This is a genomic window from Bradyrhizobium sp. HKCCYLRH3073 (assembly GCF_051167995.1).
In the GTDB taxonomy this organism is placed as follows: Bacteria; Pseudomonadota; Alphaproteobacteria; order Rhizobiales; family Xanthobacteraceae; genus Bradyrhizobium.
This window is the reverse complement of sequence record NZ_JBNPUD010000020.1, coordinates 1-57,671: the sequence shown is the minus strand read 5'-3', so window position 1 is coordinate 57,671 and position 57,671 is coordinate 1. Positions and strand designations below refer to the sequence as shown.

At 66.1% G+C, this 57,671-nt stretch carries 43 protein-coding genes; 23 read left to right on the top strand and 20 right to left on the bottom strand.

Annotation, left to right across the window (positions count from 1 at the left end):
- Nucleotides 1-23: 23 nt before the first annotated feature.
- The 3 genes from ACQR1X_RS30195 (at nucleotide 24) to ACQR1X_RS30185 (ending at nucleotide 3,916) form a co-directional block, all read left to right on the top strand.
- Nucleotides 24-2,558, top strand: coding sequence for a circularly permuted type 2 ATP-grasp protein (locus ACQR1X_RS30195; RefSeq protein ID WP_434900188.1), 2,535 nt, complete (start codon nucleotides 24-26; stop codon nucleotides 2,556-2,558).
- The gene (locus ACQR1X_RS30190) at nucleotides 2,555-3,433 is read left to right on the top strand and encodes a transglutaminase family protein (RefSeq protein ID WP_434895277.1); all 879 of its coding nucleotides are present in this window, start codon (nucleotides 2,555-2,557) and stop codon (nucleotides 3,431-3,433) included. Before ACQR1X_RS30195 ends, ACQR1X_RS30190 begins: the two co-directional genes overlap by 4 nt.
- Before the next feature lie 102 nt (nucleotides 3,434-3,535).
- Nucleotides 3,536-3,916 (top strand): hypothetical protein, encoded by a 381-nt coding sequence (locus tag ACQR1X_RS30185; protein WP_315801275.1) that lies wholly within the window; start codon nucleotides 3,536-3,538, stop codon nucleotides 3,914-3,916.
- 342 nt (nucleotides 3,917-4,258) lie between these two features.
- On the opposite strand, the gene ACQR1X_RS30180 is transcribed toward ACQR1X_RS30185, so the two are convergent.
- The 9 genes from ACQR1X_RS30180 to ACQR1X_RS30140 form a co-directional block, all read right to left on the bottom strand.
- Entirely contained in the window at nucleotides 4,259-5,161 is a 903-nt protein-coding gene (locus tag ACQR1X_RS30180) for an SMP-30/gluconolactonase/LRE family protein (protein ID WP_434900187.1), read from the bottom strand.
- A gap of 199 nt (nucleotides 5,162-5,360) precedes the next feature.
- Entirely contained in the window at nucleotides 5,361-7,406 is a 2,046-nt protein-coding gene (locus ACQR1X_RS30175; RefSeq protein ID WP_434900186.1) for a PQQ-dependent sugar dehydrogenase, read from the bottom strand.
- A gap of 9 nt (nucleotides 7,407-7,415) precedes the next feature.
- Nucleotides 7,416-8,699, bottom strand: coding sequence for a sodium:proton antiporter NhaD (gene nhaD / locus ACQR1X_RS30170; RefSeq protein WP_434892311.1), 1,284 nt, complete (start codon nucleotides 8,697-8,699; stop codon nucleotides 7,416-7,418).
- 115 nt (nucleotides 8,700-8,814) lie between these two features.
- Complete coding sequence (locus tag ACQR1X_RS30165; protein ID WP_434900185.1) at nucleotides 8,815-10,341, bottom strand: cryptochrome/photolyase family protein; 1,527 nt, start codon at nucleotides 10,339-10,341, stop codon at nucleotides 8,815-8,817.
- A gap of 30 nt (nucleotides 10,342-10,371) precedes the next feature.
- Nucleotides 10,372-10,968, bottom strand: a complete 597-nt coding sequence (locus ACQR1X_RS30160; protein ID WP_434892313.1) for an RNA polymerase sigma factor — start codon at nucleotides 10,966-10,968, stop codon at nucleotides 10,372-10,374.
- A 163-nt stretch (nucleotides 10,969-11,131) separates the two neighbouring features.
- Complete coding sequence (locus tag ACQR1X_RS30155; protein WP_315749232.1) at nucleotides 11,132-11,782, bottom strand: ChrR family anti-sigma-E factor; 651 nt, start codon at nucleotides 11,780-11,782, stop codon at nucleotides 11,132-11,134.
- Nucleotides 11,779-12,324: a sigma-70 family RNA polymerase sigma factor gene (locus ACQR1X_RS30150; RefSeq protein WP_315772520.1), complete on the bottom strand. Its 546-nt coding sequence runs from the start codon at nucleotides 12,322-12,324 to the stop codon at nucleotides 11,779-11,781. Before ACQR1X_RS30150 ends, ACQR1X_RS30155 begins: the two co-directional genes overlap by 4 nt.
- Nucleotides 12,325-12,528: 204 nt before the next feature.
- Entirely contained in the window at nucleotides 12,529-13,149 is a 621-nt protein-coding gene (gene folE / locus ACQR1X_RS30145) for a GTP cyclohydrolase I FolE (protein ID WP_315714899.1), read from the bottom strand.
- Between the two features lie 90 nt (nucleotides 13,150-13,239).
- Nucleotides 13,240-14,976, bottom strand: coding sequence for a methyl-accepting chemotaxis protein (locus tag ACQR1X_RS30140; protein ID WP_434900184.1), 1,737 nt, complete (start codon nucleotides 14,974-14,976; stop codon nucleotides 13,240-13,242).
- Between the two features lie 581 nt (nucleotides 14,977-15,557).
- Here ACQR1X_RS30140 and ACQR1X_RS30135 point away from each other — a divergent pair.
- Nucleotides 15,558-17,144: a B12-binding domain-containing radical SAM protein gene (locus ACQR1X_RS30135; protein ID WP_316183364.1), complete on the top strand. Its 1,587-nt coding sequence runs from the start codon at nucleotides 15,558-15,560 to the stop codon at nucleotides 17,142-17,144.
- 380 nt (nucleotides 17,145-17,524) lie between these two features.
- On the top strand, nucleotides 17,525-19,882 hold the full coding sequence (locus tag ACQR1X_RS30130; RefSeq protein WP_316183365.1) for an efflux RND transporter permease subunit: 2,358 nt from the start codon (nucleotides 17,525-17,527) through the stop codon (nucleotides 19,880-19,882).
- Nucleotides 19,883-20,074: 192 nt separating this feature from the next.
- Here ACQR1X_RS30130 and ACQR1X_RS30125 read toward each other — a convergent pair whose 3' ends face one another.
- A complete protein-coding gene (locus ACQR1X_RS30125; RefSeq protein WP_434885137.1) occupies nucleotides 20,075-20,569 on the bottom strand; it encodes a hypothetical protein in 495 nt (164 codons plus the stop codon).
- Between the two features lie 477 nt (nucleotides 20,570-21,046).
- On the opposite strand from ACQR1X_RS30125, the gene ACQR1X_RS30120 reads away from it, so the two are divergent.
- The 5 genes from ACQR1X_RS30120 (at nucleotide 21,047) to ACQR1X_RS30100 (ending at nucleotide 25,581) form a co-directional block, all read left to right on the top strand.
- Complete coding sequence (locus ACQR1X_RS30120; protein ID WP_315801265.1) at nucleotides 21,047-21,283, top strand: hypothetical protein; 237 nt, start codon at nucleotides 21,047-21,049, stop codon at nucleotides 21,281-21,283.
- 224 nt (nucleotides 21,284-21,507) lie between these two features.
- Entirely contained in the window at nucleotides 21,508-22,386 is an 879-nt protein-coding gene (gene hpnC / locus ACQR1X_RS30115) for a squalene synthase HpnC (protein WP_315801264.1), read from the top strand.
- Nucleotides 22,383-23,222, top strand: a complete 840-nt coding sequence (gene hpnD / locus ACQR1X_RS30110; protein WP_434873754.1) for a presqualene diphosphate synthase HpnD — start codon at nucleotides 22,383-22,385, stop codon at nucleotides 23,220-23,222. Before hpnC ends, hpnD begins: the two co-directional genes overlap by 4 nt.
- Nucleotides 23,222-24,472, top strand: a complete 1,251-nt coding sequence (hpnE, locus tag ACQR1X_RS30105; protein WP_434900183.1) for a hydroxysqualene dehydroxylase HpnE — start codon at nucleotides 23,222-23,224, stop codon at nucleotides 24,470-24,472. Before hpnD ends, hpnE begins: the two co-directional genes overlap by 1 nt.
- Nucleotides 24,473-24,816: 344 nt before the next feature.
- A complete protein-coding gene (locus ACQR1X_RS30100; RefSeq protein WP_410051467.1) occupies nucleotides 24,817-25,581 on the top strand; it encodes a phosphorylase in 765 nt (254 codons plus the stop codon).
- A 217-nt stretch (nucleotides 25,582-25,798) separates the two neighbouring features.
- On the opposite strand, the gene hpnH is transcribed toward ACQR1X_RS30100, so the two are convergent.
- Both hpnH and ispH read right to left on the bottom strand, forming a co-directional pair.
- On the bottom strand, nucleotides 25,799-26,947 hold the full coding sequence (gene hpnH / locus ACQR1X_RS30095) for an adenosyl-hopene transferase HpnH (protein ID WP_316183626.1): 1,149 nt from the start codon (nucleotides 26,945-26,947) through the stop codon (nucleotides 25,799-25,801).
- Nucleotides 26,948-26,981: 34 nt separating this feature from the next.
- Nucleotides 26,982-27,908: a 4-hydroxy-3-methylbut-2-enyl diphosphate reductase gene (gene ispH, locus ACQR1X_RS30090; protein ID WP_315801259.1), complete on the bottom strand. Its 927-nt coding sequence runs from the start codon at nucleotides 27,906-27,908 to the stop codon at nucleotides 26,982-26,984.
- Between the two features lie 487 nt (nucleotides 27,909-28,395).
- Here ispH and ACQR1X_RS30085 point away from each other — a divergent pair, with 487 nt between their 5' ends.
- Entirely contained in the window at nucleotides 28,396-30,996 is a 2,601-nt protein-coding gene (locus ACQR1X_RS30085) for an MMPL family transporter (RefSeq protein WP_315801258.1), read from the top strand.
- 67 nt (nucleotides 30,997-31,063) lie between these two features.
- Here ACQR1X_RS30085 and ACQR1X_RS30080 read toward each other — a convergent pair whose 3' ends face one another.
- Nucleotides 31,064-31,690, bottom strand: coding sequence for a DUF2147 domain-containing protein (locus tag ACQR1X_RS30080; protein ID WP_409997886.1), 627 nt, complete (start codon nucleotides 31,688-31,690; stop codon nucleotides 31,064-31,066).
- A 101-nt stretch (nucleotides 31,691-31,791) separates the two neighbouring features.
- Between ACQR1X_RS30080 and hpnO the strand changes: the two genes are divergently transcribed.
- Nucleotides 31,792-33,183, top strand: a complete 1,392-nt coding sequence (gene hpnO / locus ACQR1X_RS30075; protein ID WP_315714885.1) for an aminobacteriohopanetriol synthase HpnO — start codon at nucleotides 31,792-31,794, stop codon at nucleotides 33,181-33,183.
- A gap of 197 nt (nucleotides 33,184-33,380) precedes the next feature.
- On the opposite strand, the gene ACQR1X_RS30070 is transcribed toward hpnO, so the two are convergent.
- From ACQR1X_RS30070 to ACQR1X_RS30055, 4 genes are all read right to left on the bottom strand, one after another.
- The gene (locus ACQR1X_RS30070; protein ID WP_434900182.1) at nucleotides 33,381-34,163 is read right to left on the bottom strand and encodes an anti-sigma factor family protein; all 783 of its coding nucleotides are present in this window, start codon (nucleotides 34,161-34,163) and stop codon (nucleotides 33,381-33,383) included.
- 2 nt (nucleotides 34,164-34,165) lie between these two features.
- Nucleotides 34,166-34,714: a sigma-70 family RNA polymerase sigma factor gene (locus ACQR1X_RS30065; RefSeq protein WP_316183628.1), complete on the bottom strand. Its 549-nt coding sequence runs from the start codon at nucleotides 34,712-34,714 to the stop codon at nucleotides 34,166-34,168.
- Between the two features lie 97 nt (nucleotides 34,715-34,811).
- Nucleotides 34,812-35,129: a cupredoxin domain-containing protein gene (locus ACQR1X_RS30060; protein ID WP_315801255.1), complete on the bottom strand. Its 318-nt coding sequence runs from the start codon at nucleotides 35,127-35,129 to the stop codon at nucleotides 34,812-34,814.
- A 13-nt stretch (nucleotides 35,130-35,142) separates the two neighbouring features.
- Nucleotides 35,143-36,087 carry a metallophosphoesterase family protein gene (locus ACQR1X_RS30055; protein ID WP_315801254.1) on the bottom strand — a complete coding sequence of 315 codons (945 nt, stop codon included), beginning with the start codon at nucleotides 36,085-36,087 and terminating at the stop codon, nucleotides 35,143-35,145.
- A gap of 223 nt (nucleotides 36,088-36,310) precedes the next feature.
- Between ACQR1X_RS30055 and ACQR1X_RS30050 the strand changes: the two genes are divergently transcribed.
- On the top strand, nucleotides 36,311-37,483 hold the full coding sequence (locus ACQR1X_RS30050) for an acyltransferase (RefSeq protein WP_316183630.1): 1,173 nt from the start codon (nucleotides 36,311-36,313) through the stop codon (nucleotides 37,481-37,483).
- 352 nt (nucleotides 37,484-37,835) lie between these two features.
- Here the strand turns inward: ACQR1X_RS30050 and ACQR1X_RS30045 are convergent, their stop codons facing one another.
- Nucleotides 37,836-39,455, bottom strand: a complete 1,620-nt coding sequence (locus ACQR1X_RS30045; protein ID WP_434840197.1) for a GMC family oxidoreductase — start codon at nucleotides 39,453-39,455, stop codon at nucleotides 37,836-37,838.
- Between the two features lie 173 nt (nucleotides 39,456-39,628).
- On the opposite strand from ACQR1X_RS30045, the gene ACQR1X_RS30040 reads away from it, so the two are divergent.
- From ACQR1X_RS30040 to ACQR1X_RS30010, 7 genes are all read left to right on the top strand, one after another.
- Nucleotides 39,629-40,798 carry a M20 aminoacylase family protein gene (locus tag ACQR1X_RS30040; protein WP_315801251.1) on the top strand — a complete coding sequence of 390 codons (1,170 nt, stop codon included), beginning with the start codon at nucleotides 39,629-39,631 and terminating at the stop codon, nucleotides 40,796-40,798.
- 492 nt (nucleotides 40,799-41,290) lie between these two features.
- Nucleotides 41,291-41,641, top strand: a complete 351-nt coding sequence (locus ACQR1X_RS30035) for a hypothetical protein (RefSeq protein WP_316183632.1) — start codon at nucleotides 41,291-41,293, stop codon at nucleotides 41,639-41,641.
- A gap of 240 nt (nucleotides 41,642-41,881) precedes the next feature.
- Complete coding sequence (locus ACQR1X_RS30030) at nucleotides 41,882-42,913, top strand: aKG-HExxH-type peptide beta-hydroxylase (RefSeq protein ID WP_316183634.1); 1,032 nt, start codon at nucleotides 41,882-41,884, stop codon at nucleotides 42,911-42,913.
- Entirely contained in the window at nucleotides 42,910-44,115 is a 1,206-nt protein-coding gene (locus ACQR1X_RS30025) for a radical SAM protein (RefSeq protein ID WP_316183635.1), read from the top strand. Before ACQR1X_RS30030 ends, ACQR1X_RS30025 begins: the two co-directional genes overlap by 4 nt.
- A gap of 99 nt (nucleotides 44,116-44,214) precedes the next feature.
- Nucleotides 44,215-45,330, top strand: coding sequence for an aKG-HExxH-type peptide beta-hydroxylase (locus ACQR1X_RS30020; protein ID WP_434900181.1), 1,116 nt, complete (start codon nucleotides 44,215-44,217; stop codon nucleotides 45,328-45,330).
- A 43-nt stretch (nucleotides 45,331-45,373) separates the two neighbouring features.
- Nucleotides 45,374-46,663, top strand: coding sequence for a YcaO-like family protein (locus ACQR1X_RS30015; protein WP_434900180.1), 1,290 nt, complete (start codon nucleotides 45,374-45,376; stop codon nucleotides 46,661-46,663).
- A gap of 8 nt (nucleotides 46,664-46,671) precedes the next feature.
- A complete protein-coding gene (locus ACQR1X_RS30010; RefSeq protein ID WP_434900179.1) occupies nucleotides 46,672-48,012 on the top strand; it encodes a TfuA-like protein in 1,341 nt (446 codons plus the stop codon).
- A 46-nt stretch (nucleotides 48,013-48,058) separates the two neighbouring features.
- Here ACQR1X_RS30010 and ACQR1X_RS30005 read toward each other — a convergent pair whose 3' ends face one another.
- Both ACQR1X_RS30005 and ACQR1X_RS30000 read right to left on the bottom strand, forming a co-directional pair.
- Nucleotides 48,059-49,543, bottom strand: coding sequence for a UdgX family uracil-DNA binding protein (locus tag ACQR1X_RS30005; RefSeq protein WP_434900178.1), 1,485 nt, complete (start codon nucleotides 49,541-49,543; stop codon nucleotides 48,059-48,061).
- Nucleotides 49,544-49,653: 110 nt separating this feature from the next.
- Nucleotides 49,654-50,892, bottom strand: coding sequence for a putative DNA modification/repair radical SAM protein (locus tag ACQR1X_RS30000; RefSeq protein WP_316218568.1), 1,239 nt, complete (start codon nucleotides 50,890-50,892; stop codon nucleotides 49,654-49,656).
- Nucleotides 50,893-51,076: 184 nt separating this feature from the next.
- Here ACQR1X_RS30000 and ACQR1X_RS29995 point away from each other — a divergent pair, with 184 nt between their 5' ends.
- The 3 genes from ACQR1X_RS29995 (at nucleotide 51,077) to ACQR1X_RS29985 (ending at nucleotide 57,326) form a co-directional block, all read left to right on the top strand.
- The gene (locus tag ACQR1X_RS29995) at nucleotides 51,077-51,865 is read left to right on the top strand and encodes an ImuA family protein (RefSeq protein ID WP_434840203.1); all 789 of its coding nucleotides are present in this window, start codon (nucleotides 51,077-51,079) and stop codon (nucleotides 51,863-51,865) included.
- A complete protein-coding gene (locus tag ACQR1X_RS29990) occupies nucleotides 51,765-53,351 on the top strand; it encodes a Y-family DNA polymerase (RefSeq protein ID WP_434900177.1) in 1,587 nt (528 codons plus the stop codon). The genes ACQR1X_RS29995 and ACQR1X_RS29990 overlap by 101 nt, the downstream gene beginning before the upstream one ends.
- 366 nt (nucleotides 53,352-53,717) lie before the next feature.
- Nucleotides 53,718-57,326 (top strand): error-prone DNA polymerase, encoded by a 3,609-nt coding sequence (locus ACQR1X_RS29985; protein WP_434900176.1) that lies wholly within the window; start codon nucleotides 53,718-53,720, stop codon nucleotides 57,324-57,326.
- Nucleotides 57,327-57,671: the final 345 nt, after the last annotated feature.

Sequence of the window (57,671 nt, the reverse complement as noted above, 5' to 3'; positions counted from 1 at the left end):
GAGTTTGTGCGGAGGACCAGGGTATGGACGGCTCGAGCGGCCAGGACCAGGGAGCGAGCCCCGCCGCCGGTCGGCCGGCGGCACGTTCTCCGCTGCGCCGTGCCGAGCATTGGGCCCGCGACTATGCCCGGCTGCCCGGCATCCCCGATGAGTTCATCGGCGCCGACGGCCAGCCGCGACCGGTCTGGACCCGCTTTGCCGACACCTTTGCCGCGCTCGCGCCGACCGATATCGACCGCCGCTTCGCATCCGCCGATCGCCATCTGCGCGAGGCCGGCGTCACCTACCGCTCGCCGGGCGACAACGCCGAGCGATCGTGGCCGCTCAGCCATCTGCCGCTGCTGATCGACGAGTCCGAATGGGCGCAACTGTCCCAGGGCATCGTCCAGCGCGCCGAGCTGTTCGAACGTGTGCTGCGGGACATCTATGGCGAGGGCCGGCTGGTGACGAGCGGCGCGCTGCCGGCGGCCGCCGTCGCCGGCTCCAGCGAATATCTGCGCCCGGTCTGCGGCGTCAAACCGCCGGGCGGGCGCTTCCTCAGCATCTATGCCGCCGACATCGGCCGCGGCCCCGACGGGCGCTGGTGGGTGCTCAATGATCGCACCCAGGCGCCGTCCGGCATGGGCTACGCGCTGGAAAACCGCCTGGTGCAGTCGCGCGCCTTCTCCTCGATCTACAAGTCCATGAACGTGGAGCGGCTCGCGCCGTTCTTCGAAGCATTCCGCGATGCGCTGCGCGCCAGCGCCGATCGTGACGAGCCGCGCATCGCCGTGCTCACGCCGGGCATGTTCAGCGAGACCTATTTCGAGCACGCGACCTTGGCGCGCTATCTCGGCTTCCTGCTGGTCGAGGGCGACGATCTCGCCGTCAGCGGCGACCGCGTGCACATCCGCACCGTCGCGGGCCTCAAGCGCGTCGACGTGCTGCTGCGGCGGCTCGATTCCAACTCGCTCGATCCGCTTGAGCTCGATGCCGGCTCGCGGCTCGGCGTCGCCGGCCTGATGGACGTCGTGCGCAAGGGCGGCGTGGTGATCGCCAACATGCCGGGCTCCGGCGTGCTGGAGGCGCGTGCGCTGCTTGGCTTCCTGCCGAGCCTCGCGCGGCGCGTGCTCGGGGAGGATCTCAAGATCCCGCACATCGCGACCTGGTGGTGCGGCCAGAAGTCCGCGCGCGACGAGGTGCTGTCGCGGCTCGAAGAGTTCGCGATCGAAGGCGCCTATGGCCGCGCCGTGCCCGGCTTCGCCAGCAGCGGTCCGGTGCTGGCCGGCGAGCTCTCGGCCGCGGAGCGCGAGCGGCTGCGCGCGGCGATCAGCCAGCGCGGCATCGACTATGTCGGCCAGGAGGTGGTGCGGCTGTCGACCACGCCGGTGTGGGAGGGGGGCCGGATCGCACCGCGGCCGTTCGTCCTGCGGGTGTTCGCGGCCGCCACGCCCGACGGCTGGACCGTCATGCCCGGGGGCTTCTGTCGCATCGCCGACAAGCCCGATGCGCGCGCGGTGTCGATGGGCGACGGCGCGCGCGCCGCCGACGTCTGGGTGGTGTCCGACAAGGCGGTCGCGGCGCGCACCTTGCTGCCGGGCTCCGACAATGTGCGGATCCGCCGCATCGCCGGCGTGCTGCCGAGCCGTGCCGCCGACAATCTGTTCTGGCTGGGACGCTATCTGGAGCGCGCCGAGGCTACCGTGCGGCTGATCCGCGCGCTCGCCGCCCAGCATCGCGATCCCGGCAAGGGCTCGCTGGCGCAGCTCAACACCGCCGAGCGCATCCAGCGCCTCCTGCTCGCGTGGGGCGCGGTCGGGCAGACCTCGCGCAGCAAGGGATTCCAGGTGGCGGCCGAGGCGCTGCAGGCCGAGGCGCAGTTCGGCTCGGCGCTGTCGCTGCTCAGATCGGCCCAGCGTACCGCGACCTCGCTGCGCGAGCGCCTCTCGCCCGACGCCTGGCAGGTCATCACCGAGATGCCGAACCGGCTGGCGCAGGAGGCCGAGGATGAGGACGCCGTCGTCAGCATCGCCGAGCTCACGCTGGACCGGCTCGCGAGCTTCGCCGGCCTCGCCCAGGAGAACATGAACCGCGCCGCCGGCTGGCGGTTTCTCGACATGGGCCGCCGCGTTGAACGCGCCATCAACACCGCGCGCTTCGCGCGCCAGTTCGGTTATGACGAGGCGACGCCCGAGGATCTCGACGTCCTACTCACGCTGGTCGATTGTCAGATCACCTATCGCTCGCGCTATCTGATCGGCCCGTCGCTGGCGCCGATCCGCGATCTCGTCGTGCTCGACCTCTACAATCCGCGCTCGGTCGCGTTCCAGGTCGAGCTGCTCAACGAGCACATCGCGAGCCTGCCGGTGCTGAAGGAGAACGGGCTGATCGAGCGGCCGCAGCGCCTCGCGATCTCGCTGGGCGCGCGGCTGACCGCGGCGGAGGCGGCGCATCTCGACGGCCGCGCCCTGTTTGCGCTTGAGCAGGACCTGCTCAACCTGGCGGAGGCGATCGGCCAGCATTATTTCCCGCACGGTGCGAATGCGACGCGGCCGGAAAAGCTGACGGGCCTCGCGTGATCTACGACATCCGGCACGTCACGACCTATGAGTATGAGAGCGCCGTGAGCTTCGCGCGCTGCTCGCTGCGGCTGGAGCCGCTCAACGGCGACGGCCAGGAGCTGATCTCGCACAGCGTCGACATCCGGCCGCGGCCCTCGGAGCGGACCGCGCGGCGCGATTTCTTCGGAACGTTGACCGAGAGCGTCGTGATCGACACCCAGCACCGCCACCTGCGCATCGACTCGCGCTCGCGGGTGAGGCTGTCGCGCACGCCGCCCGAGCGCGATGCGCCGAGTGCGGACTGGGAGCAGGTGCGCGATGCAGCGTTCGAGGCGACGAGCCTCGGCCCGTCGTCGCCGATCGGCTACGTCTTCGAAAGCGCGCTGGTGCCGGTGCTGGAGCTGGTGACGGACTATGCTGCGGCAAGCTTTCGCGCCGGCACCGGCATCGTCACCGGCGCCGCCGATCTGATGCGGCGCATCCGCAAGGAGTTCAGATACGATCCGAAGGCGACCGTGATCTCGACCCCGCTGCGCGAGGTGTTCGACAATCGCCATGGCGTCTGCCAGGATTTTGCGCATGTCATGATCGCCGGCCTGCGTGGCCTCGGCCTGCCCGCGGCCTATGTCAGCGGCTATCTGCGCACCATCCCGCCGGAGGGCCAGCCCCGGCTGCAGGGCGCCGACGCCACCCATGCCTGGGTGTCGCTGTGGTGCGGCGACGAGCTCGGCTGGATCGGCTTCGATCCGACCAACGATCTCCTGGTCGGCAATGATCACATCATCCTCGGCATGGGCCGCGACTTCTCCGACGTGTCGCCGGTCGACGGCATCATCGTCGGCTCGCCCAAGCAGAAGCTCGGCGTCGCCGTCGACGTCGTGAGGGTCGAGTAGGGCGGTTCCCTCGAGGGGAACATCCGGAACATTTTTCCCGCATCGCACTTGATCCGCCCGAGGGGCCCGAATGGGGGCTGGCTGACCCTTTCGAGCGATGGAGTGATCGACATGAAACGTGTTGCAATCGTGATTGGCCTGGTCGGCGCCTGCGTCGCCGGCACCGCTTCGGCCCAGCCGAGCGCGAACCTCACCGGCACCTACCGCTGCATCCAGATGTGCCGCGACGGCATGATCGGCGCGCCGGCCTTCGTGACGCAGAACGGCGATGCCGTGAACCTGACCACCGAGACCGGCGAGTCCCTCCAGGCTTGGCCGGACTGGAATGCGCCCAATAGCCGGCTCTGGATCGATGCGCGTGACGAAAGCGCGGTCTATTCGCCCGACGGCATGCGTATCCAGTTCGACGACGGCCGCGTCTGGCAGCGCGACCTGCCGCCGCCGCTGATCGTCCAACGCGCGCCGGTGGTGTACGGGCGGTAAGCGATCGCTGTTGTCAGGAAGGCCCTCGCGCATGCGGGGCTTTCCGTTTCCAGTGAGTTGGAATGCGCTTGCGCAACAACCAGTGTCGTCCCGGCGAACGCCGGGACCCATAACCCCAACTGTTTTATTGGCCGGCACAGCGTTAGCTACATCTCGCATCTCACTCCTGCTGCGGAGTATGGGTCCCGGGTCGGCGCCGTGCCAACGCTGTCGCGCTGGCACGGCTTGCCCGGGACGACAGCCAATCTGTTGCACGGTCTCTCATGAGCGCCAGACATTGAATATGCTGCAGTAGTGTCGCGTGTCCGAGTGATGCTGGTCGTGTCCCACCCGGCTGAGCAGTCAGCACGTCTGCATCTGCAAGCAATGCTCGCGCCCTTCGACATCGGTGCGAAAGGACTCGACGAAGCCGCCCTGACGCTGGGTGACGAACACGGTCTTGCCGTCGCTGCCGCCGAAGGCGAGGTTGGTCGGCTCCTTGGCTCGCAGCGTGATCTCCCTGATGTCGCGGCCGTCGGGCGTCAGCACGGCGATGCTGCCCTTCAGGATACGTGCGACGAACAGGCGGCCGCTGACATCGGTACGCAGGCCGTCGATCGTGTTGGGCTCGAACCTTCTGATCAGTCTGGGCGTGGCGAGCGCGTCGCCATCGACCGCATAGGACCAGATCTCGCCGCTGTTGGATTCGCCGACATAGAGCGTGCGGCCGTCAGGGCTCAGATCGATGCCGTTGGCGGTGCCCATCGCCCGCGGTGCCGCCATCGCCTCGCCCTGCAGCGCGCCGTTGGGCCCCCTCGCGATCCGCCAGATGCGGCCGCTGCGCGCCTTCCAGTTCGGATCGCTCGCATAGATCGTGCCGTCGCGCGACAGCGTGATGTCGTTGGGCTGGCTCATGTCGTCGGCATGGAAGACGAGATGCGGCGCGGTCTCGCCCGGTGCGATGGCAAAGATGTTGTGCTTCTTGTAGTCGGCGATGAACATCGTGCCGGCGGCGTCGATGCGGATCGCATTGCCGACGCTGCCGTCGGGCAGCTCGGTGAATTTCTCTGACGTGGTCGCCTCAGGTGCGAGCCGGCCGATCGTGCCGGGCTTGCCGAGATTGACGACGAAGAGATTGCCGTCGCGATCGACGGCGGGCCCCTCGATGCCGAAGGTGTATTCGCCGGAAGGTGTGAGCTGCGCGCTCTCGAACAGTTTCGAGGTGGCCAGGGCAGGGACGGTCGCGAGGGCGAGCGTGACGAGCATCGCCCAACAGGAGATGCGTAGGGTGGGCAAAGGCGCGATACGCCACTGCGCGCGCCACAACGCGCTCTCGTGCGCGCCGTGCCCACCATCACGGAGACAGGTGCCCGCGGCCGGCGGGCACGGCGCGCGCGAGATTGCGTTTTGGCGGAGGAAGCGTCGCCCTGCGCCTTTGCCCACCCTACGATTCATCGCGGCGTCGTCAGAGCGGCACCAGAAACTGCTGTTGGATGTAATAGCCATCATCGTCCGTGCAGGCGCCGTTGAGATAGGTGTCGGCCGGCCGGAAGAAACGGCTGAAGCCGGGCTTATTGACGGCAGACCTTTCGGTCACCACGACGATCTTGCCGAACGGAATGTCACCGCATTCGCGGCCGTCAGCGGCGAAGAACTTGCGGTGCGGCGGTCCGTCGGGCTTGACGCGCATCCGCGTGCCGGGAACCATGCGCGCGACGAGGTCGTCGGCAACATCAAGCAGCTTCGCATAGCCTGGTTCCGTCTTGATCAGATCTGCACCGGGCGGCATCTGCCGCTCGGCGCCCAGTCCGCGCAGCCGCTGACGCAGCCGGCCGGACTCGGGATCGCCGGGATAGATCCAGCCGTCCTGGGCCAGCATGAAGCGCAGCACCGCGAGGTCCTTGTCTCGGTCGGATTGTCCGGCCTTGAGGCCGAAATCCGAATGGCAGCCGCTGCAATGTCTCTCGACGAGCGTCTTGCGCACCATCGTCAGCCGCGCGCGGCTGGCGCCATTGTCCATCACCAGGGAGGCCAGCCGGTCGATCAACTGATCGCTTCTCGTGTCGCACGGCAGCGGCTCGGGCGTGGCCTCGCCGGTGCGGTCGATGCGGATCACGGTCTGGTTCTTGTCCTCGACCAGCCAGAGCGCGCCGTCGTCGGCCACGGTCATGCCGACCGGTGCGCCCTGCGGCCGGATGCCGTTGACGCGATGCCAGCCAACGATGATCTCGTCGAACGCGGCCGCGCGCGCCGGACCGGACGCGGTCTGGAAGGCGCGCGTCGGCTCGGCGGCACAGCTCACGTGATAGCGCACCGGCGCCGGGCTCAGCTTGGGAAAGCCGTGCTCGTCGACTTCATAGGCGAGCAGGCGGCTGCCGGTCGGGCGATAGCCGTGCAGGCCGACCAGCAGCCTGCCTTTCAGCTCCTCGAAACGATCGCCCGTGTAGTAGAGCATGCCGAGCGGTGCACCATGCGGCGGCAGCAGCGACCACGGCTGCTGATAGTGCGAGGCTGTCGTGCAGAAGCTCTTGAGCGTTCCGGATTGCAGCACGCGCCTGAACTCCGGGCTCGGCGTGGCGAGGTCGTAGCAATAGGGCCAGCCATAGTGGCGCCCTTGCTCGATCGCGTTGATCTCCTCGTTCGGTGCGAACACGTCCTGCAGGTCGCGCGCGTTCTCGCCCTGCAGGAAGGCGGTGCCGGGATCGGGAAAGCGCGGATGCAATGCCAGCGCCATCGAGTTGCGCAGGCCGCGCGCGTAGACCTGGTGCGGCGGCGAGGGATCGCCGGGCTTCAGCGCCGCAAAGACGCCGCCGGCCGGTGGCGTGAACAGCCAGATCGCGGCGAGTGCCGAAGGGCCTTCGCCCGCGGCGCAGGGCTGCGTGATCGGCGCCGGCGACAGGCAGTTGTCGCTGGGCGCGCCGATATTGACGAACAGCCGTCCGTTACGGTCGAAGGCGAATGCCTTCAGCGGATGCGCACTTTCCGACAGGCGGGTGCCGTCGGGCAGCGTGAGGCGGCGTCCCGGCAGGTCGCGGATGACGGTCTCGATCGTTGCCTTCGGATCGGCCGCGAGCGGATCGAAGCGGAAGATCGACGTGTCGGTGGAGGCGTAGATGCGGCGGTCGGGGCCGATCGCAAGCCCGAACGGATAGGACAGCCGCGTGATCACTTCGCGGATGCGCTGGCCGGCGGCCGCGGCGGGATCAAGGATCAGCAGCCGGCCGTCATCATGGCCCCAGCCGCCCATGTCCGCGATCACGAACTGCCGATGGCCGGGGATCTGCACGATGCCGCGGGGAAATCTCAGGCCGTCGTCGCGGCTGGCGACGAGGCCGGCGCAGAAGCCGGCCTTCATGTCGATGCGCAGCCGTGGAAAGGCGAGGGGGGCTTCGCCGCAGCTCTTGTCGCTAAGCGCGTAGCCGCTCTTGAGCGTCACGTCGTCGGCGCGGCCGTCGCCCGCGCCGAGCAGCAGGGTCGCGACGACTGCCAGAATGCGCCACGACCAGCTCATGCGATCCGCTCAGTGCAGCAGGTTGTATTGGATGATGTAGGCCGCGGCGCCCGCGAAGTAGCCGAGCAGGGCGATGCCGCTGATGCGGCGCACGTACCAGAAGAAGTGGATGTTCTCGAGCCCCATCGCGGCGACGCCGGCCGCCGAGCCGATGATCAGGATCGAGCCGCCGGTGCCGGCGCAATAGGCGACGAACTCCCAGAGGAAACTGTCCGGCGGAAACTGGCTCAGGCTGTACATGCCCATCGACGCCGCGACCAAGGGCACGTTGTCGATCACGGCGCTGGCGAGCCCCAGCACGATCACGATCAGGTCGAGCCGGCCGACGCTGCGGTCGAGCCATTGCGCCAGCGCCTCCAGGATGTGGGTGTGCTCGAGCGCGGCCACCGCCAGCAGGATGCCGATGAAGAACACGATCGAGGGCATGTCGATCCGAGTCAGCGCATGCACCAGGGTCAGGCGCTGCTTCTGCTCGAAGGCCTTCTCGCGATGGACGATCTCGCCGACCATCCACAACAGGCCGAGGCCGAACAGGATGCCCATGAACGGCGGCAGGTGCGTCACCGCCTTGAACACCGGCACGGCGACCAGGATGCCGAGGCCCATGAAGAACATCAAATTGCGCTCGAACGGCAGGATCGGGCTGATCGAGGCGAGGCCGGCGCTCGCCGGCGGCACGAGCTGCTTGCCGCGCAGGGTGAAGCTGATGACGGCAAGCGGGACCAGCAGGTTCAGGAGCGAGGGGATGAAGACCGACTTCATGATCGCGAGCGGCGTGATCTGACCGCCGATCCACAGCATGGTGGTGGTGACGTCGCCGATCGCCGACCAGGCGCCGCCGGCATTGGCGGCGATGACGATGATCGATGCGAAGACCAGGCGGTCCTCGTCGCGGCCGGACAGCTTCTTCATCAGCGACACCATCACGATCGCGGTGGTGAGGTTGTCGAGCATGGCGCTGAGGAAGAAGGTGACGAAGCCGACCAGCCAGACCAGCGTGACCTGGTTGCGGGTGCCGATCAGCGAGGTCACGACCTCGAAGCCGTTATGGGCGTCGATCACCTCGACGATGGTCATCGCGCCGATCAGGAAGAAGATGATCTGGGCGGTCGAGGCCACGGACTCGTTGAGCTCGGCCGCGACCGCCGGAGCCGTGCCGCCCATGACAGCATAGACGGTCCACATCAGGCCGGCGCCGACCAGGGCGGTGGCCGCCTTGTTGATCCGGAACGGGTGCTCCAGCGCCACCACGGCATAGGCGAGCGTGAAGACGGCGACGATGGCAGCGGTCATGAGTGAGGCATTCCGGGCTTGATCGGCGGAGGGGCGGGATGGAACTGCCCAAGATATGACCGATCGGCGTCCGGCCAGCAAGCCGTGAGCGCTGTTCAGACCGGCGAACGCCGGATTACACCAGGGCTGACGCGATCGCGTCGGCGTGGCTGCGAATGGCGCGGATCTCCGCCGCGCTGCGGCGCTCGAGATTGACGTACTGGTTGCGCATGCGACCATTATTGGCGAAGCGGCGGCGGTGCTTGGCGAGGAAGCTCCAATACAGCGTCGTGAACGGGCAGGCCCTGTCGCCGGTCGCCTGCTTCGGATCGTAGCGGCAGTTGCGGCAATGGTCGCTCATGCGGTCGATGTAGTGGCCCGAGGCCGCATAGGGCTTGGTGCCGACCACGCCGCCGTCGCCATGCTGGCTCATGCCGAGCGTGTTGGGCAGCGACACCCAGTCGATGGCGTCGTGGAACATCGACATGTGCCAGAGGTGCACGTCGTAGGGCCGGACGCCGAGCAGCATCGCGAACAGGCCGAGCACCATCAGCCGCTCGATGTGATGCGCATAGGCATGGTCGATGGTGTGGCCGATCGCCTGCGCCAGGCAGCGCATCTCGGTCTCGCCGGTCCAGTAGAAGCGCGGCATCGGCAGGCTGGCGTCGAGCGCGTTCTCATCGGCGTAGTGAGGCATGCGCTGCCAATAGATGCCGCGCACGAATTCCCGCCAGCCGATGATCTGGCGGACGAAGCCTTCGAGAGCGTTCAGCGGCGCGTTGCGGCTTTCGAGCGCGGCCGTGACCACCTCGCGCGGGTTCAGCATGTGCAGGTTCAGCGCCCCCGACAGCCGCGAGTGATACAGGAACGGCTCGTCGCTCAGCATCGCGTCCTGATAGGTGCCGAACAGCGACAGCCGCCAGGCGACGAAGTCCGACAGCTCCGTCAGCGCGTCGACGCGCGACACCGGCAGGTCGAAGCGGCCGAGCTTGCCCGGACTGTTGGAGAAGCGCGCCGCGACCAGCTTGAGCACGTCGCGCGTGATCGCGTCGGGCGCATAGGATCGGGGCACGGGAATAGGCGGGCGGCTCCTGCCGAACCCCTTGCGGTTCTCGGCGTCGAAATTCCAGCTGCCGCCGACCGGGCGGCCGCTGTCGTCGATCAGGATGCCGGTCTTGCGCCGCATCGCGCGGTAGAACGTTTCCATGATCGGGCGGGGATGGCGCTCGGTGAAGGCGTCGAACTCGTCCGCCGTGCACAGGAAGTGGCGGTCGGCGCGGATGTCGATCCGCTGCGGCAGCTTGCGCAAGCCCTCGCGCACGCGAAAGTCGCCGGGCTCCAGCACGATCGTCGCCGCCGGCTGCAGCGCGGCCTGATGCCGCGCAATCTCGCTGTCGAGCGTGCCGGTGTTGGCGGGATCATCGAGCCGGACATAGTGGACGGTACGGCCGCGGCCCTCGAGATCGGCGCGGAAGTGGCGCATCGCCGCGAAGAAATAGGCGATGCGCATCTTGTGCTGCGGCACGTAGCTCGCCTCGTCGGTGACCTCCATCTGCAGCACGGCATCCTGCTCCGGGTCGAAGCCGTCGAAGGCCGCCGAGTCCGCATCGAGCTGGTCGCCCAGCACGACGATGAGATGTCTGACGGGACGTGTCCTGATCATGATACGTTGGTCATCGCGCCATGCCGACGATCAGGCCGCCACGGTAACCGCGTGGGCCTGGCCGAGACAATCCTTGCGCACCGTGAGCAGGCTGCGATGCAGCCAGGTCTTGATGGTGCCGACCGGCACGCCGAACCGTTCCGACAGCCGCGTCCGGCTTTCGCCCTCGAGATAGGCGAGCGCCAGCAGCCGTCGGCGCTCCTCCGGCAGCCGCTCGAGCGCCTCGCGGGCGATCGGTTCCGCCAGCGCGTAGTCGAACTCGTCGTCGGCGGCGCTGTCAGCGGGATCAGGGATCGCGAGCGCCTCATCGAGCTCCGAGGTCGGCACGCCGGTGGCGCGCAGCGCATCGATCGCGGTGTTGCGCATGATGGTGCACATCCAGGTGATGGGCGAGGCGCGCGCCGGGTCGAAGCTCGCGGCATGCCGCCAGATCTTCAGGTAGCCATCTTGCAGGATGTCGTCGAGGTCGGCCGAGGAGGGCAGCAAGGCGCGCACGGTCTTCCGCATCTTCAAGATCGTTGCAGCATGCAGCTCGGCAAAGGCTTGCTCGTCGTTGCGTCCGGCACGGGCCAGCAAGCCGCCGAGATGCGCGACGTAAGCCTTCTGATCCGCGCTCGCTGATCGCATCTGTCTCCTCCATGCGCTTCCTTGAGGGACAACGGGTCAGAGCCGGATGCGGATCACCACCAACATGCAGCCGGCATCGCGTGGAGGCAATTGGCTAATCATCCAGGCGACCGCGCTCCTCCGGAGCGCGTCACGCCGGCTCGCAAACGATACGCCGAAAGACTCAGAGCCGGACGAATGGGCTGATCAGCCGGCCGAGCAGGCCGTGCATGCGCAGGTCGCCGGTCATGGCGACGAGGCAGAGGCAGGGGCCCTCGTCACCGACCACCGGACGATGGTCGACCTCGTCGTCGCCATAGTCGAAGTCGCCGGGTCCGTAATAGCCGCCGAGATGGCTGAAGCTGCCCTTCAGCACGCAGGTCAGCTCGTTGCCGGAATGCGTATGCTCCAGCATCCGCGCCCCAGGCTCCGAGCGCAACAGGAAGGCGCGCGATTTGCCGGTGCCCGGCAGCAGGATCGGGCGCATGCTGATGCCGGGCGCCACACGCCGGCGCTTGCCGATCTTGCAGCGCTTGACCATCTCGGGGAGGTCGGCGAGCTCGGGATCGTGCTCGGCGACCTCGCTCACCTGTGGCGCCGCCTGCGGGCGTCGATCGATGCGTGCCATCACGGCATCGAACGCATCCGCGCCCGTCGCGATCGGCTCGGCCGCATCCAGCGAGGCGCCGGCGAGCTGCTCGATGGCGCGGACGAAGCGCTGGCATCGGCCGCAATCGGCGACATGGACACCGACGACCAGCCGCTCGGCCTCGTCGAGCGCACCAGTGGCGAAGTCGGCCAGCAGGTCTTCCGGCGGGTGGTGGCTGATCGTCATGTCGCGTCGTCCAACAGGTCTCTCAGGCGATTCATCGCCAATCTGATTCGTGACTTTACCGTACCCAGCGGCAGGCCGAGCACCGCCGCGATTTCCGAATGCGGTCGTTCTTCAACGAACGACAGGCGGATCACGGTGGATTGCTCCACCGACAATCTTTCGATCGCGGCCGCCACCCGTGTGGCATCTTCGACACGCGAGACGATCTGGTCGGCTGCGGGCGTCGGATCGGCTTCCTCGTCCCGCCCCACTTCTCTGCTCAGCCGGCTGTCGCGGGCAGCCTTGCGCGCGGCGTCGATCCGCTGGTTGCGCGCGATCGTGAAGATCCAGGCGGCCGCGCCGGCCGTCGACGGATCGAATTGCCCCGCCTTCGTCCACACCGCCACCATGGTGGATTGGGCGATTTCCTCAGCGTCGTCGGCGTTGCAGCCGGTCTTGATAAGGAAGCCTTTGATGCGGGGCGCAAAATGCGCAAACAGGGCCTTGAATGCCTCGCGATCGCCGCGCGCGGCGACGCGTCCGATCAATTCAGCCCAGTCCACAGTCGCCTTCGGCCCTCTGCTCACATTCACCCTGGTACGGGCACTGAAGGCCCGTGCAAATCGATGCCGGGACGATGCCACGTTCCATTGCGCTAATCCAGTCGCTCTCAGTCGCGTGGTCATGGTCCCCGGCACGCTGCTTGACCCTGGATAACGTGGACCATGGACGGCTGGATCACAGCGGGCGGAGGATTTTCCGGCCCCTCAATCCTTCAGGTCGGAATTGACCATCGCCAGGAACTCCTGGCGGCTCATCGGGTCGGTGCGGAAGCAGCCGAGCATGCGGCTGGTGGTGAGATCGACGCCGTGCTTCTTGACGCCGCGCGAGCTGATGCAGTGATGGGCTGCCTTGATCACGACCGCCACGCCCTGCGGCTGCAGCACCTCGTCGATGATGTTGGCGATCTCGGCGGTCATGCGCTCCTGGATCTGCAGCCGGCTGGCATAGGCCTCGACGACCCGGGCGAGCTTGGAGATCCCGACCACGCGGTTGCGCGGCACGTAGCCGACCCAGGCGCGGCCGATGATGGGCGCCATGTGGTGCTCGCAATGGCTCTGGAACGGGATGTTCCGCAACAGCACCATCTCGTCGTAGCCGGCGGTCTCCTCGAACGTCTTGCGCAGATACTCCTCGGGGTTCTGCTCATAGCCGGAAAAATAGCTCTTGTAGGCCCGCGCGACGCGGGCCGGGGTCTCGGAGAGACCCTCGCGTGACGGATCCTCGCCGATCCAGGTCAGGATGGTGCGGATGGCGTCCTCGACGTCATCCTGGGTGACCGCGACCGGGTCGCAGGCGAACGGAAGTTTCTTGGCTGTCTGGCGCACGACGGCTCTCCAAAAACCAAGAAACGGTTCCAGTGTCGGAACGGATCACGTCTTGCGGGGGCGATTTCCGCAACCGAGGGCTCGCCCCGGTCAGCTCGCCTTGCGCAGCCGCATCTCCGCGGACGGACCCGAGCGCAGGTTCTGGAAGAACTTCTCGACCTCGTTGGCGAGCGTCTGCGCGGTCGCGTTGAGGTCGCCGGACGCCGACAGGACGGAGGCGGCGGCCGTCGAGGTCTCACTGATGGCGTCGCGGAGCGAGCCGATGTTCATGACCAGCGTCTGGTTGCCCTGGGCGGTCGACTGCGCGTTGGTCGAGATCTCCCGCGTCGCCTGGTCCTGCTGCTGGATGGCATTGGAGATGTTCGAGGTGATCTCGTTGATGCCGCGGACCGCCTGGCCGATCTCGCGGACCGCGTCGACCGCGGTCTTGGTCGAGGCCTGGATCAGGCCGACGTTCTGGCTGATCTCCTCGGTCGCCTTGGCCGTCTGCCCGGCCAGCGCCTTGACCTCGTGAGCGACGACGGCAAAGCCGCGGCCGGCCTCGCCGGCGCGGGCGGCCTCGATGGTCGCATTCAGAGCGAGGAGGTTGGTCTGCTCGGCGATGGTCTGGATCAGGGTCAATACGCCGTCGATGCGCTGGGTGGCGGCGGCAAGGCCCTCGATCTCCGTGACCGACTTCTCGGTGCGTTGGCCGGTCTGCTCGACGGCGCCGGCCGACTGCCGGATCTGCCGGCCGATCTCCTCGACGGACGTCGACAACTCCTCGGCGGCGCTCGCGACGGCGGAAACGTTGGTCGAGGCCTGCGACGTCGCGCCGGCTGCGGTGACCGCGCGCTCGTTGGCGTCCGCCGTCAGCCGTGTGATCGCCTCGGCGGTGGCGCGCATCGCGGCGGCGTTCTCGGTGACGGTCCGCATCACGCTGCCGATTGCGGTGCGAAATTCCTCGACCGCGGTTTCGATGTGGCGGGCCCGGGCTTCGCGGATTTCGGAGTCCTGCGAGACCTGGACATTGAGGTCGCGGTTGTGGGCCATCGCCTGCTGGAACACGCCGATGGCGCGGGCCAGCTCGCCGACCTCGTCGGCGCGCCCGGCATACGGCACCTCGACGTTCTCGGCGCCGGTGGCGACCTGGCGGATCGTCTCGGTGATCTGAGACAGCGGCCGAGCGATCGAGCGAGCGATGATCACCACGCCGGCTGCGACCAGAACCAACATCAAGCCGCCAAGGCCTGTCAGCATGAGCGAGAGCTTGTTGTTCAGCGCCGCTTTCTCGGCGATCTTTCCTCCGCGCTCGACATAGACTTTGGACAGCGCTTCGAGGTCCGTGTTGAGCGCCTTGCGCACGGAGCGATTGGCGTCGTTGTCGCCCCACTCGCGTCCCGCAGCCGGGCTGATTTCATTGGCGCGGCGGACCAGTTCGGCGCGGAATTCGACGAATTGCTCGATCCGCTTCTTGAACGTTGCGAATTGCTGGGCGTCGTCGGCCTGTACGATCGCCTGCCACTTGTCGACGACCTTCAGAATCTCGGCGTTGAACTTGAGCAAGCCGTTGCCGTATTGCTTCACGACGGCCGGGTCTGTCGACATGTAGACGCCGCGCGACTCCATCACGACGGCATAGACGAGTCCGTTGACCAGCTGAACGTTGTGAGCGGCGAGATTGGCCGTCTCGATGGCTTTGATGAGCTCCGTGGCCCGCCGCGAGTTGTAGTCGGACAGCCAGGTAATTGCGGCGGTCAATAGCGCAAATAATGCGAAGATTGCATAGAGCTTGACTGCGATGGATTGGCGCGTGGCCGTCTTCGTTGACGTCGGGCGTGAGGTCATGAGGTGAAATACCGCGATTTTTGCTACGACGGAGGAGGCGCTTGATTGTTAATAGTTATGCAAAACCTTCATGGAGAAAGCGTTAAGTGGGCACCGTCAGTATTATACAACCACAGCGTACTTTGCTTGACGTTTCAATCGATTAGTTGGTGCTCCGCAGCGGGGGTGGGCGCCGGGCCGTCCGGTTGACTACGGAGGGCATGCGCCCTTTCGAGGTCCCTCGTTCCCTTGCAAATGCATTGCAGGCCAGTGGCCGACGCGCAGATGCGCTCCGCAATTGGTTCGCCGATCGGAGACAGGCGAGAGCGGTTGTCGCGATCGACGATCAATTATCCATCTGATTGGAACTTTGGATCGCCCTTCGCATTCGGCCATCCGTATTGCGATCATCGGATCAGGTCGCCTCATCAGCTTGCGTCTGATCATGCCAGGCAGCGTGAGCATCTGGCAGGCGGCGGGGACGTCGTGCCTTGCGACAGGGGCGGAAGGCGCGGTCGCACTCAACTTTTCCGGAAGGGGTAGCGAAGCCTTACCTTCGGCCGTAAGGTACCCAGTTAGCGGGTTGTCGCGAGGGGCAGTCGATGAGATTCGAGGGCATCGAAACGGTACGTCGCATTCTCTGTGTGTTTCCGCGCTACACCTCGTCGTTCGGAACCTTCGAGCATGCCTATCCGCTCACCGACGGCATCCAGGCCTTCATGCCGCCGCAGGGGCTGCTGCTGATCGCGGCCTATCTTCCAAGCTCCTGGCAGGTGCGCTTCATCGATGAGAACATCCGCCCGGCGCGGGACGAGGATTTCTCCTGGGCCGAAGCGGTGTTCGTCAGCGGCATGCACATCCAGCGTCAGCAGATGAACGACATCTGCCAGCGGGCGCACGCGTTCGACCTGCCGGTCGCGCTCGGCGGCCCTTCGGTCAGCGCCTGCCCGGACTACTATCCGAGCTTCGACTATCTGCATGTCGGCGAGCTTGGCGATGCGACCGACGAGCTGATCGCGCGGCTGGCGCGGGATCCGTCACGGCCTGCGCAGCAGGTCGTGCTGCGGACCAGCGAGCGGGTGGCGATGACCGATTTCCCGGTGCCGGCCTATGAGCTCGCCGAGGTGAAGAAGTACTTTCTCGGCAGTATCCAGTATTCCAGCGGCTGTCCCTATCAATGCGAGTTCTGCGACATCCCCGGCCTCTATGGGCGCAACCCGCGCATCAAGTCGCCGCAGCAGATCATCGCCGAGCTCGACAAGCTCAGGGAATGCGGCGTTACCGGCTCGGTCTATTTCGTCGACGACAATTTCATCGGCAACCGCAAAGCCGCGACGGAGCTGCTGCCGCATCTGATCGAATGGCAGAAGCGCACCGGCTATGTGATGCGGCTCGCCTGCGAGGCCACGCTCAACATCGCCAAGCGGCCCGAGATCCTGGAGAAGATGCGCGAGGCCTATTTCATCACCATCTTCTGCGGCATCGAGACGCCAGATCCGGATGCGCTGACGGCCATGCAGAAGGATCACAACATGATGGTGCCGATCCTGGAGGGGATCAGGACGATCAACAGCTACGGCATGGAGGTCGTCTCCGGTATCATCATGGGGCTGGACACCGACACGCCGCAGACCGCGGACGCGCTGCTGCAGTTCGTCGAGGAGAGCCGGATCCCGCTGCTCACGATCAATCTGCTGCAGGCGCTCCCGAAGACGCCCCTGTGGGATCGCCTCGAGCGCGAGGGCAGGCTGGTCCACGACGACGGTCGCGACTCCAACGTGAAATTCCTGATGCCCTATGACGAGGTGGTCACGGCGTGGCGGCGCTGCATGGAGGTGGCCTATGAGCCGGAGCGGCTGTTCGCGCGCTACAAGCACCAATGCGACACCACCTACGCCAACCGCATCGAGGTGCCGGTCAGCGACGAGATGAAGAGCTGGCCGAACGTCAGGCGCGGCCTGGTCATGATGGGCAAGATCTTCTGGAAGGTGGGCGTGCTCGGCGACTACAAGCGGCCGTTCTGGCGCTTTGCCTGGAGCCAGCTCAAGCGCGGCGAGATCGAGAATTTCATCGCCGTGACGCTGATCGCGCATCACCTCATCATGTTTGCGCGCGCCGCCTCGCGCGGGCATCAGAACGCGTCGAACTACTCGATCCGGCTGCGCGAGGCCGCCCTTCCTGCGGGGTGATGGCCTCGCCGGGGCAGGGCAGCGGGGCGCTCGCCGGCGCCGCGGCCTGCTCCGGCAAGGACGGCTCAGTCGGATACCGGTCCTTGAGTCGTTCAGGTTTCGAGCCCCGCGTCCGTCGGGGCCGTCCACCTCTTTTCAAGCACGGCAGAATCGTGGCGTGATCGGAAGCCGTCGCGGCTCGCCGTCTTGTGTGGCCGCGCAAGGTTGCGGCCGGGGAGTGAACCCTGCTAGACCGCCTCGACGAATTTTCACGTGTTTTCAAGGATTAGCTTCGGCTGCGGGCCACAATGCGGTCATCTCTGCTTCGCTGAGCGGCCTTATTTCTGCCCTATGCGCTCAGGCCTTCCGAATTGGGCCGCGCCCCAACCACTGGACACCGCATGCTGGAAGTCAGGCACGACAACGAAGTCCATGTCGAGAAGGTCGAGCACCGGCCGGCCGACAGCATCGCCTTTGGCATCGAGCGGCTCGGCCTCCTCGCGGTCAAGGCGCCGATCTTCTCCTGCGTCGTCCTGCTCGTTCTCATCGTGGCGGCGGTGTTCGGCATCAAGCGCATCCAGATCGACGATTCGCTCAGCCAGCTGTTTCGCTCCGACAGCAAGGAATTCCACCAGTACGAGGAGGTGACGAAGAAGTTCCCGGCCGAGGAGTTCGACGTCCTCGTCGTGGTCGAGGGCAAGACCCTGCTGGCCCGCCAGAACCTCGAGAAGCTTCGTGACTTCGTGACCGACCTGCAACTGGTCGAGGGCACCCGGGGCCTGGTGTCGCTGTTCTCGGCCCGTCAGGCGCCGGCGCCCGGCAAGCTGCCGGCCGCGCTGTTTCCGTCGGATCTGCCGGAGGGCGAGGCCTACGACAAGTTCATCGAAACGGTGAAGTCCAACGAGATCATCCGTGGCAAGCTGTTGTCGGAGGACGGCACGCTGGCCCTGATCGTGCTGTCGCTCGAGCCCAAGGTGGTCGCCTCGAACGATCTCGGGAAGGTGGTGGGCGACATCCGGAAGCTGATGGCGGAGGACCTCGGCGACACCGGCCTGAATGTCCAGCTTTCCGGCGTGCCGGTCATGCAGCTCGAGATCCGCAACGCGGTGGAGCGTGACGGGCTGACCTACAACATTCTCGGCATTCTCGCCGGCTGCGTCATCGCCATCATCTTCTTCCGCAAGGTCTCGTTCATGATCGCGGCGGCGTTTCCGCCGCTGATCGCGATCATGCTCGCGCTCGGCGCGCTCGGGTGGGCCAATTTCAATCTCAACATGTTCCTGAACGTGATGACGCCGCTCATCATGGTCATCAGCTTCTCCGATTCGATGCAGCTCACCTTCGCCGCTCGCGACCGCCTGATCGCGGGGCAGGACAAGGTGACGGCGTTCAAGAACGCCGTGCTGGTCGTCGGCCCGGCTTGCGTCCTGACCCACGCCACCGCCGGCATTTCCTTCATCGCCCTGCAGTTCTCCGACAGCGACCTGATCCGCAAGTTCGGCGAGGCGGGGCTCGCCGCCACCATCATCGCGCTGGTCGCGGTGCTGTCGCTGGTGCCGGTGTTCGGCGTGCTGCTGGTGCGCAACGAGAAGACGTTCGCGGTCAAATTCCAGGGCGCCGACGCCGGCGTCCAGGCGCTGCGCAATTTCTGCTACTGGATCGCGGTGCGCATGGTCGGCCGTCCCGGCCTGTTCAGCCTGATCGCGGTGCTGTTCGTCGGCTCGCTCGCGGTGGTGTATTCGACCCTGGAGCCGCGCTATCGCCTCGCCGACCAGGTGCCGGACAAGCAGCAGGCGGTTGCGGCGAGCAACCGGCTCGATGCCAAGCTGACCGGCGCCAATCCGGTCAACGTGCTCATCCAGTTTCCGAAGGGCGCCTCGCTCTATGCCCCGGAGACCCTGCAGACCATCGCCGACGTCCATGCCACGGTCGAGAAGACCGCGGGTGTCGGCAACGTCTGGTCGGTCGAGACGCTCCGGCGCTGGCTGGCCGAGAAGGCCGGCTCGTCGGATACGGCGACCCTGCAGGAATACGTCAATCTGATCCCCGAGCATCTGGTGCGCCGCTTCATCGACAAGGAGCAGGATGCGGTGGTGGTCGCCGGCCGTGTGCCGGATGTCGACTCCAGCCAGCTGCTGCCGGTGGTCGACAAGCTCGACCACGAGCTCGATGCGGTGAGAAAGAAGCATCCCGGCTATGAAATCGCCGTCACCGGTCTCGCCGCCATCGCCGCGCGCAACTCGGCCGGCATGATCGAAAAGCTCAACCATGGGCTGACGATCGAGTTCGCGCTGGTGGCGATGTTCATCGGGCTGGCCTTCCGGTCCTGGGTCGTCATGCTCGCCTGCATCCTGCCCGGCATCTTCCCTGTCGTGATGTCGGGCACCGTGCTGTGGGCCATGGGGGAGGGGCTGCAATTCGCCAGCGTGGTGGCGCTCACGGTCTCCTTCGGCCTTGGCCTGTCGGCCACCATCCACTTCCTGAACCGGCTGCGGATGGAGAGCGCGCCCGGCGTCAGTGCCGCGGTCGCAGTGGAGCGTGCCACCGTGTTGGTCGGACCGGCGCTGATCCTCACCACCGTGGTGCTGGCCTGCGGCCTGGTCGTCACCGTGTTCTCGGATCTGCCGTCGCTGCGGCTGTTCGGTTGGCTCAGCGCGTTCTCGATGGTGGCGGCGCTGTTCGCCGACCTCTTCATCCTCCGCCCGACCGCGATGTTCCTGATCAACCTGTCGCAGAAGCTGAAGCGCAAGCCGCTTTGAGGCGAGGGAATTGGTTTAAGCCCAGCCAACAACTGTCATCGCCCGGCCGGTCGAGCCGGGCGATGACAGCGGTTGTTTCAGGCGCGTCGGGGGTTGCTGCTGAGGCACAGCAAAACAAAACGGCCCTGACATCGTCAGGGCCGTTTGCGCATTCGACGGCCCGTGAGCGCGCGACGCGCTCCGGTCCAAAGATCAGGTCTTCGACATCGTGATGTTGACGCCGCGAATCTCGCCCTTGGAGGAGATCTGCACGACCTGCTTGTTGCCGCTGGTCCTCAGGTTGATGCTGGCGGCGAAACCGGCGGCCTGGACGAACACGTCGATCTGGCCGTTGCCGGCGGTGCCCTGCAGTTCGCCGTTCACGTTGCGGCTGGATTCGCTCCAATTGCCGGAGATGCGGTCACCCTGGCTGGTGACGTCGCTGGTCAGCAGGAACTTGTAGCTGTCGCTGGCGCATTGCAGGCTCTGCTTGAGATTGGCGCCGGCCACCTTGTAGCTGGCCTTGCAGCGGATACGCTCGGTGGTGCCGTCGGACAGCGCGACCGTGCCGTTGCCGGCCCATGAGCCGTCGAAGCCGGCGAACGGGCCCGACTGAGCCTGAACTGCGGTCGCCGCCACGAACAGTGCCGCTCCGAGACCGGCGGCCTTGACGACGTGCCCAGAGAAAGGTGAGCCGAACAGTTTCATATCGAGTTTCCCATCCAAAATGACACCGCTGTGTCGGCGTATGCTGCCGCTTCGAACACTTGGTGTTCTCGCCGAAGGTTAGGTTCAAATGACGGCCGGTCGGGCGCTGCGACCGGATGCCATGATGCCCGCCGATACCGTGCGACCGGTCGGCGCCGAATGGTCGTCCTCGCAAGACGGCTGCACGCAAGCCGCCTCGACGGCGCCCGCATCTAACGGTCCGCGCGGCATGCTTGCAACAGCCAAATGCGAAAAACGTGTTCCGAGAATAACGCCCTAGTATCAACGCCTTGTTTGTGCCAAAGCTGTGATCTCCGAGCTTGATCCGCTCGGGATCATAGGGCGCAAATTTGGCCGCATTTGGCAGCGTACCTCCGGCGCTGGGGGGCTTGCGGTCCTTGCCAAACCAAACAGGTGTTTCCCGGGCAGCATCGGCGATCCGGGAGGTCTCCTCTGCTGTCAAAATGAAGGAACACGATGCGTAAGATTTTCCTGGCACTTTCCCTGCTGTCGTCGGTGTCCGTTTCCACCGGTGCGTTCGCGCAAGGCCGCGGCGGCACGCCCGAAGAGCAGGCGGCCTGCACGCGTGACGTTCAGAAGTTCTGCCGTGCGGTCATCGATCAGGGTGACTTCACGATTCTGGCGTGCCTCAAGGAGAACCGCCCCAAGATCAGCTCGGCCTGCGATCAGGTGCTGAAGACCCACAACCAGTAAGCGGTTGCCGTTCGGAGCGGTTGTTTCCGAGCTCTCTTGGTTAACGATCGCCGGCCCGCCCCCTCGGGGCAGGACGGCGGTTCGCTTCTATGGGCTGCCCGACATCGATTGCATTGGTTTTGGCGGGATCTTCGCCTATATGGGGGCGAGCAATCCGTTCGCATGAGCGAAGCGGCGGGCATTGTTTTCGGTAGCGCCCCTTCAACCTGATAGCTGTTTCGTCCATGACCACCGCGAGCGATTTGCGATCCGGCAAGACACACCGGGACGAGAACTTTCCGGTGGCGTCGTGGATCATCCGTCCTGAGCATCGGGCGCTGATCCTCGCCTTCTACAATTTCGTGCGCACCGCCGACGACATCGCCGACCATCCGAGCCTGCCGGGCGACGAGAAGCTGCGGCTGCTCGACCTGCTCGAGGCTGAGCTGACGGGAACGGGCGAGACCCAGGACGTCGCCGTCAGCCTGCGCCGGGCGCTCGCCGGGCGCGGCATGTCGCCCCGGCACGCGCTCGATCTGCTGGTTGCCTTCCGGATGGACGTGACCAAGCTGCGCTACGAGAACTGGGACGAGGTCATCCACTACTGCCGCTATTCGGCGATGCCGGTCGGCCGCTTCATGCTCGATGTGCACGGCGAGTCCACCGCGACCTGGCCGGCCTCGGACGCGATCTGCGCCGGCCTTCAGATCAACAACCACCTGCAGGACTGCGGCAAGGACTACAAGGCGCTCAACCGCGTCTATCTGCCGCGCGACGCGCTGGCCGAAGCCGGCGCCACGGTCGAGATGCTCGGCGCAGCCAAATCGTCGCCGCAGCTCTTGAGCTGCCTGCAGAAGCTCGCCGTCCGCAATGCGGCGCTGCTCGAGGAGGGCAGGGACCTCAACAGCGGCGTCAAGGATTTCCGCTTCGGACTGGAGATCGCCGTGATCCAGGCCTTCGCCGACCGCATCGTGGCGTTGCTGAAGGTGCGCGATCCGCTGAGCGAGCGCGTGCACCTGTCGCCCATCGGCATGCTCGGTCTCACCTTCACCTCGGTGATGGGCGAGATCGGCCGCCGCGTGGCCGGGCGTCATCCCCAGACCAAATCGGCAGCCGGCGCATGACCCTCGAGGCGACCGCGGATAACGTCGATCACGGCACGGCGGCCTCCGGCAGCTCGTTCTATGCCGCCATGCGCATCCTGCCGCGCGCCCAGCGCGATGCGATGTTCCAGGTCTACAGCTTCTGCCGCGAGGTCGACGACATCGCCGATTCCGACGGCCCGCGGCCCGAGCGGCTGGCAGCGCTGCAGAAATGGCGCGACGACATCGACGCGCTGTACCAGGGCAACCCGCCGCCGCGGCTGCGCGACTATGTCGCGTCGGTGAAGACCTTCGGACTGAAGCGCGAGGACTTCCTCGCCATCATCGACGGCATGGAGATGGACGTGCCGGCGGAGATCCGCGCGCCCGATCTCGCCACGCTCGACCTTTATTGCGACCGCGTGGCCAGCGCGGTCGGCCGCCTCTCGGTGCGCATCTTCGGCATGCCCGAGGAGGACGGCATCCTGCTCGCGCACCATCTCGGCCGCGCGCTGCAGCTGACCAACATCCTGCGCGACATCGACGAGGATGCCGGCATCGGCCGGCTCTACCTGCCGCGCGAGGCGCTGCTGTTCGCCGGCATCACCAGCGACGATCCGGTCAAGGTGATGCAGGAGCGGGCGCTGCCCAAGGTCTGCAACTCGGTTGCGGTCAGGGCCAAGACGCATTTCGAGAAGGCCGACGAGATCATGCGGCGAAATCGCCGGCGCGCCGTGCGGGCGCCGCGGATCATGTCGAAATATTATCGTGCCGTGTTCGACCTCCTGCTCGAACGCGGCTTCGCGCTGCCGCGCGAGCCCGTCCGCGTGAGCAAGCTCACGAAGATCGGCATCATCCTCCGTTACGCTTTGATCTGATGACCAAGACAGCTCACATCATCGGCGCCGGCGTGTCCGGCCTTTCCGCCGGCGTGCGGCTCGCCAACGCGGGCTACATCGTGCACGTCCACGAGGCCACGCAGCAGCTCGGCGGCCGCTGCCGGTCCTATTACGACGCCGCGACCGACCTGGTGATCGACAACGGCAACCATCTGCTGCTGTCGGCCAATCATCACGTGCTGTCCTATGCCCGTGCGATCGGCTCGGAAGCGGGGCTGGTCGGGCCGGAGAAGGCGCAGTTCGCATTCGTCGACATCCGGAGCGGCCAGCGCTGGCTGCTCGATCTCGGCAACGGCCGGCTGCCGCTGTGGGTGTTCGACGAGGGCCGCCGCGTGCCGGATACCAAGCTCGGCGACTATCTCGCATTGTCGCCGCTGATCTGGGCCGGCACGTCCAAGACCATCGGCAGCACGATTCCCTGCAAGGGCGCGCTGTACGACCGGCTGGTGCAGCCGCTGCTGCTCGCGGCGCTGAACTGCGATCCGCCGGAGGGCTCGGCGGGGCTCGCCGGCGCCATCGTCCGCGAGACGCTGTTGGCCGGCGGTCAGGCCTGCCGGCCGCTGATCGCGCGCGACGGGTTGTCGGGCGTGCTGATCGATCCGGCCGTGAAATTCCTGGAAGGCAAGGGCGGCAGCGTCCGGATCGGCCGCGAGCTGCGCGGCCTCGACAATGCAGGCGGTCGCGTCACCGGGCTCAGGTTCGGCGGTGATGAAACCGTCGCGCTCGGTCCCTCCGACGTCGTGGTGCTCGCCGTGCCGCCGCGGCCGGCGATGGCGCTGCTGCCGGGACTCACGGGGCCGACGAAATATCGTGCCATCGTCAATGCCCATTTCCGCATCACGCCGCCGCGCGATGCACCAGCTCTGCTCGGAGTGGTCGGCGGCCTGGTCGAGTGGCTGTTCGCCTTCCCGCAGCGGCTCTCGGTCACCATCAGCAATGGCGATCGCCTGGTCGACATGCCGCGCGAGGAACTCGCCGCCGCGATCTGGGCCGACGTCTGCAAGGCCGCCGGGATCTCGGGCGAGCTGCCACCGTGGCAGATCGTGCGCGAGCGTCGCGCCACCTTCGAGGCGACGCCGGAGCAGAACGCGCTCCGGCCCGGAGTGAAGACGGCGTTCGGCAATCTCGCTCTGGCGGGGGACTGGACCGATACCGGCCTGCCGGCAACCATCGAAGGCTCGGTGCGCTCCGGCGACCGCGCCGCGAATCTCCTGCTCGGGCACGGCTGACGGGCGCAGGGCTGCCGAATCTGGACGCGCCGTCAGGCCGCCTGCGCCGCGAGTCTCACATTTTCGTGGCGTAGTTCTTGCTTAAAGTTCCACGCCTGGAGGCGCTGGCGCGATCTGTTCCAGGGCGGAACAGGGGTCGGCGGGGCCAAATGGCAACACCCGGCAAAAAACGCATCGGGTGCGGGTGCAGTGCGGCGCAAACGGGGTTTCCTCGTGGAAATTTTCTGCGTAATCCTCGGTTTGTTAAGGTCTTTCCGCTCTGGCGCCGCCGCGGCTGAGGCTTTGGAACAAGAGACAGAGACGTCGGATCACGCGACGTCCGAGAAGGTGTCAGGGGTCGGATTGTGAAGTTGGGGATGGGGGACGACACGTCCGCGGATCGCCCGATTGATCCGCGGCCGGTCTTGGTCGTGACGGGCTTGGTGCAGGAGGCCCGGATTGCTGCCGGGCCCGGCATGATGGTGATCTGCAGCTCGAGCGACCCCAGACAGTTGCGCTCGCTGCTCACCGTGTTCGACCCGACCTCGATCCGCGGCGTCGTCAGCTTCGGCGTGGCCGGTGGCCTCGATCCGACCCTCAAGGCCGGCGACATCGTCGTCGCCACCGAGGTGACCGCCGGCGATGCCCGCTGGCTGTCGGGCCTGTCGCTGCGCGAGGAGCACATCGCCCGCGCCGCCCTGAAGAAGCGCCGCGTCGTGCGCGGCGTGCTCGCCGGCGCCGAAGAGGTGGTGGTGGCGCAGGCCCGCAAGGCGGCGCTGCGCATGAAGACCGGCGCGGCCGCGGTCGACATGGAGAGCCACATCGCTGCCGCCTATGCCGCCGAGTACGGGCTGCCGTTCGCGGCGCTGCGGGTGATCTCCGATCCCGCCCATCGCACCCTCCCGTCGCTCGCCAAGGACGCCATCAAGCCCAACGGCGACATCGACCTGCCGATGATCCTGCGCGGCGTCGCGCGCAATCCGGCCGTGCTGCGCGGCCTGGTCTCGACCGGCATCGAGTTCAACCGCGCCCTGCGCTCGCTGCGCGGCGCCCGCGACCTGCTGCTGAGCGGCCTGCTGGCGGCCGAGCATTTCCTCGAGACCGAGACGCTGGCCGCCGCCGAAGCGTAAGGCTCCGGCTGGCGAATGATCGTCGGCTTTATCGGCTAAGGCTCCGATAATCCCGCTTGCTCCGTCGCTGCGCTCGCAATGACGTGTGGAAAGAGCTTCGCTCAGAGGCGCAATCCCTGCACCGAAACGGAGCGGCGCCTACGAGCCCATAGCACCTCAACGAAAAACGGCCGCCGGTGCCCGGCGGCCGTTTCGTTGTGGACTGATCTCAGCGGCCTCAGGCCGCGGTCGAGGCCTTCTGCTGGGCTTCGACGGCCTCGTCCTTGCGGATCTCGGAGAGGCGCTTCTGCACCTCCGACGAGAACACGTATTGCGCCGGGCGCTGCTTGGAGAGGTCGATCTCCGGCGCCATCGGGCCTTCGGTCTTGATGCCGCGCAGCGACACGAACATCGCCTTGATCGGGTTGGTCAGCGCCGCATTGGCGGCGGTCGCCTCGTAGCCGCAATGCGCCATGCAGTCGGCGCACTTCTCGTACTTGCCGGTGCCGTAGGAATCCCAGTCGGTGGTCTCCATCAGCTCCTTGAAGGTCTTGGTGTAGCCTTCGCCGAGCAGATAGCAGGGCTTCTGCCAGCCGAAGATGTTGCGCGCAGGCATGCCCCAGGGGGTGCACTCGAACTCCTGGTTTCCGGCGAGGAAGTCGAGGAACAGGCCGGAATGCATGAAATTCCACTTCTTGCCCTTGCCGAGCTTGAAGACGTCGCGGAACAGCTGCTTGGTCTTGGTGCGGTTGAGGAAGTGCTCCTGGTCCGGCGCGCGCTCATAGGCATAGCCGGGCGACATGGTGACGCCGACGCCGAGTTCGGTCGTGAAGTCCAGGAACTTGGCGATCTCCTCGGCCGGGTGGCCGTCGAACACCGTGGCGTTGACGTTGACGGTGAAGCCGCGCTCCTTGGCGGCCTTGATCGCGGAGACGGCGCGGTCGAACACGCCCTTCTGCGACACCGCCTTGTCGTGATGCTCGCGCAGGCCGTCGAGATGCACCGAGAAGAACAAATAGGGCGACGGCTCGAACAGGTCGAGCTTCTTCTCCAGGAGCAGCGCGTTGGTGCAGAGCGAGACGAACTTCTTGCGGGCGACCAAGCCGCGCACGATCTCGCCGATCTCCTTGTGGATCAGCGGCTCGCCGCCGGGGATCGCGACCATCGGTGCGCCGCACTCATCGGCCGCATCCCAGCACTCCTGCGCGCTCATGCGGCGGTTGAGGATCGCGTCGGGATAGTCGATCTTGCCACAGCCGGCGCATGCCAGGTTGCAGCGGAACAGCGGCTCCAGCATCAGCACGAGCGGATAGCGTTTCCGGCCGAGAAGCTTCTGCTTCATCAGATAGGCCCCGATACGCAGTTCCTTATGGAAGGGGATTGCCATTACGTCTCTTCTTTCTGGACCAAACGAGGACCGATCAGCCCGCGACCAGCTCGGCCGGCAGGCGGAATTCGATGTTTTCTTCCCGCCCCGGGACCACCGCGACCTCGACCGGTCCGATGCGCCGCAGGGCTTCGATGACGTCGTCGACAAGCACTTCGGGAGCCGAGGCGCCGGCAGTGATGCCGACGGCCTTGGCCCCCTTCAGCCAAACCGGATCAAGCTCGCTGCCATCAGCGATCAGATAGCTTGCGACCCCGGCCTCGGTGCCGATCTCGCGCAGTCTGTTCGAGTTGGAGCTGTTGGCGGCGCCCACCACCAGGATGACGTCCACCAGCTTGCTTAAGTCCCTTACCGCAGATTGGCGGTTCTGTGTCGCATAGCAGATATCCCGGATATCGGGACCTTGAAGGTCTGTAAAGCGGGCTTGAAGGGCTAAAATGATGTCCCGGGTGTCGTCCACGCTGAGCGTGGTCTGGGTAATATAGGCCAAGGGGGTGTCGAGCGGCAGAGGCAGGGCGGCCACATCGGCCACGTTCTGCACGAGGTAGACCGGGCCGGGAACCTGGCCCATGGTTCCCTCCACCTCCGGATGGCCGGCATGACCGATCAGTACCAGGGTACGTCCCTTGGACATGTAGCGCTTGCCCTGGTTGTGAACCTTCGTCACCAGCGGGCAGGTGGCATTGAGCACCGGCAGCCCGCGGGCGGCCGCTTCCTCCTCCACCGTCCGGGCGACGCCGTGGGCGCTGAACACGGTGACGGCGCGCGGCGGCACCTCGGAGAGGTCCTCGACGAAGATGGCGCCCTTGGCCTTCAGGCTCTCGACCACGTGCTTGTTGTGGACGATCTCATGACGCACGTAGACCGGCGGGCCATACTTCTCCAGCGCGCGCTCCACGATCTCGATCGCACGCACGACTCCAGCACAAAAACCGCGCGGCTGCGCGAGATACACCTGCATGGGACGTCCAGCCACGTTGCCTCACTTTCGACCCGGCACCTCCGTGCGTGCGACAGGGTTGCAATAATCGCACCAGCGAGTGCCCCCAATGGCCCGCCACACGGATGGAAACGCAGGGCTTTGTGTCAAAAATCGAGCGAAGAGAAAAGCCGGTCTGCAAGTCGCTCGCATGTGATGCGTCGCACGCAGCCCCCGAGAGGTTGCAGGTAATTTAGTAATTATAAATTAGATCAATCAATTGAGTTGGTTATGCTCTCACTCGTTCGTCACTTTACCGCCGAGAACAGCCGCTATATCAGCCGGCCCGACGGTTCCGTGCATCGTTCAACTTGATCCGCCGTCGAGGGACCATCCTCGTCTTCAAGGTTGGGCCAGGCCGGGTCGGGGCGCGCTCAGGATGTGTGCGTCCGGGGCTCGCCCTGATCGGGGAACTCCGCCATGAAGCGGACGTTTCCGCCCAGCTCTCTAAACATTAGAAAGTCACGAAGTGCTGACCACGTTTGTCGTCTCGATCGTCAAGGCCTGCACCCGGTTTGCCTGGCCGACATTGATTGCGGCCCTGCTGCTCTCCGTCGGCGCGGGCTTCTATACGGCGCGTCATTTCTCGATCAATACCGACATCAACAAGCTGATTTCGCCTGATCTCGACTGGCGCAAGCGCGACCAGCAATATGAGCAGGCGTTCGATCGCGATCGCATGATCCTGGGCGTGGTCGAGGCGGCGACACCAGAGCTGACCGGCGTGGCGGCTGATGCGCTTGCCAAGAAGCTCAAGGGCGACACCGCGAACTTCTCATCGGTCGAGCTGCTCGGCGGCGGCGAGTTCTTCGCCAGGAACGGCCTGCTGTTCCTGCCGACCGAGGAGGTCAAGCAGCTCACGGACCAGTTCACGGCGGCGGCGCCGCTGGTCGAGATCATGGCCGGGGACCCCTCGATCCGCGGCCTGACCGGTGCGCTGGAGACCGGCCTTGCCGGCGTCAAGCGCGGCCAGGTCAAGCTCGATAATGCCGCGCGGCCGTTCGACTACATCTCCCAGACGGTCGAGACCGTGCTCGACAAGGGCGATGCGACCTTCTCCTGGCGCCAGCTGATCTCCGACAAGCCGCTCGAAGACAGCGACAAGCGCGCCTTCATCCAGTTCAAGCCGATCCTCGACTACCAGGCCCTGGAGCCCGGCAAGGCGGCGACGGATGCGATCCGTCAGGCGGCGGCCGAGCTCGATTTCCCGCACCGCTTTCACGCCCGCGTGCGGCTGACCGGGCCGGTGCCGATCGCCAACGAGGAATACGCCACCGTGCAGGAAGGCGCCGTCGTCAACGGCATCGGCACCGTGGTCGTCGTGCTGATCATCCTGTGGCTGGCGCTGCATTCGGCCAAGATCATCTCGGCCGTGTTCATCAACCTGTTCATCGGCCTCGCGCTCACCACGGCCGTCGGCCTGATGATGGTCGGCTCGCTCAATCTGCTGTCGGTCGCGTTCGCCGTGCTGTTCATCGGCCTCGGCGTCGATTTCGGCATCCAGTTCAGCGTGCGCTATCGCTCCGAGCGGTTCAAGAACGACAATCTTCCGGAGGCGCTGGCGGAAGCCGCGCGCCGCTCCGCGGTGCCGCTGTCGCTCGCGGCGATGGCGACGGCTGCCGGTTTCCTGTGCTTCCTGCCGACCGACTACAAGGGCATCTCCGAGCTCGGCGCCATCGCCGGCGCCGGCATGATCATCGCGTTCCTGTCGTCGATCACGGTGCTGCCGGCATTGCTGAGGATCCTCAATCCGCCCGGCGAGAAGGAGCCGGTCGGCTACGCCTTCCTGGCGCCGGTCGATCATTTCCTCGAGAAGCACCGCGTGCCGATCATCGTCGGCACGCTCGGCCTGGTCGTCGCCGGCCTGCCGCTGCTCTATTACATGAAGTTCGACTTCAACCCGATGAACCTGCGCAATCCGCGCGCCGAGTCGATCGCGACCTATCTCGACCTGCGAAAGGATCCGAACACGGGCGCCAATGCGATCGACGTGCTGACACGCTCCGAGACCGAGGCCAAGGCGATCGAGGCCAAGCTGGCGAAGTTGCCCGAGGTGGCGCGCGTGATGTCGCTCGACAGCTTCGTCCCCGAGGACCAGCCGGCCAAATTGAAGCTGATCGCGCAGGGCGCGAAGGTGCTGGGGCCTGCACTCAACCCCGATCAGGTCGATGCGGCGCCGAGCGACAAGGAGAATGTCGACGCCCTGAACTCGACCGTCGACAATCTCCGGCGCACCGCGGGCGAGAGCAACGGGCCGGGCGCGGTCGCGTCGCGGCGGCTCGCCGACGCGCTTGCCAGGCTCGCGGGCGCCAGCGAAACGGTTCGCAACAAGGCGCAGGCGGTGTTCGTCGAGCCGTGGAAGATCACGCTGACGCAGCTCAGCGCCACTCTCCAGGCGCAGCCGGTCAGCCTCGCGAACCTGCCGCCGGAACTGGTGTCGCAGTGGAAGAGCAAGGACGGACTGATTCGGGTCGAGGCGCAGCCCAAGGGCGATCCGAACGACAACGACAATCTCAGGCGATTCGCCAACGCCGTCCTGACGGCCGAGCCCAACGCGATCGGCGGTCCGGTCTCGATCCTGAAGTCCGGTGACACGATCGTGAAGGCATTCATCCACGCCGGCATCTACTCGCTGGTCGTGATCAGCCTCCTGCTGTGGGTGACCTTGAAGCGCTTCAGCGACGTGCTCATGACGATCGTGCCGCTGCTGGTTGCGGGCGCCGTGACGCTTGAGATCTGCGTGCTGATCAAGCTGCCGCTGAACTTCGCCAACATCGTCGCCCTGCCGCTCCTGCTAGGCATTGGCGTCGCGTTCAAGATCTACTACGTGGTGGCGTGGCGCGGCGGCCGCACAAATTTGCTCCAGACCAGCCTGACCCGGGCGATCTTCTTCAGCGCACTGACGACGGCGACCGCATTCGGCAGCCTGTGGCTGTCGAGCCATCCCGGCACGTCCAGCATGGGCAAGCTGCTGGCGCTGTCGCTGGTCACCACGCTCGCCGCCGTGCTGCTGTTCCAGCCGGCGCTGATGGGCAAGCCTCGCGAGATCAAGGAGCAAGAGGGCTCGTGATCACGGAATAGAAAAAGCGGCCGATCTCTCGGCCGCTTTTTTTGTTCGCGTGACGGACGCCCGTTAGTTAGCGGGGGCGCGCGATCTCGGGCAGCAGGCAGATATCGCCGACCTGATCCGCGGGCTTGTGTCCCGGCTTGGCCGATGCGGTTGCGCCACTGCCGACGCCGGTGGTCGTCTTGGCCGCCGGAGCAGGGGCCGGCGCGATTGGTTTCTGTGTACCTTTGGCCATGCTGTTCACAGGGCTCGACGGAATCGGCGGAGCAACCCGCGTCCAGGTCTCGCCGCCGCACAGGAAGCCGAGCACGCAGCCCTTGATCTCCAGGTGATCGGGGTCGACCGGCGTGATGGTGGAGCTGTAGAGCTGCCCATCCTTGGCGTTGTAGACTTGGCCTTCCCACGCGTCTGCGCCGGGCTTCTTCTTCATGTCGATCAGGATCGGCATGCCGAGCGTCGGCCGGCTCTGGCGGGCCGGATCGGGGTTGTTGCTGTCGCGTCCGCCCGGGGTCTTCTCCCAGGCCACGACGCCCCACATGCTGCCATTACATTGTGCGACTCGGATGTTCGCGACGCCGTCGGCAACCCGCCAGTCGCCGGTGGGGTCGGCCGCGAGCGCGGAAGAAATTCCTGCTGCGAACACGACTGCGGAGTATGCTAGTGTCGTCGACATGAGATATCTAAGGCGATGCAACATTGGCAGAAACCCGTGCTTGCTTTGATGGTGCGAATGAGGGCAAAACGCCGCATTGCGCGTTTTCAGTTGACGTCACGTCCATCAACCGAAGTATGTAGCCGATGCTAAAACCCAATCTAGACGTTTCCGAGATGTTTGTGGAGCGCCAAGCGCAGCGCAGCACGATGCACTCTCGGCATCTGAACGAGCAGCTTGTCCGCGTTCTCAAAACGATTGGATATGATGTTGGGTTCCAGAAGGGACAAGGGCAATATCTCTACGATCGTGATGGGGCCCGTTATCTAGACCTGCTCAGCGGTTTTGGCGTCTTTGCAATCGGCCGCAATCATCCGACACTGCGCGCCGCGCTGAAAAGCGTCCTCGACACCGACCTGCCGAATCTCGTCCAGCTCGACGTCTCGACCTTGGCGGGCGTTCTTGCCGAGCGGCTGCTGGAATATGTCCCGTATCTGGACAAGGTGTTCTTCGCCAATTCCGGCGCCGAGACCGTCGAAGCCGCGATCAAATTCGCGCGTGGCGCGACCGGCCGGCCCGGCATCGTCTATTGCGGGCACTCCTATCACGGTCTCACCTATGGCGCGCTGTCGCTGACCGATGATTCGAACTTCCGCAACGGCTTCGAGCCGCTGCTGCCGGGTTGTACGGCGATCCCTTTCAACGATCTCGCCGCGCTCGAGCAGGCGCTGTCGTCGCGCGAGATCGCAGCGTTCATCGTCGAGCCGATCCAGGGCAAGGGCGTCAACATGCCCTCCGACGAGTTCCTGCCGGGTGCCGCTGCGCTCTGCAAGAAATACGGCACCATCTTCATCGCCGACGAGATCCAGACCGGCATGGGACGCACCGGCCGGTTCCTCGCCGTGGAACATTGGAACGTCGAGCCCGACATGGTGCTGCTATCGAAGGCGCTGTCCGGCGGCCATGTCCCGGTCGGCGCGCTGCTGACGCGCAAGCAGATCTTCGACAAGATCTTCAACCGCATGGACCGCGCCGTGGTGCACGGCTCGACCTTCGCCAAGAACGACCTCGCGATGGCCGCCGGCATTGCCACGCTCGAGGTGATGAAGGCGGAGAAGCTGGTGGAGGCCGCCGCCAAGCGCGGCGCCGAGCTGCGGCTGGCGCTGACCCGGATGGTGCCGGGCTACGAGCTGCTCAAGGAAGTCCGCGGCAAGGGGCTGATGATCGGCGTCGAGTTCGGTCCGCCGAAATCGCTGCGCCTCAAGGCCTCGTGGACCATGCTGGAGAGCGCCAACAAGGGCCTGTTCTGCCAGCTCATCACGGTGCCGCTGTTCAAGGATCACAAGATCCTGACCCAGGTCGCCGGTCACGGCCTGCACACGATCAAGCTGCTGCCGCCGCTGACCATCACCGAGGAGGACTGCGCCTGGATCGAGCGCGCCTTCGATGACGTCATCGCGCAGAGCCACAAGGTCCCCGGCGCGATCTGGTCGCTCGGCAAGACCCTGGTCGACAACGCCATCCGCAAATCGGCGTGAGCTGACGAACATGTAGGGTGGGCAAAGGCGCGACGCGCCGTGCCCACCATCTCGATCCTCGCAGGACCTTTGGTGGGGCACGCTACGCTTTGCCCGCCCTACGAAGGGCTTGTCATGGCGAGCGAAGCAATCCAGCCTTCCTTCGCGCCTCGGGATTGCGTCGCTTCGCCCGCAATGACGGAGCGCGCGAGAGCGACTCAGCTGCTCCCACCCATCTTCCGCTCGAACCGCTCGCCGAACTCCTCGAGCTCGTCGCCGCCGATATCGCTGATCGCCCAATAACTGAGGCCGCGGTCGCGCCAGCTCCTGATATTGAAGCCCTGGATCGTGTCCATCCGTGCGGCGCGGCGCTCGGTGGATGAGGTCTGCGCCACGAACAGATTGATGACGTGCTGGCGGCGGCGATAGACCACCGCGCCGATCGGGCGGGCATCGACATAATCGAGCCGCCCGCCGATCAGGGTGAATCCCTCAGCGGTGAGGTCGATCACCGGCGGCGCCACGTCGAGCCTGCCGTTGAACCAGGGCTTGACGGTGTGCTGGTCGGTCGAGATCACGTCGGTCAGGTGGCCGGCCTGCAGCGAGCGCAGATGCGCCGAGACGATCTCGGCCTCGATCCGCTGCTGGTCGTCATTGCGCAGCACGATGGCGACGAGACCGGTGGCGGCCAGCGCCGACACGGCCGAGCCCATCGCAAAGCCCTTCAGCAGCGAGCGGCGGCTCGGCCGGACGGCAAACGGAGTAACGACGGCCGCCTCGACCGGCGGCAGGGCGGCTTCGATGCGCTGGCGCAAGGCGGCGGGCGCCTTGTAGCCGAGGTCGGCGCCGGCGAGCATCTGCTTCATCTCCCTGATGGCAGCAAGCTCCGCAGCGCAGCGCGGGCAGGTCGCGACATGGGCTTCGACCTCGAGAGCGTGGCCGGCGTCGAGCTCGCCATCGGCCAGCGCGTGCATCAGGATCTCGGCTTCATCGCAGGTCATGGCTAGAGCTCCTCCTGCGCGAGCCAGGCGGCGCGCAGCATCGCGCGGGCGCGGGCGAGACGCGACATCACGGTGCCGACCGGCACGTCGGCGGCCTCCGCGATCTCGCGATAGGACAGATTGTTGACCTCGCGCAGCACGAACGTCTCGCGGAACGGCTCGGCCAGCGTGTCGATCATTCGCCGGATCGCCGAGGCATCGCGCTCGCGCAGCACGGCGCCTTCCGGCGTCTCGGTGCTCTCCTGCCACAGCGGCGGCTGCTCGGCCGCTTCGGGCGCATCGTCGAGCGCCTTGACCGGCGCACCGGCGCGGCGCGCGAATTCGGCGTGGCAGACATTGCGCAGGATCGCAAACAGCCACGGCTTCATCGCCGGACCACGGTAGGTGTCGAAATGCTTCAGCGCGCGCAGGTAGCATTCCTGCACCGCGTCCTCCGCGTCGGCGGCGTTGCGCAGCAGATAGCGCGCCAGCGTGTAGACATCGTCGAGATGCGGCAGTGCCGCCTCGCGGAAGCGTCGCGCCCTCTCGGGATCGTCACTGGCTGTCGTCACCGGCGTGGTCTCCGGCCCGGTTCGCGGTCGCACGGCGCGGCCGGCGCTACGCCGCCGACCGGTCCATGCGACGATGCTCATGCCCTGGTTCGCGATGCTACTCAACCTTGACCAGCCCCGTCATGTGCGGATGCAGCGAACAGAAATATTTGTAGTCGCCGGCGGCTGCGAAGGTGAAGGAGAAGCTGTCGTCGGTATCGAGCGTTTTCGACCGGTATTTCCCGGCCGACACCACCGTGTGCGGGATGTCGTCGTGGTTGGTCCAGGTCACGGTGTCGCCGACCTTCACCGTCACCGCGGCCGGGGTGAAGGTGAAGTTGTCGATGGTGACCTTGATGGTCTCGGCGCGCAGCGGCGTGGCGCCGAGAAGCAGCGCGGCGGCGAGGCAGGCGCCGCGAACAACAGACTGGCTCATTGCGTTTCCGTCCTCAGCCGGCCAGCGGCGTGTCGATGATGGCGAGCCGCTCGGACCCGACCTTGAAGTCGATGCTGGCGATGCCGAGCAGGCTGCGCAGCCTGGCGTCCTCGACCTTCATCGGGCCGGGCGAGGGCGCCGTGCCCGGCGCCGGCTGCGGAAAGGCGGTCGAGCGCGCGGTGTGGAAGGTGACGTTACCCTCGACCTTCTGCATCACCTGATGAATATGGCCGTTCAGCACCGTCACCGAGCCGAACCCCTTCAGGCTGTCCAGCGCGCGGCCGCCATCCTCGGTGCCCCAGCCCCATTCCGGATATACGGTCCACAACGGGATGTGCGCGAACACGACGACCGGGGTCGATTTGGAGCGGCCCTTGAGATCCTGCTCCAGCCAGGCGAGCTGCTCGGCGCCGAGATTGCCGAGCCCGCCGGCCTTGAGATCGACCACGTTGACCAGCCCGATGAAGTGTACGCCATTGGCGTCGAACGAATACCAGCCGGAGCCGCGCGTGCCCTTGCCGTAGCGCTCCTTGTAGAGCTTGACGTCCTCGTCGAGGAAGTCGTGCTCGCCGGGCACGTAGTGCACGTCGAGCCGCGTCTGCGAGATGATGCGATCGGCGTCGTCGAACTCGGCCGCCTTCGACAGATGCGAGATGTCGCCGGTGTGGATCATGAAGGACGGCTTCACCGGCATCGCCTTGATGCGGTTGACGGCCTCCTCGAGCGTGCCGAGCGCGTTGGGATTGGCCGGCTTGTCGAAGCCGACATGGCTGTCGCTGATCTGCAGGAAGGTCAGGCCGGAGGCGGGCTGCTCGGCCGCCCGCGCGGCGTCGACCAGGCCGAGCGAACGCGGCACGCCGCCCGACAGCGTCCAGAGCACGCCGGTGCCTGCCCACGTCATGCACTCCAGCACCTTGCGACGGCTGACGCCGTTCTCGTCGTGATCACCAAGGCTCATCGTCATCTCCCGTTGCCCGTCATCGGGCTTGCGGGTGAGAAGAGCGATGGCGGCCCGGTTTTATTCCCGGCTTCTCGCGATCGAAACGCGATGACGTGTTCGTGATCATGCCGGCCATGGCCGGCGGCTCACCTGCTCGCGCAGGATGTCGGCGCAGGGCCGCGCGAAATATACAAGCGGCGTGCGCCGCCGAAGGGCGGCTGATGGACTGGATGCGACGTCGATGCATGAGCGCGTGATCCCCAACCTGCAACGAACCGAGCTGTCTGCCGATCGGATCGTGCCGCTCGATCGCGCCAGGACGTTCATCACGCTCTCGGTCGTGCTCTATCACTCCGCCATCAACTACACTCATTTCGGCCAGGGCGGCGACCGCATGCACTGGCTCGGCTTCGACCTCGTCGCGCTGTTCAACGACAGCTACTTCATGTCGTGCATGTTCTTCATCTCCGGCCTGTTCGTGCCGGCAAGCCTGGCGGGCCGGGGCGCGTCGGACTATGTCGGGCGCCGCGCGCTGCGGCTCGGCGTGCCCTACATCGTGTCGATCCTCGTGATCATGCCGATCGCCTATTACCGATACTACGTGGCCGAGGATCAGTTCGCCGCGGTGTGGTGGCGCATGATCAGCGAAGGGCCGTGGCCGTCCGGCTCGGCCTGGTTTCTCGGCGTGCTGCTGGGGTTTGATATACTGGCTGCGCTCGTCTGCGTCCTGGCGCCGCAGGCGATCGGCGCAGTCGGGCGCTGGGCCGGGGCGTTGCTGCACTATCCGCTCACTGGCTTCCTGATCTTCCTCGTGATCGCCAACCTGGCCTATCTGCCGCCGCATCTCGGCTTCGGTGACGGTTTCTGGTTCATGCCCGGACATTTTCCGCTGCCGCTGCAGGCGAGCCGGGTGCTGCTCTATCCGGCCTTCTTCGTCGGCGGCGTCGCGATCGGTGCCGCCGGGCTGCGAGCGGGCCCGTTCGCGGCCGACGGCGCGCTGGTGCGGCGCTGGTGGATCTGGTTCGGTCTTTCCTATGGCTGCTATGGCGCGATCCTGTTGCTGGCCTACGCCCATCACAACTGGATCGCCGACTTCGACTCGCCGCCGCTATGGTGGCGTGCGGCCTATGGCAGCGCCGTGGCAAGCTTCTGTGCTGCGATGGCGTTCGGCGTGCCGACCTTCTTCCTGCGCTGGGCGAAGGCGCCGCTGGCGCTGATGGATCGCCTGCAGCCGTCGGCCTACGGCATCTATCTGCTGCACTTCCTGCCGCTGCTGTGGCTGCAATATCTGGTCTACGACCCGGCGTGGCCGGCGGGAGTGAAGTTCGCGATCGTGCTGGCGGGCACGCTGTCGGTGAGCTGGCTGGCGACTGTGCTGTTGCGCCGAATCCCGTTGGTGGCGCGGATCGTCTGATCCGTTGCGCGCGGCGGTGGCTGCCGTCGAACTCGTTACGGTGACACTTGGCGTCAATAAGACGAGGCGCGGTGCGGGTGAATGCGCCCTCTCCTCTTGTGGGCCCCTTGTGGGAGAGGGCATGTAGGACAGTGCAGCAAGCTCGGTTGGGTGAGGGGTATGCCTCAACGAGCGTCGCTCGCCGAGATATACCCTCACCCAACCGCGCGCGTGGATAGGCCGAAGATGCCTTCTCTCACAAGGGGAGAGGGCGCTGTATCGTACAGCGCCCTGTGTCAACGCCATCGATGCCGATGGTGAGAATTGCGCGCGCGAGTTCGGCGCAAAACGAGCGGGATCGCATGCGCGCGCTTCACCGCCCATCCTCCAGGATCATCATCGCCGCCTTCTCCGCGATCATCGCGGTCGGCGTGTTGGTGTTGCCCGACGTGATGGTCGGCATGATCGAGGCGTCGGCGATGCGCAGGCGGTCGATGCCGCGGAAGCGCAGCCGCTCGTCGACCACGGCCATCGGATCATCGGGGGAGCCCATCTTCGCCGTGCCTACGGGGTGGAAGATGGTGGTGCCGATGTCGCCGGCGGCCTTGGCGAGCGCCGCGTCGTCATCGCCGACCGATGGGCCGGGCAGATATTCTTCCGGCCTGTAGGCGGCGAGCGCATTCTGTTTCATCAGCCGGCGGGTGACGCGGATGGCGTCGGCCGCGACCTGGCGGTCGTCCTCGGTCGCCAGATAGTTCGGCGCGATCGATGGCGCTTCATCGATTGCTGCGGAGCGGATGCGGACGCTGCCGCGCGAGGTCGGACGCAAATTGCAGGCGCTGACCGTGATCGCGGGAAAGCGATGCAGGGGATCGCCGAACTTGTCGAGCGACAGCGGCTGCACGTGGAATTGGATGTTGGCGCGGTCGCGCGTCGCATCCGAGCGCGTGAAGATGCCGAGCTGCGACGGCGCCATGGTCAGCGGCCCGCGGCGCCGGAACGCGTAGTCGAGACCCATCAGGCCGCGGCGGACCAGCGAGTAGTAGGTCTCGTTCAGCGTCTTCACGCCCGTGACCTTGTAGATCGCGCGCTGCTGCAGATGGTCCTGCAGGTTGCGTCCCACGCCCGGTCTGTCGAGGACGAGGTCGATGCCGAGCGCGCCGAGCCACTCGGCCGGGCCGATGCCCGAACGCTGCAGCACCTGCACCGAGCCGATCGAGCCGGCGCTGAGGATGACCTCGCCCCTGGTGCGGGCCTCGATGGTCTCGCCGTTCTGCCGGAAGCGCACGCCGGCGGCGCGGCCGTTCTCGATGATCAGGCGATCCACCATCACCTGCGTTTCCAGCCGCAGGTTCGGCCGGCTCAGCGCCGGCTTGAGGAAGCCCCGCGCGGAGGACCAGCGCCGGCCGCGCTTCTGGTTGACGTGGAAATAGCTGATGCCCTCATTGTCGCCGGTGTTGAAGTCGGGGATGCGGCGCAGGCCCATCTGCTCGGCGGCGTCGCCGACCGCGTCGAGCACCGCCCAGGACAGCCGGGGCGCCTCGATCCGCCAGCCGCCGCCGACGCCATGGTGTTCGCTTTCGCCGAGAAAATGATCCTCCAGCCTCCTGAATACCGGCAGCACGTCGGCATAGCTCCAGCCGGCGAGGCCGAGCTGGCGCCAATGGTCGTAGTCGGCGGCCTGGCCGCGCATCGAGATCATGGCGTTGATCGCCGAGCAGCCGCCGATCACCTTGCCGCGGGGGTAGGCCAGCGAGCGGCCATTGAGGCCCGGCTCGGCCTCGGTGCGAAACATCCAGTCGGAGCGCGGATTGCCGATCGCGAAGAGGTAGCCGACCGGAATATGGAACCAGATCCAGTTGTCGTTGCCGCCTGCCTCGAGAATCAGGACGCGGGCCTTGGGATCGGCCGACAGCCGGTTGGCGAGGATGCAGCCGGCGGTGCCGGCGCCCACCACGATATAGTCGTAATCCCCCTCGAGCTGTCTCGGCATCGGCATTCCCTTCCCATCGTTGCGAGCTTTTAGTCAGCCCGGACCAGCCCGGACAAGCGCCACGTTCATGGCTGGTTGACCGAGCCATGAGACGGGCGCAGCCCTTATCTTGGGCGGTGCGACTTTTGCATGCTAAACAGGCGCAAAGTCCCACCGGAGTTACGAGATTCCCCATGCCCATCGTCAACCGCGTCGCCGATCTGCAGCCCGATATCCAGGCCTGGAGGCGGGATATCCATTCGCATCCGGAGCTGCTCTACGACGTGCATCGGACGGCGGCCTTCGTCGCGGATCGGCTGCGCGAGTTCGGCTGTGACGAGGTCGTGACCGGCCTCGGCCAAACCGGCGTGGTCGGGGTCATCAAGGGCCGCAAGCCCGGCCATGGCGAGGTGAAGGTGCTCGGACTGCGCGCCGACATGGACGCGCTGCCGATCGTGGAGGCGACCGGACTGCCCTATGCCTCGAAGACCCCGGGCATGATGCATGCCTGCGGCCATGACGGCCATACGGCGATGCTGCTCGGCGCCGCGCGCTATCTGGCGGAGACCCGCAACTTCGCCGGCGAGGTGGCGGTGATCTTCCAGCCGGCCGAGGAGGGCGGCGGTGGTGCGGACGCGATGATCAAGGACGGCCTGATCGACCGTTTCAAGATCGACCAAGTCTACGGCATGCACAACGGGCCCGGCCTGCCGGTCGGCGCCTTCGCCATCCGCCAGGGGGCGCTGATGGCGTCGACCGACGCGATCGACATCACCATCGAGGGTCATGGCGGTCATGCCGCCAAGCCGCACAATTGCATCGACTCGCTCCTGGTCGGCGCCCAGCTCGTCACCGCGCTGCAGCAGATCGTGTCGCGCAGCGTCGATCCGCTGGAGGCCGCGGTGCTGTCGATCTGCGAGTTCCACGCCGGCAATGCCCGCAACGTGATTCCGCAGAGCGCGGTGCTGCGCGGCACCGTGCGGACGCTGACGCCGAAGGTGCGTGAGCTGATGGAGAAGCGGGTGCGCGAAGTCGTGACCGGCGTCGCCCAGATGACCGGCGCCAGGATCGACCTGAACTATGCGCGCGGCTATCCCGTGGTGATCAATCACGCCGAGCAGACCGAGATCGCGATCCGCGCTGCCAAGGAGGTCGCCGGCGACGCCAACGTCCACGAGATGCCGCCGATGATGGGCGGCGAGGATTTCGCCTACATGCTCGAGGCCCGTCCCGGCGCCTTCATCTTCGTCGGCAATGGCGACAGCGCCGGCCTGCATCACCCCGCCTACAATTTCAACGACGAGGCGATCGTCTACGGAACGTCGTTCTTCATCAAGGTGGTGGAGAACACGCTGGCGGCGTGAGGCTCGTCATCGCGCATGGGAATGTGACGGGCCCGCGCGGTGAGCGCGGGCCTTTTGCTTGCCCTATGCACGTTGGGGTTCATGACCTTCGCGAGATGGCTGCGCGTGCGCTGCGGTGGAGCGAGGTGCGACGATATGCCTTGCGATAATGTTTGCAGGCGCAAGGCACGCGTCATGCGCAGCCGTTGCAGGCATATGAGGCGATCGCAGCATGTCCTCCATGTAAGCAATCAGCAGGTGTATCGACCCGACTACTCTATTGTGCCTCAAATAGCTTCATGTTAGTTTTTTCCGACTTCGGCGACTGGCCGAGTGTGGACGGCCTGAGCGAAGTGGTTAGCACAGCTACATCGTTGCAAGATCTGTCTGTGTTCCAAGACGAATGTTCCAGGATCTGTGAGTTCAGGGCGCGAGGTCACAGGACTTGTACCGGGACGTTGCTATTTCCTTTCTGAATGAATGGCGGTTCTCAACCGACTGGGAGTTTTAGGAATGGCTGATCGCGATCCGGCGGAAATGCGCAAGAAGGTCGATCTTGCGTTGAAATCCGTAGTAGATTCAGAGATTGCACGTGCCTCTCTGAAGATCGACATCATGGCGGAAGGCGTTCCATTCTCGCGCGGAGCGATCTTCAGCAAGACCAACCCGTTTTCGCGCGGCATCGTCTTCAGCCGCCTCGCGGCGATGGAGCGTCCGGACGAGATGGAACGCGAAATCGCCAACGATCCTGCGGTCCTGGGGGCTCTTGCTGAGCGCCTCACGCAGGTGCGGGCTGTGAAGGACCTCAAGGGGCAGTTCAACGTGTCCCAGGCGCCGGCCGCGTCGACGAAATCGACCAGGTGATCGGATCGATTGTTCGGCTTAGACCCAAGCGAAGCGGGCCTGCCGTGTCGGATCTTGCCGATGTGACCGGTCTTGGCCCGCCCGCCACCTCGCCATTGCGTATGACGGGACTCGGTCGCCGTCGTGCGCATGAGCTTTCCTGATAGCTGCTCTTGATACCGGAATCGGTTGCGGTCCTGCCTCACGGCGGGAAAGCTCGCGGCTGGCTTCGTTGGCGTATTTCCGGAGGCATGCTCGATCATGACTGACGCGTGGACCTGGCGACCGTCGAAATCTGCCTGGCATGAGAAATTCAACGACAAGATCCTGAGATGGCAGCCCGAGGAGCGCCTCGGCCTGGATGGCGAGCCGCTCAAGGCATCGCTCATCGAAGCCAATGCGCATGAAGCGGATTGGCTTCGCCATCCCTGCATGAACTCCATCACCTATGAGGGACACGACAAAAGCCCGCAGCGCGATCTGCAGGTCGCGATCTGGACGGCTGCCAATGCGCCGACTGCCTCCACGTCGCTGACGGCGCCGGAGCCGCTGACCTTATGGTCGCCGGTCGGAGGCTATCGGATCGAGGCCGGCACGTATGACCTGAACGAGCTGGCCGGACTGCTTCCGATGAAGGAGTGGCCCTACGACATATCCGTCGATGTGGGGTGCCACTCGCTGGGATTTCCGATCCCCGATACCTGGGCTGAGCACACCGATCTCTCGGCCGACGAGCAGGCCCAGATGACGCGCGAGGTGACGAACTCTCTCGAGATCCTCGTGACCGCCGCGAAGAAGTTTCCCGAATGCGTGAATTGGGTGTCCGACGTGACGCGGGTCCTGATCCCCTTGCGCAGCAGCGAGCGATCCTATTTCCGCAGCGGATCGCAGGCCGACGTGCCCGGCATGGTCTATGCCGACCTGTTCGGCGGCCTGATGCAGGTGATGGAGGCCATCGTCCACGAATCCGCGCATCTGCATCTGTTCATGGCGGAGGCCTCTGGACCCCTGGTGGATCCGCAGCACCAGGGCCGCTACGCATCGCCGCTGCGACCGGAGCCGCGGCCCCTGCGCGGGATCCTGCTGGCGTTTCACGCCATCGCCTACATCTGTGCCTTCTATCGCGAGGCCGAGAAGCAGGGGTTTGGCGGATCGGCCGAGTATGATGCCGAGCTTGCCAACATGCTGACCAAGCTCAAGGAGGCGCAGGTCGTATTGGGTGATGCCCGACAGTTCCTGACCGAGGATGGCCGCATCTTCGTCGATCGCACCGCCGAGATAGCCTACCAATGAAGGACGGTCCGCATCTTCACTTCGTGTTCAAGGTCGCGTCGCGTTGCAATCTGAACTGCTCCTATTGCTACGTCTACAACAAGGGCGACAGCACCTGGAAAGAGCGCCCCGCGATCATGGACGATGAGGTCGTCGAGATCGCGATCGACCGCATCCGCCGCCATTGCCTGGCAACAGGCCAGACCTATTTGACGATCACCTTTCATGGCGGCGAGCCGTGCCTGGTTAAGCATGAGCGGTTCAGCTCCTGGTGCCAGAAGATCAAGGACGGGCTGGCGGGCGTCGCGCGGGTGCAGCTCTGCATGCAGACCAACGGCACGCTGCTCGACGATGGCTGGGCCGAGATCATCAAGAGGTTCGACATCGATCTCGGGATCAGCATCGACGGAACGCCGGACGTGCATGATTCCCTGCGCGTCGATCATGCCGGGCGGGGCTCCTATCACGACGTCGAACAGGGCCTTTCGGTGCTGCGCCGCGCCGGGATTCCGCTGCGCTTCCTGTCGGTGATCCAGCTCGGGGCCAGCGGCGCCGCGGTGCATCGCCATCTGACGAGCCTGGGCCCGGCCTCCATCGACTATCTGCTGCCGGATTTCACCCATGACACCATCGCGGCGGTTCGCGACCGCTATGGGCCGACGCCCTGTGCCGATTTCCTGATCCCGATCTTCGAGGATTGGTGGCGGGACGGCACGCTGGATCTCCGGATCAAGATTTTCTGGAATATCGCCTGGCTGGTTCAGGGCGGGGAGAGCCGCATCGACATGCTCGGCAACCAGCCGCTGACCTTCCTGTTCGTCAACACCGATGGCGAGATCGAAGGGCTGGATGTGCTGCGGGTCTGCTACGACGGTGCCGCGCGCACCGGCCTGAATGTGCGGACCTCCGACTTCATGGACGTCCAGCACGCTGGCGCGTTTCACCGCGCGGCGGTGTTCGAGGGCCTGCCGCTGCCCGACGGCTGCCGCGCCTGCCGCGAGCGCGACACCTGTGCCGGCGGCTATCTTCCGCATCGCTATGCGTCGCAGACCGGCTTCAACAATCCGACGGTGTGGTGCGCCGATCTCCTGAAACTGTTCGATCATGTCCGTGAACGGCTGGGGACGTCGGTGGAAGAAACGAAGCTCCGCCGGGCCCATTTCATCGACATGGCGCTGCAGCGGGCGGTGGGGCTGCAGCAGGAGTTGCCGGCCATCGGCTGAGGCGGGACCTCGATCGCCGTCTCATGAGCGATCGCGCCGGGGCCTGCGGTCGGGCGGCACGGTGGAGAGTGGAATGCGGAAGCGGAAGGAGTGCGCACGATGACGATCACCCGGATGCCCGATATTCTGCGCTGGGACGATTACGACGCGGTGTGCGACGGCGTGCTTGCCAGCTATGGCGATCGGCTCGCGCAGAAGCTGGGCGAGGCCGTGGGCGAGATCTGCCGCGACGATCCCGCGGGCGGGGACGAGCTGCGCAGCATGATGGATCGCGTCGCGGACGATGGCTTCATGCGGGTTCTCGATGCTCCCGAGACCTCGTTCCGTCTGTTGTCGGCGCCGGGCCGGCACGCCGAGGACAAGGGACGATTTCTGCGCGATGCGTTCGTGGCCGAGGCGTTGCGCCAGGAGCTCGACGTCGCCGCCGACCGGGACGTGTGGACCGCGCTCGGCGACCGCGGCTATCTGCGTGACGGCGCCTGCATCTGGCCCCAGGTCGAGGGCATGCCGGTGACCGATTACGGCAGCCCGCATGCGCTCAGGGTGGACCTGTCCGGCCAGGACCGGCCGGTCCCGCCGCCGCGCCCGCCGTTCTCGGACAGCGAAATCGACCGGCTGCACGATCTGCTGCGCCGGTCGCGGGCGGCGCTCGAACGGACCGAGGCGGGGCTTCCCCGCTTCGTCGCCCGCTTCAACATCGCCCTCATCCTGCAGAAGGATCCGGAGAGCCCGGCCAGCTTCTCGTCGGGATCGAACGGCTATTACATCGGCCGAACCTTCCTCGCCAATCCGCACCTTCCCGAGATCGACGAATCCCACGTCGCCGATGCGCTGGTCCATGAGGGCATCCACGCGCTGCTCTACATGCAGGAGCAGGAACAGCCCTGGTTTCTCGATTCGACGGCGAAGGGATCGCTGCCGCGCATCACCTCGCCCTGGAGCGGTAGCCGCCTGCCGTTTCCGTCGTTCCTGCAGGCCTGTTTCGTCTGGTACGGCCTGCTGCATTTCTGGAGCCGGGCGATGCAGTCCGGCGCGTTCGAGCAGGGCGTCGCGATCAAGCGCATCCAGCTCTGCCTGCGCGGCTTCTGCAAGCAGCCGCTGCTCGACAGCATCGCGGGGTTTTCGTCGGTGGTCGATGCCGATGTGCAGAAGACCATCGAGGAGATGCAGAACGTCGTCGTCGGCGCCTTCGCCGATGTTCGCCACGCGGGCTGATGCGACGACGACGTTGGTGGCGGTTTGAGTGCGGAGGCTGCGGATGGGGAGTGGAACGGCACTGCATCGGGATCGTCTGGCGCGTCCGGTCCAGAAGAGCTTTCGATCGGGAACGCAGCGGTCGGTGCCGCCGTCGCAGACGGTGGAGCGAGTGCGTCCTTACCTCGGCGAGATGGGGATCACGCGGGTGGCCGACGTTACGGGTCTCGACCGCGTCGGCATTCCCGTCACGATGGTCTGCCGGCCGAACTCGCGCTCGGTTTCGGTGTCGCAGGGCAAGGGGCTGACCCTGGACGCCGCCAAGGCGTCTGGCCTGATGGAATCGATCGAGCTGTTTCACGCCGAGACGATCACGCTGCCGCTGAAGCTTGCGACCTATGCCGAGCTGATCCGCGACCATGACGTGGTCGACGTCGCCGACCTGCCGCTGATCGCCGGCGGCCGCTTCCATCCGGATCTACAGATGCTGTGGATCGAAGGCCGCGATCTGATTGCGGATGCCGATGTCTGGGTGCCGTTCGAGATGGTGAACCTCTCGACATCGCGCCCCGAAATGCCGGCCGGCAGCTTCATCTCGTCGTCGAACGGCTTGGCCTCCGGCAACCACCTGATCGAGGCGCTGCTGCACGGCATCTGCGAGGTCGTGGAGCGCGATGCGACCACGCTCTGGCACCTGCGCAGTCCGGACGAGCAGCAGGGCCGGCGCATCGCGCTCGACACGGTTCAGGACGAAGGCAACAGGCGGCTGCTGGAGATGTGCGAGCGTGCGGGCCTCGAGGTGGTGGCGTGGGACATCAGCTCCGATGTCGGGCTCGCCGCCTGCCAGTGCCTGATCTTCGATCGTGACGAGGAGCTGGGGCGGGATCTCTATGCTGCGTTGGGCATGGGCGCGCATCTGTCGCCGGAGATCGCCTTCCTGCGCGCGCTGACGGAAGCGGCGCAGAGCCGGCTGACGCTGATCGCGGGGGCGCGCGACGACGTGTTTCGCGAGGAATATGACGAGACGGCGCTGGCCGCGCAGTTTCTCGGCGAGCAGCGGGCGTTGCTGCGAACGAGCCCGCCGACGCGAAGCCTGCGCGAAACGCCGTCGCTGGTCTCGGAGACGTTCAACGACGATCTCGCCGTGGTTCTCGATCGGCTGCAATCCGCCGGTGTCCGACAGGTGATCGCGGTCGATCTCACCAAGAGCAGGTTCGAGATCCCCGTGGCGAGGGTCGTCATTCCAGGGCTAGAGACCTTCGACAAGAATCCGGACTACAGCCCGGGGCGGAGGGCGCGGGCCTTCGCCGATGATCAGCTCTCGCGGCGCCAGCCATCGGGGCACCCGCTATGACATGCATCGTGTTCACCGGGCCGACGCTGCATCCGCGCGACGCCGCGCTCGAATTGGAGGCGGAGTATCTCCCGCCGGTGCAGCAGGGCGACGTCTATCGCGCTGCGCTGGCGAAGCCTGCGGCGATCGGGATCATCGACGGCTATTTCGAGCAGGTGCCGTCGGTGTGGCACAAGGAGATCCTGTGGGCGATGGCCAACGGCATCCATGTGTTCGGCAGCGCCAGCATGGGCGCGCTGCGCGCGGCCGAGCTGCACGCGTTCGGCATGGAGGGCGTCGGCAAGGTGTTCGCGGCGTATCGCGACGGCGTGTTCGAGGCCGACGACGAGGTCGCCCTGATTCACGGGCCGGCGGAGCTCGGCTTTCCCGCGCTGTCCGAGCCGCTGGTCAACATCCGTTTCACCCTGCAGAAGGCGGTCGCCGCTGGGGTGATCTCGGAGGCGTCCCGTCAGATCCTGGAGGCGCTCGGCAAGGCAAGCTTCTATCCCGAGCGCAGCTACCCGGCGCTGCTGCAGGGCGCGCGGTCCGATGGCCGCCTGACGTCGCAGGAGATCGCCGCGCTCGAGGCCTGGCTGCCGGATCACCGCATCGACCAGAAGCGCGAGGACGCGCTGGAGATGCTGCGGACGATGCGGCGCCGGTTCGCCGGAGACGTGGTGCCCAAGGCGGTCGAGTACGCCTTCGAACACACGCAGTTGTGGGACGGGCTGATCCAGGACGCGCAGCGCTCGGCGCCCGCAGAACGCGAGTCCGGCATCCCGGACGGGACGCCGCAACTGATGGACGAGCTGCGGCTGCTGGCGGCGCGCGGCGGCGACCTGTCCGACAAGGCGATCGCGCGATTTCTCGCCGCATCGGAGGCCAAGCGCCGCGGCGTCAGGGTCGACGCCCAGGCGCTGAGCGCGGAGATCATCCGGTTTCGCCAGAGCAGGGATCTGATGGACCCGGCCGAGCTCGAGGCGTGGATCGCGCGCAACGGCCTGACCCGCTCGGAGTTTCTGGAGCTGATGCTGGACGAGGCGCGCATACGCTCGTTCAGGAAGGGGCTCAACGGCTCGGCCCTGAATGCGCTGGCCGACTGGGCCCGGATCGACGGCCATTTCGAGGATCTGCTGGCGCGCGCCCGCGACAAATGCGAGGTGCTGAAGCAGACGGAGATCGATGGCGGCGGCTGTCCGGCCGATTTCGGGATCAGCGAGGACGAGCTGATGGCGAGATATCTGCCGGCAGCGTCCGACGACGGAGGCCAGGACGAGGCGGAGTTGGCGGGATCGCTCGGGTTTCCGGATCGCGCCGCGCTGATCCAGGCCCTGCTGCGCGAGCACGTTTACACCTCGCGTAAATCCTGACCGACGGTTGCCGCGTCGTGCTTCACGCCCGATGGCGGGGAGGCGGTCATGCCGCGTGGGCGCGCTTGAGCGCGGCGGCGGCGATCTTCAGGTCTTGCACGAAGAGTTCGTATTCACGCGCCTTGGCGTCGGCGTCGGGCAGGCGCAAGAGATAGGACGGGTGCACCGTGATCATCGCCCTGACACCATCGGGCAGGTCGACCACATGGCCGCGATTCTTGGTGACCTGGGTGATCTTGCCGAACACCGACTGCGCCGCGGTGGCACCCAGCGCCACGACCAGAGCGGGCCGGACGGCGGCGAGCTCGCGCTCGTACCATTGCCGGCAGGCCTTGATCTCCGGCGTGGCCGGCTTCTGGTGCAGCCGGATCTTGCCGCGCGGCACGAACTTGAAATGCTTCACCGCATTGGTGACGTAGACCTTGGACCGGTCGATGCCAGCCTCTGCGAGCGCACGGTCGAGCATCTGTCCCGCCGGGCCGACGAACGGATGGCCGGCCAGATCCTCCTTGTCGCCCGGCTGCTCGCCGACCAGCATCAGCGGCGCATGCTCAGGACCTTCCCCGAACACGGTCTGGGTCGCATCCTTCCACAGCGGGCAGGCGCGGCAGGACGCGGCTTCTTCACGCAAGGTCTCAAGGTCGGCGGCGACAACATCACGTGAGGTCTCAGCAGCAGCATGCGCGTGGGCTTTCGGCTTGCGGGTCATCGCGGTCTCCTCGACGCGCTTCTGTGGCTTGTGCGGTTCGGTGCCAGGTTCGGCGATCATCTCGGTGGTGCGCCGGGCGGCAGCCGCGATCAGCGGCTGGATCAGCTTGGCCTCGGGCAGGTTCTGCCAATATTTCTTCGGCATCTCCTTTTCCATTGCCTTCACTTTGAGCCGTGCCGGATTGAAAATGCTGGCATAATAGCGCAGCCACACCTCTTCGAGGCGGTCTTCCGACGGCGCTTCGGCCTTGCTCACACCCGGCGTGAACGAGACGTGGCTGCCGTCCCAATGCGCGCAGATTTCCGGGGTGAGGATCGACCAGGGCATGTCGGCGAAGCGCCGGGCGAAGAACGGCGCGGCGCGCTCGACGATGTGATGCTCCGGCTCGAACCAGGCGACGTAGCGTGACTCGCGCTCGCGGCCGACCTCGCGGAAACGGACGAAGGCGTGCATCTTGTGGACGTCGCGGCGCACCGCGCGCGCCAGCGCATTGGCCTGCGCGACGTCGGGATCGGTGGCGATGTCCATGAGATCGTGGTTGGTCCGCAGCCGCCACAGCAGCCGATAGAGCAGGGCGAAGCGGCTGGGGTCGCGATGCAGGATCGCACTTTCAGCCAGCTCCATGAAGCTCGCCGGCACCGAGAATGCCCCCTTGGGCACCTCTGGCAACTCCGTCTCGGCCTCGTCGTCAAACAGGTCGGGCGCCGCGCCCTTGACCCGCCAGCTCACATCTGCCGGCCTGACGTCGTTCATCGCCAGCGCCCGCGCCGCCCGGCGCCAGCCGTCGAAATCGGTGTCGCTGTCGAGGGTTACGACGTGCATCTGGCACACACTCTCCGCGTCGTCATGCCCGGCCCCCGTGCCGGGCATCCACGTCGTGCCTGAAACAAAGACGTGGATGGCCGGGACAAGCCCGGCCATGACCGGTTCAATTAGAATCCAAATCCCAGCTGCTGCGGCTTGGGCCGCAGCCGGGCTCTGAGGCTGGCACCGTCGAGCAAAGACGGAGACGGCCGGTGGTCGGAGAGAACGATGAACGGCAGCGCCTTGTTCCGGACGACGTTGAGCCGGGCGAGATCCGCAAGGCGGATCGTGGTGGTGCGCCGGGTCGCGAGGATGCGCTGCACGGTGCGGGTGCCGAAGCCGGGTACGCGCAGCAGCTCCTCGTGGCTTGCGGTGTTGATGTCGAGCGGGAAGCGGTCGCGGTGGCGCAGCGCCCAGGCAAGCTTGGGGTCGATGTCGAGCGGCAGCATGCCCTCGTTCTCCTCGACGATCTCGTCGGCGTCGAAGCCGTAGAACCGCATCAGCCAGTCGGCCTGGTACAGCCGGTGCTCGCGCACCAGAGGCGGGGCCTGCAGCGGCAGCGCGCGGCTGGCATCGGGGATCGGGCTGAAGGCGGAGTAATACACGCGCTTGAGCTTGTAGGCGCCGTAGAGATTGGCCGAGGTCGACAGGATGACGCGGTCGTTGGCCGCGTCGGCGCCGACGATCATCTGCGTGCTCTGGCCGGCCGGCGCAAAGCGCGGCGGCTTCGCCCGGCGCACCGTCTTCTTGGCTTCCGCCGTCTCGTCGAGCTTCAGCCTGAGACGGCCCATGGTGCGGCGGATCGCGCGCTGGTCCTTCTCCGGCGCGAGCTGCGTCAGGCTCTCTTCCAGCGGCGTCTCGATGTTGATGCTGAGCCGGTCGGCGTAGCGGCCGGCTTCCGCGATCAGCGCCTCGTCGGCTTCGGGAATCGTCTTCAGATGGATGTATCCGCGGAAGCGATGCTCCTCGCGCAGCTTGCGCGCGACGCTCACGACCTGCTCCATCGTGTAGTCCGGGCTGCGGATGATGCCCGACGACAGGAATAGCCCCTCGATGTAGTTGCGGCGATAGAAGTCGATGGTGAGCTTCACCACCTCGTCGACCGTGAAGCGGGCGCGCGGCACGTTGGAGGAGGCGCGGTTGACGCAATACAGGCAGTCGTAGTTGCAGGCATTGGTCAGCAGAACCTTGAGCAGCGAGATGCAGCGTCCGTCCGGCGCATAGGAATGGCAGATGCCCATGCCGGGCGCGGTCGAGCCGAGACCCTTGCCGTCGCGGGAATCCCGCATCTCAGTACCGCTGGAGGCGCAGGACGCGTCGTACTTGGCGGCATCGGCCAGGATCTCCAGCTTGCGGAGCAGCTCCATACCTTTGAATCCCTTTGATTCCATTCGTTGAATCGTATCCGGGGCAATCCCGATTGACTCTCTCGAAGGCGTTAGCTTTATATTAGAACGTATCATGAACAAAGAGGGTCGTCGCGGGTTCAACTGCCTGCTTCACTTGAGAACGGCAGCGCCCGCACGATGGATTGAAGAGGAGCGGCGACGGATGACCGGCGCACGCATGGATACGCTCGCGCGTCTGCGCGGCCGCATTGCCCGTCTCGAGGCGGGAGATGGCGCACATGATTTGCGCCGGGTCGCGCTCGGCCATGACGCGGCCGATGCGGTGCTGCAGGGTGGGCTCGCCACCGGCGCGCTGCATGAGGTGTTCGCCGAGACCGGCCGCCAGGCGGCGGCCGCGACCGGTTTTCTGTGCGGGCTTGCCGCGCGTGTCGCCGCGCGCCGGCCGCTGATCTGGATCCGGCAGGATTTCGCCGAGCGCGAGATGGGCGCGCTGTCGATGAGCGGGCTCGCCGAGCTCGGCCTCGATCCGCGTCGGATCGTGATCGTGCGCGCGCCCGATCTCGATCACGCCCTGCGCACCGCCGCCGATGCGCTCGCCTGCGATGCGCTGAGCGGTGTGATGCTGGAGGTGTGGGGCGAGACGCAAAAGCTCGATCTCGTCGCCAGCCGCAAGCTGACCCTGGCGGCGCAGGAGTCCGGGGTGACGGCGCTCATGCTGCGCATCGCGGCCACGCCCGAGCCCTCGACCGCCGAGACGCGCTGGATCGTCCGCACCGCGCCGTCGCTGCCCTCGGCGCCCTGGATGGCGTGGGGCGCGCCGCGCCTCGATGCCGAGCTCATTCGCAACCGTCACGGCCAGACCGGACGATGGATCATGGAGTGGACCCCCGATGCATGCCGTTTCAATGAACCGGCGGCGGATCCTCAGCTTGTGGCTGCCGCGCCTGCCCATCGATCGCATCAAGCGCAGCCGCGCCGCCGATCCGCATGATGGCCTTCCGCAGGCCGTCGTCCTCAAGGATGCCAATGTGCTGCTGATCCATTCGTTGGACGAGGCGGCGGCGCGTCACGGCGTCAGCCTCGGCCAGCCCTTGGCCAATGCCCGCGCGGTCTGTCCCGATCTCGTCGTGCACGAGGCGGATTTGGCGGCTGATGCAAAGATGCTGGAGGGCATCGCCGACTGGTGCGACCGCTTCACGCCGCTGGTGGCGCTCGATCCCCCGCATGGGCTTTTGCTCGACATCACCGGCTGCGTGCATCTGTTCGGCGGCGAAGCCAGACTGATGCGGTCGGTCTGCGACGCGCTGACCGCGCACGGCCTCATTGTGTCGGCGGCGATCGCCTCCAACGCCGTCTGCGCGCGGACGCTGAACCGGCAGGTGCACGGCCGCATCGTGCCTGATGGCGAGGAGGCGACTGCGGTGGCGCCGCTGCCGGTGGCCGCGCTGGGCGGCAGCGAGGCGATCACGCTCGGCCTGCGCCGCGCCGGCTTGAAGACGATCGGCGACGTCGCGTCGCGCGGCCGCAACGAGATCACCGCGCGGTTCGGCGCCGCTTTCACCCGTGTGCTGGCGCAGGCGCTGGGCGAGGCCGATGCGCCGATCAGCCCGCGAAAGGTCCCGCCGGACTACATCGTCGACAAGCGCTTCGCCGAGCCGGTCGCGACCGACACCGTGATCGCGGCGAGCCTCTCCAGTCTGGCCGCGATGCTGGTGGCGGCGATGGCGCAGCAGGGCAAGGGCGCGCGGCGGCTGGAGGCCTGCTTCTTCCGCACCGATGGGCTGGTGCGCGTCATCGCGGTCGACACCGGCCAGCCGGTCACCGAGGCCGCCGTCATCGACCGGCTGTTTCGCGAACGGCTCGAGGCGCTGAATGATCCGCTCGATCCCGGCTTCGGCTTCGACATGATGCGGCTGTCGGCCAGCCGCAGCGAGATCGTGGTGCAGCAGCAGCGCGATCTCGACGCGCATGTTCATGACAATGATGAGCTCTCGGCCCTGATCGACCGCATCGCCGCGCGCATCGGCGGCAAGCGTGTGGTCGTGCATCTGCCGGTGGATACGCATATTCCGGAACGCGCGGCGCTGCCGTTGCCGGCGCAGCAAAATCTCCCAGCTTCGAGTGCGGCCGACTGGCCTGACCGTACCGAAGGCGAGCCGCCGTTGCGGCCTCTGCGGCTGTTCGCGCGCCCCGAGGCCATTCAGGTGATCGCCGGTGTCCCCGATGGCCCGCCCGCGCGCTTCGTCTGGCGTCGTGCCGCGCATGCGGTGGTGCGCGCCGAAGGCCCGGAGCGCATCGCGATGGAATGGTGGCGGCCGGACGGGCAGGGCCTCACGCGTGACTATTTCCGCGTCGAGGACGAGCACGGCCTGCGCTTCTGGCTCTACCGCGACGGTCTGTATGACCGCGAGCTCGAGCAGCCGGAGAACGGTTTGCCGATGCAGCCCGCCTGGTACATGCACGGGCTGTTCGCATGAGGGCGGGAGCGATCACACACATCTCGCGGCAAGCTCGCTACTTCCCCTTTGGAGAGCAAGTTAACGCACTTGTCTGGAAATTGGATCCGAGCACTTGCAGCGCGGACGGTGCGCTCCCTCTCCCCGTTCTTCACGGGGAGAGGGGTGGGGTGAGGGGCAGCCGCACGGGAAGTGTTCGTGGTGAGACCTGTACCCCCTCACCCGGATTGCATCTGACGATGCAATCCGACCTCTCAGCGCGAGCGCAGCTCGTCGCGCCCCCGCAAGCGGGGCGAGGTGAGGGCCGAGCAAGCCGCAAGATGCGCGCTTACATCATCCCTTTAAGGGTCAGGCATCGTGCCGCCGCCCAGCCTCGGCGATCACCCCATGACCCCTAACCCCTATGCCGAGATCGGCATCACCACCAATTTTTCCTTCCTGCACGGCGGCTCGCATCCGCAGGACTATGTGCATCAGGCCGCCGAGTATCGCCTCACCGCCATCGGCATCGCCGACCACAACACGCTCGCCGGCATCGTCCGCGCCTACAGCGAGCTGAGTAGTGACCGGCTGAGCTGCAAGCCGAAGCTGCTCTACGGCGCACGGCTGGTGTTCACCTGCGGCACGCCGGACATCCTGGTCTATCCGCGCGACCGCGCCGCCTACGGCCGGCTGTGCCAGCTGCTCACCCGCGGCAAGCGCGGCAGCGATCTCGACAAGGTCGCCAAGGGCGACTGCCGCCTGAGTTTCGAGGATCTGTTCGAGTTCATCGAAGGCCAGCTCGTGGTGCTGATGCCGCCGCATCGCTTCGAGGAGGACGCCCTCGGCAAAATCCTGGCCCGTCTCAAGGACAGCCCCGCCGAAGGCGTGTGGCTGGCCGGCAGCCTGCTGTATCGTGGCGACGACCGCCGCCGGCTGGCGCGGCTCGCGCGCCTTGCGGCTTCCAGCAAAGTGCCGCTGATCGCCACCAACGACGTCCTCTATCATCATCCGCAGCAGCGCATGCTGCAGGACGTGCTCACCTGCATCCGCGAGAAAGCCTCGATCGAGACCATCGGCCGAAGGCTCCAGGCCAATGCCGAGCGCCATCTCAAGCCGGGACACGAGATGACGCGGCTGTTTCGCGATCATCCCGACGCAGTGACCGAGACCATCCGCTTCACCGACCGCATCGTCTTCTCGCTCGACCAGCTCAAATACCAATATCCGGACGAGCCGGTGCCGCCCGGCAAGACCGCGCAGGGGCATCTGCAGGACCTGACCTGGGCCGGTGCCAAGACCTGTTTCGGCGACCATCTCGATGACAAGCTGCGCGCTGTTCTCGACAAGGAGCTGGCGCTGATCGCCGAGCTCAACTACGCGCATTACTTCCTCACCGTCCACGACATCGTCCGCTATGCCCGCAGCCAGGGCATCCTGTGCCAGGGCCGCGGCTCGGCGGCGAATTCGGCTGTCTGCTACGTGCTCGGCATCACCTCGGTCGATCCAACCAAGATCGATCTGCTGTTCGAGCGCTTCATCTCCAAGGAGCGGCTGGAGCCGCCGGATATCGACGTCGATTTCGAGCATTCGCGGCGCGAGGAGGTGATGCAATATGTCTATCGCCGCTACGGCCGCCACCGCGCCGCGATCATCGCCACCGTCATCCATTATCGCCCGCGCAGCGCCATCCGCGACGTCGGCAAGGCGCTCGGCCTGACCGAAGACGTCACCTCCGTGCTCGCCGACACCGTGTGGGGCAGTTGGGGCGACGGCCTGTCGGACATGCAGGTGCGCCAGGCCGGGCTCGATCCCGCCAACCCGATGATCCGTCGCGCGGTGGAGCTGGCGGGGGAGCTGATCACCTTTCCGCGCCATCTGTCTCAGCATGTCGGCGGCTACGTGCTGACGCAGGATCGGCTCGACAGCTACGTCCCGATCGGCAATGCCGCGATGGACGACCGCACCTTCATCGAATGGGACAAGGACGACGTCGATGCGCTCAGCATGATGAAGGTCGACGTGCTCGCGCTGGGCATGCTGACCTGCATCCGCAAGAGCTTTGCGCTGATCGAGCAGCATAAGCATATTCATCACGATCTGGCGTCGGTGCCGCGGGAGGATTCCAGAGTCTACGACATGCTGTGCAAGGGCGAGTCGCTCGGCGTGTTCCAGGTCGAGAGCCGGGCGCAGATGAACATGCTGCCGCGGCTGAAGCCGCGCACCTTCTACGACCTCGTGATCGAGGTTGCGATCGTCCGGCCCGGGCCGATCCAGGGCGATATGGTGCATCCGTATCTGCGACGTCGGAACAATCAGGAAAAGGTGACCTATCCGTCGCCGTCGCCCGATCACGGCCCGGCGGACGAACTCTACAAGGTGCTGCACAAGACGCTCGGCGTGCCCTTGTTCCAGGAGCAGGCGATGCGGATCGCGATCGAGGCGGCAAAGTTCTCGCCGGAGGAGGCGAACGGCCTGCGCCGCGCGATGGCGACGTTCCGCAACGTCGGCACCATCGGCTCCTATGAGGAGAAGATGGTCACGAGCATGATCGCGCGCGGCTACGATCCGGCCTTCGCCAAGAGCTGCTTCGACCAGATCAAGGGCTTTGGCTCCTATGGCTTCCCGGAAAGCCACGCCGCGAGTTTCGCCCAGCTCGTCTACGTCTCGTCCTGGCTGAAATGCTTCCATCCCGACGCGTTCTGCTGCGCGCTGCTGAACTCGCAGCCGATGGGATTCTATGCCCCGGCGCAGATCGTCGGCGACGCCCACAAGAACGGCGTCGAGATCCGCAACATCGACGTGTCCCACAGTTTTGCCGACAACACGCTGGAGGAGACGGACGGCGAATATTGCGCCGTCCGCCTTGGCTTCCGCCAGATCGACGGCTTCCGCTGGATCGACCGCGACGAGGAGCGGATCAGGAAATTGTCGGAGGCGCTGCGGAGGAAGGCGCAGCCTGCTCCAACATCTTCAATAGGTGCTGGGGAGGCTCTCTCCCCATCGTCATTCCGGGGCGCGCGCAGCGCGAGCCCGGAATCCATACTCCCGATCGTGGTTATGGATTCCGGGCTCGCCCTCCGGGCGCCCCGGAATGACGGCGTGGGTGGAGTTGTTTCTAACTCGCAAACGCTTGGTGCATTTGGAGAGCATGCAAACGCATCGCCCCGCAACGATAACGAGACACAAGCCGACATCTTCGACCGCGAGGACGACTGGGCCGACCGCATCATCAAGGCGCGCGAGCGCCGTCCCTTCACCTCGCTGGAGGACTTCGCCCGCGACACCGCGCTGCCCAAGCGTGCGCTGCTGCTGCTGGCCGATGCCGATGCGTTCCGATCGCTCGGGCTCGACCGTCGCGCCGCGCTCTGGGCGGTGCGCCGGCTGCCCGACGACGTGCCGCTGCCGCTGTTCGAGGCCGCCATCGCCCGCGAGCAGCCGGACGAGGGCGCCAGGCCGCTGCCGGAGATGCCGCTGCCGGAGCACGTCGTCGCGGACTATCAGACCATCCGCCTGTCCCTGAAGGGCCACCCGATGGAGTTCCTGCGTGAGCGTTTTGCTGCCGAAGGCGTGCTGGCCTGCCGCGAGATCAACGATGCCAATGACCGTCGCAGAGTTCGTTGCGCCGGCGTGGTGCTGGTGCGGCAGCGACCGGGCAGCGCCAAGGGCGTCGTGTTCATGACCCTGGAGGACGAGACCGGCATCGCCAACATCGTGGTGTGGCCGAAGGTGATGGAGACCTTCCGCAAGGAGGTGATGGGCGCGCGCCTCGTGCTGGTCGAAGGCCGCATCCAGAGCAGCCCCGAGAAAGTCGTTCATCTCGTCGCCATCAGCCTGGTCGACCGCAGCGCCGATCTCACCTTGCTGTCAGACGACCGCCTCGGCGCCGTCCCTCATGGCGCCACGCCCGCCGAGCCGCTCAACGACGACCGCCGCGACCACCCCGACACTCCCTCCCAGCGCGTCAGCCACCCCCGCAACGTCCGCATCCTGCCGCGCTCGCGGGATTTTCATTGAGGTACGGAGAGGTGTTGCCACATGGCTCGCCTAACATGTTGGGCGCGGTGTTTCGTGCGATGCTTCGCATCGCCCGAAGTAACTTCCTCCACCAAGTGCAATGACGATCCGCATCAACGATTGGAATTATCATCGCGGTGTTTGCACGTTGAAAGATCGTGCGCAGTGCAAGTGAATGCGCCCTCTCCCCTTGTGAGAGAGGGCATGTAGGAAGGTGCGGCAAGTTCGGTTGGGTGAGGGGTCTGTCTCATTGGCGCTAACTTACCACTTTGCTGCCGGAAATGGATGATTCCTCGGTCGAGTGACTGACGAATCGCTTTCGAACGCCGAATGGCTGCGCACTAT

What these genes read in the sequence shown, in the direction of transcription:
- ACQR1X_RS30055 (WP_315801254.1), bottom strand. Translation starts at nt 36,087, where the DNA reads ATGAGCCTTGGTGATCACGACGAGAACGGCGTCAGCCGTCGCAAGGTG.
- ACQR1X_RS30135 (WP_316183364.1), top strand. Translation starts at nt 15,558, where the DNA reads ATGAGATTCGAGGGCATCGAAACGGTACGTCGCATTCTCTGTGTGTTT.
- ACQR1X_RS29995 (WP_434840203.1), top strand. Translation starts at nt 51,077, where the DNA reads ATGACCGGCGCACGCATGGATACGCTCGCGCGTCTGCGCGGCCGCATT.
- hpnH (WP_316183626.1), bottom strand. Translation starts at nt 26,947, where the DNA reads ATGGCAATCCCCTTCCATAAGGAACTGCGTATCGGGGCCTATCTGATG.
- ACQR1X_RS30180 (WP_434900187.1), bottom strand. Translation starts at nt 5,161, where the DNA reads ATGCTCGTCACGCTCGCCCTCGCGACCGTCCCTGCCCTGGCCACCTCG.
- ACQR1X_RS30175 (WP_434900186.1), bottom strand. Translation starts at nt 7,406, where the DNA reads ATGAGCTGGTCGTGGCGCATTCTGGCAGTCGTCGCGACCCTGCTGCTC.
- ACQR1X_RS30160 (WP_434892313.1), bottom strand. Translation starts at nt 10,968, where the DNA reads ATGCGATCAGCGAGCGCGGATCAGAAGGCTTACGTCGCGCATCTCGGC.
- ACQR1X_RS30155 (WP_315749232.1), bottom strand. Translation starts at nt 11,782, where the DNA reads ATGACGATCAGCCACCACCCGCCGGAAGACCTGCTGGCCGACTTCGCC.
- hpnD (WP_434873754.1), top strand. Translation starts at nt 22,383, where the DNA reads ATGACCCTCGAGGCGACCGCGGATAACGTCGATCACGGCACGGCGGCC.
- ACQR1X_RS30130 (WP_316183365.1), top strand. Translation starts at nt 17,525, where the DNA reads ATGCTGGAAGTCAGGCACGACAACGAAGTCCATGTCGAGAAGGTCGAG.
- ACQR1X_RS30165 (WP_434900185.1), bottom strand. Translation starts at nt 10,341, where the DNA reads ATGATCAGGACACGTCCCGTCAGACATCTCATCGTCGTGCTGGGCGAC.
- ACQR1X_RS29985 (WP_434900176.1), top strand. Translation starts at nt 53,718, where the DNA reads ATGACCCCTAACCCCTATGCCGAGATCGGCATCACCACCAATTTTTCC.
- ACQR1X_RS30030 (WP_316183634.1), top strand. Translation starts at nt 41,882, where the DNA reads ATGACTGACGCGTGGACCTGGCGACCGTCGAAATCTGCCTGGCATGAG.
- ACQR1X_RS30140 (WP_434900184.1), bottom strand. Translation starts at nt 14,976, where the DNA reads ATGACCTCACGCCCGACGTCAACGAAGACGGCCACGCGCCAATCCATC.
- nhaD (WP_434892311.1), bottom strand. Translation starts at nt 8,699, where the DNA reads ATGACCGCTGCCATCGTCGCCGTCTTCACGCTCGCCTATGCCGTGGTG.
- ACQR1X_RS30125 (WP_434885137.1), bottom strand. Translation starts at nt 20,569, where the DNA reads ATGAAACTGTTCGGCTCACCTTTCTCTGGGCACGTCGTCAAGGCCGCC.
- ACQR1X_RS30035 (WP_316183632.1), top strand. Translation starts at nt 41,291, where the DNA reads ATGGCTGATCGCGATCCGGCGGAAATGCGCAAGAAGGTCGATCTTGCG.
- ACQR1X_RS30005 (WP_434900178.1), bottom strand. Translation starts at nt 49,543, where the DNA reads ATGCACGTCGTAACCCTCGACAGCGACACCGATTTCGACGGCTGGCGC.
- hpnC (WP_315801264.1), top strand. Translation starts at nt 21,508, where the DNA reads ATGACCACCGCGAGCGATTTGCGATCCGGCAAGACACACCGGGACGAG.
- ACQR1X_RS30050 (WP_316183630.1), top strand. Translation starts at nt 36,311, where the DNA reads ATGCATGAGCGCGTGATCCCCAACCTGCAACGAACCGAGCTGTCTGCC.
- ACQR1X_RS30195 (WP_434900188.1), top strand. Translation starts at nt 24, where the DNA reads ATGGACGGCTCGAGCGGCCAGGACCAGGGAGCGAGCCCCGCCGCCGGT.
- ACQR1X_RS30045 (WP_434840197.1), bottom strand. Translation starts at nt 39,455, where the DNA reads ATGCCGAGACAGCTCGAGGGGGATTACGACTATATCGTGGTGGGCGCC.
- ACQR1X_RS30040 (WP_315801251.1), top strand. Translation starts at nt 39,629, where the DNA reads ATGCCCATCGTCAACCGCGTCGCCGATCTGCAGCCCGATATCCAGGCC.
- ACQR1X_RS30070 (WP_434900182.1), bottom strand. Translation starts at nt 34,163, where the DNA reads ATGACCTGCGATGAAGCCGAGATCCTGATGCACGCGCTGGCCGATGGC.
- hpnO (WP_315714885.1), top strand. Translation starts at nt 31,792, where the DNA reads ATGCTAAAACCCAATCTAGACGTTTCCGAGATGTTTGTGGAGCGCCAA.
- ACQR1X_RS30025 (WP_316183635.1), top strand. Translation starts at nt 42,910, where the DNA reads ATGAAGGACGGTCCGCATCTTCACTTCGTGTTCAAGGTCGCGTCGCGT.
- ACQR1X_RS30015 (WP_434900180.1), top strand. Translation starts at nt 45,374, where the DNA reads ATGGGGAGTGGAACGGCACTGCATCGGGATCGTCTGGCGCGTCCGGTC.
- ACQR1X_RS30020 (WP_434900181.1), top strand. Translation starts at nt 44,215, where the DNA reads ATGACGATCACCCGGATGCCCGATATTCTGCGCTGGGACGATTACGAC.
- ACQR1X_RS30000 (WP_316218568.1), bottom strand. Translation starts at nt 50,892, where the DNA reads ATGGAGCTGCTCCGCAAGCTGGAGATCCTGGCCGATGCCGCCAAGTAC.
- ACQR1X_RS29990 (WP_434900177.1), top strand. Translation starts at nt 51,765, where the DNA reads ATGCATGCCGTTTCAATGAACCGGCGGCGGATCCTCAGCTTGTGGCTG.
- ispH (WP_315801259.1), bottom strand. Translation starts at nt 27,908, where the DNA reads ATGCAGGTGTATCTCGCGCAGCCGCGCGGTTTTTGTGCTGGAGTCGTG.
- ACQR1X_RS30080 (WP_409997886.1), bottom strand. Translation starts at nt 31,690, where the DNA reads ATGTTGCATCGCCTTAGATATCTCATGTCGACGACACTAGCATACTCC.
- ACQR1X_RS30060 (WP_315801255.1), bottom strand. Translation starts at nt 35,129, where the DNA reads ATGAGCCAGTCTGTTGTTCGCGGCGCCTGCCTCGCCGCCGCGCTGCTT.
- hpnE (WP_434900183.1), top strand. Translation starts at nt 23,222, where the DNA reads ATGACCAAGACAGCTCACATCATCGGCGCCGGCGTGTCCGGCCTTTCC.
- ACQR1X_RS30120 (WP_315801265.1), top strand. Translation starts at nt 21,047, where the DNA reads ATGCGTAAGATTTTCCTGGCACTTTCCCTGCTGTCGTCGGTGTCCGTT.